The sequence below is a fragment of the Mycolicibacterium sp. 624 genome (genome assembly GCF_040548615.1).
GTDB lineage: Bacteria > Actinomycetota > Actinomycetes > Mycobacteriales > Mycobacteriaceae > Mycobacterium.
Genome location: NZ_JBEPRZ010000012.1, coordinates 57426 through 112768, shown reverse-complemented (window position 1 = coordinate 112768; position 55343 = coordinate 57426). Strand labels below are relative to the sequence as shown.

General features: G+C 66.2%; 48 protein-coding genes (1 of these 48 only partly in view). 34 read left to right on the top strand and 14 right to left on the bottom strand.

What is annotated here, in order from left to right; genetic code table 11:
• The 10 genes from ABIA65_RS32600 to ABIA65_RS32555 all read left to right on the top strand — a co-directional run.
• On the top strand, nt 1-288 hold a 288-nt coding region (locus ABIA65_RS32600), incomplete at its 5' end, for a hypothetical protein (protein ID WP_354526163.1).
• Between the two features lie 65 nt (nt 289-353).
• Nucleotides 354-1133 carry an ATP-binding cassette domain-containing protein gene (locus tag ABIA65_RS32595; protein WP_241401493.1) on the top strand — a complete coding sequence of 260 codons (780 nt, stop codon included), beginning with the start codon at nt 354-356 and terminating at the stop codon, nt 1131-1133.
• Nucleotides 1130-2173, top strand: coding sequence for an ABC transporter permease (locus tag ABIA65_RS32590; RefSeq protein ID WP_354526162.1), 1044 nt, complete (start codon nt 1130-1132; stop codon nt 2171-2173). The genes ABIA65_RS32595 and ABIA65_RS32590 overlap by 4 nt, the downstream gene beginning before the upstream one ends.
• Before the next feature lie 35 nt (nt 2174-2208).
• A complete protein-coding gene (locus tag ABIA65_RS32585; protein ID WP_354526161.1) occupies nt 2209-3177 on the top strand; it encodes an ABC transporter substrate-binding protein in 969 nt (322 codons plus the stop codon).
• Between the two features lie 177 nt (nt 3178-3354).
• On the top strand, nt 3355-4704 hold the full coding sequence (locus ABIA65_RS32580) for an aspartate aminotransferase family protein (RefSeq protein ID WP_241401490.1): 1350 nt from the start codon (nt 3355-3357) through the stop codon (nt 4702-4704).
• Nucleotides 4705-4742: 38 nt separating this feature from the next.
• Nucleotides 4743-6653 (top strand): M24 family metallopeptidase, encoded by a 1911-nt coding sequence (locus ABIA65_RS32575; protein ID WP_354526160.1) that lies wholly within the window; start codon nt 4743-4745, stop codon nt 6651-6653.
• On the top strand, nt 6650-7858 hold the full coding sequence (gene manD, locus ABIA65_RS32570; protein WP_241401488.1) for a D-mannonate dehydratase ManD: 1209 nt from the start codon (nt 6650-6652) through the stop codon (nt 7856-7858). The genes ABIA65_RS32575 and manD overlap by 4 nt, the downstream gene beginning before the upstream one ends.
• A complete protein-coding gene (locus ABIA65_RS32565; RefSeq protein ID WP_354526159.1) occupies nt 7852-9309 on the top strand; it encodes a mannitol dehydrogenase family protein in 1458 nt (485 codons plus the stop codon). The genes manD and ABIA65_RS32565 overlap by 7 nt, the downstream gene beginning before the upstream one ends.
• Nucleotides 9306-10262, top strand: coding sequence for a sugar kinase (locus ABIA65_RS32560; RefSeq protein ID WP_241401486.1), 957 nt, complete (start codon nt 9306-9308; stop codon nt 10260-10262). The genes ABIA65_RS32565 and ABIA65_RS32560 overlap by 4 nt, the downstream gene beginning before the upstream one ends.
• Nucleotides 10259-10882 carry a bifunctional 4-hydroxy-2-oxoglutarate aldolase/2-dehydro-3-deoxy-phosphogluconate aldolase gene (locus ABIA65_RS32555; RefSeq protein WP_354526158.1) on the top strand — a complete coding sequence of 208 codons (624 nt, stop codon included), beginning with the start codon at nt 10259-10261 and terminating at the stop codon, nt 10880-10882. Before ABIA65_RS32560 ends, ABIA65_RS32555 begins: the two co-directional genes overlap by 4 nt.
• On the opposite strand, the gene ABIA65_RS32550 is transcribed toward ABIA65_RS32555, so the two are convergent.
• The 3 genes from ABIA65_RS32550 to ABIA65_RS32540 form a co-directional block, all read right to left on the bottom strand.
• A complete protein-coding gene (locus ABIA65_RS32550) occupies nt 10875-11651 on the bottom strand; it encodes an IclR family transcriptional regulator (RefSeq protein ID WP_354526157.1) in 777 nt (258 codons plus the stop codon). The genes ABIA65_RS32555 and ABIA65_RS32550 overlap by 8 nt on opposite strands.
• Nucleotides 11648-12460, bottom strand: a complete 813-nt coding sequence (locus ABIA65_RS32545; RefSeq protein ID WP_354526156.1) for an IclR family transcriptional regulator — start codon at nt 12458-12460, stop codon at nt 11648-11650. The genes ABIA65_RS32550 and ABIA65_RS32545 overlap by 4 nt, the downstream gene beginning before the upstream one ends.
• Nucleotides 12461-12770: 310 nt before the next feature.
• Nucleotides 12771-13244, bottom strand: coding sequence for an Lrp/AsnC family transcriptional regulator (locus ABIA65_RS32540; RefSeq protein ID WP_241401482.1), 474 nt, complete (start codon nt 13242-13244; stop codon nt 12771-12773).
• Nucleotides 13245-13386: 142 nt separating this feature from the next.
• Here ABIA65_RS32540 and ABIA65_RS32535 point away from each other — a divergent pair, with 142 nt between their 5' ends.
• From ABIA65_RS32535 to ABIA65_RS32525, 3 genes are all read left to right on the top strand, one after another.
• Nucleotides 13387-16836 carry an indolepyruvate ferredoxin oxidoreductase family protein gene (locus ABIA65_RS32535; protein WP_354526155.1) on the top strand — a complete coding sequence of 1150 codons (3450 nt, stop codon included), beginning with the start codon at nt 13387-13389 and terminating at the stop codon, nt 16834-16836.
• 109 nt (nt 16837-16945) lie between these two features.
• Nucleotides 16946-18937 carry a TRAP transporter permease gene (locus ABIA65_RS32530; RefSeq protein ID WP_354526154.1) on the top strand — a complete coding sequence of 664 codons (1992 nt, stop codon included), beginning with the start codon at nt 16946-16948 and terminating at the stop codon, nt 18935-18937.
• Nucleotides 18934-19953, top strand: a complete 1020-nt coding sequence (locus ABIA65_RS32525; RefSeq protein WP_354526153.1) for a TAXI family TRAP transporter solute-binding subunit — start codon at nt 18934-18936, stop codon at nt 19951-19953. The genes ABIA65_RS32530 and ABIA65_RS32525 overlap by 4 nt, the downstream gene beginning before the upstream one ends.
• On the opposite strand, the gene ABIA65_RS32520 is transcribed toward ABIA65_RS32525, so the two are convergent.
• Nucleotides 19928-20551 carry a DJ-1/PfpI family protein gene (locus ABIA65_RS32520; RefSeq protein ID WP_354526152.1) on the bottom strand — a complete coding sequence of 208 codons (624 nt, stop codon included), beginning with the start codon at nt 20549-20551 and terminating at the stop codon, nt 19928-19930. The two genes, ABIA65_RS32525 and ABIA65_RS32520, sit on opposite strands and share 26 nt — an antisense overlap.
• An 83-nt stretch (nt 20552-20634) precedes the next feature.
• Between ABIA65_RS32520 and ABIA65_RS32515 the strand changes: the two genes are divergently transcribed.
• The gene (locus tag ABIA65_RS32515) at nt 20635-21972 is read left to right on the top strand and encodes an aminotransferase-like domain-containing protein (protein WP_354526151.1); all 1338 of its coding nucleotides are present in this window, start codon (nt 20635-20637) and stop codon (nt 21970-21972) included.
• Nucleotides 21973-21983: 11 nt separating this feature from the next.
• Here the strand turns inward: ABIA65_RS32515 and ABIA65_RS32510 are convergent, their stop codons facing one another.
• From ABIA65_RS32510 to ABIA65_RS32490, 5 genes are all read right to left on the bottom strand, one after another.
• Nucleotides 21984-23135 carry a sulfotransferase family protein gene (locus ABIA65_RS32510; RefSeq protein WP_354526150.1) on the bottom strand — a complete coding sequence of 384 codons (1152 nt, stop codon included), beginning with the start codon at nt 23133-23135 and terminating at the stop codon, nt 21984-21986.
• Nucleotides 23132-24082: a zinc-binding dehydrogenase gene (locus tag ABIA65_RS32505; protein ID WP_241401475.1), complete on the bottom strand. Its 951-nt coding sequence runs from the start codon at nt 24080-24082 to the stop codon at nt 23132-23134. Before ABIA65_RS32505 ends, ABIA65_RS32510 begins: the two co-directional genes overlap by 4 nt.
• A gap of 102 nt (nt 24083-24184) precedes the next feature.
• A complete protein-coding gene (locus tag ABIA65_RS32500) occupies nt 24185-24823 on the bottom strand; it encodes a TetR/AcrR family transcriptional regulator (RefSeq protein ID WP_354526149.1) in 639 nt (212 codons plus the stop codon).
• 10 nt (nt 24824-24833) lie between these two features.
• Complete coding sequence (locus ABIA65_RS32495) at nt 24834-25634, bottom strand: SDR family NAD(P)-dependent oxidoreductase (RefSeq protein WP_354526148.1); 801 nt, start codon at nt 25632-25634, stop codon at nt 24834-24836.
• 6 nt (nt 25635-25640) lie between these two features.
• Nucleotides 25641-26264: a cutinase family protein gene (locus ABIA65_RS32490; protein ID WP_354526167.1), complete on the bottom strand. Its 624-nt coding sequence runs from the start codon at nt 26262-26264 to the stop codon at nt 25641-25643.
• Between the two features lie 202 nt (nt 26265-26466).
• Between ABIA65_RS32490 and ABIA65_RS32485 the strand changes: the two genes are divergently transcribed.
• The gene (locus ABIA65_RS32485; protein ID WP_354526166.1) at nt 26467-26964 is read left to right on the top strand and encodes a flavin reductase family protein; all 498 of its coding nucleotides are present in this window, start codon (nt 26467-26469) and stop codon (nt 26962-26964) included.
• A 24-nt stretch (nt 26965-26988) separates the two neighbouring features.
• Here ABIA65_RS32485 and ABIA65_RS32480 read toward each other — a convergent pair whose 3' ends face one another.
• On the bottom strand, nt 26989-27456 hold the full coding sequence (locus ABIA65_RS32480; RefSeq protein WP_354526147.1) for a hypothetical protein: 468 nt from the start codon (nt 27454-27456) through the stop codon (nt 26989-26991).
• A 142-nt stretch (nt 27457-27598) separates the two neighbouring features.
• Here ABIA65_RS32480 and ABIA65_RS32475 point away from each other — a divergent pair, with 142 nt between their 5' ends.
• Together ABIA65_RS32475 and ABIA65_RS32470 are read left to right on the top strand one after the other, a co-directional pair.
• Nucleotides 27599-28030: a VOC family protein gene (locus ABIA65_RS32475; protein ID WP_241401470.1), complete on the top strand. Its 432-nt coding sequence runs from the start codon at nt 27599-27601 to the stop codon at nt 28028-28030.
• Nucleotides 28027-28695 (top strand): NAD(P)H-binding protein, encoded by a 669-nt coding sequence (locus tag ABIA65_RS32470; RefSeq protein ID WP_354526146.1) that lies wholly within the window; start codon nt 28027-28029, stop codon nt 28693-28695. Before ABIA65_RS32475 ends, ABIA65_RS32470 begins: the two co-directional genes overlap by 4 nt.
• Before the next feature lie 79 nt (nt 28696-28774).
• Here the strand turns inward: ABIA65_RS32470 and ABIA65_RS32465 are convergent, their stop codons facing one another.
• Nucleotides 28775-29230, bottom strand: a complete 456-nt coding sequence (locus ABIA65_RS32465) for an STAS domain-containing protein (protein WP_354526145.1) — start codon at nt 29228-29230, stop codon at nt 28775-28777.
• 148 nt (nt 29231-29378) lie between these two features.
• Nucleotides 29379-30611, bottom strand: coding sequence for a non-homologous end-joining DNA ligase (ligD, locus tag ABIA65_RS32460; protein WP_241401467.1), 1233 nt, complete (start codon nt 30609-30611; stop codon nt 29379-29381).
• 70 nt (nt 30612-30681) lie between these two features.
• On the opposite strand from ligD, the gene fadD2 reads away from it, so the two are divergent.
• The 16 genes from fadD2 to ABIA65_RS32380 all read left to right on the top strand — a co-directional run bounded on the left by fadD2 (nt 30682) and on the right by ABIA65_RS32380 (nt 49465).
• On the top strand, nt 30682-32358 hold the full coding sequence (gene fadD2, locus ABIA65_RS32455; protein WP_241401466.1) for a long-chain-fatty-acid--CoA ligase FadD2: 1677 nt from the start codon (nt 30682-30684) through the stop codon (nt 32356-32358).
• A gap of 177 nt (nt 32359-32535) precedes the next feature.
• Nucleotides 32536-34134 carry an ABC transporter substrate-binding protein gene (locus ABIA65_RS32450; protein WP_241401465.1) on the top strand — a complete coding sequence of 533 codons (1599 nt, stop codon included), beginning with the start codon at nt 32536-32538 and terminating at the stop codon, nt 34132-34134.
• Nucleotides 34135-34145: 11 nt separating this feature from the next.
• Nucleotides 34146-35219 carry an ABC transporter permease gene (locus ABIA65_RS32445; protein ID WP_354526144.1) on the top strand — a complete coding sequence of 358 codons (1074 nt, stop codon included), beginning with the start codon at nt 34146-34148 and terminating at the stop codon, nt 35217-35219.
• Entirely contained in the window at nt 35216-36127 is a 912-nt protein-coding gene (locus ABIA65_RS32440) for an ABC transporter permease (RefSeq protein ID WP_354526143.1), read from the top strand. Before ABIA65_RS32445 ends, ABIA65_RS32440 begins: the two co-directional genes overlap by 4 nt.
• Nucleotides 36124-37116 carry an ABC transporter ATP-binding protein gene (locus ABIA65_RS32435; RefSeq protein WP_354526142.1) on the top strand — a complete coding sequence of 331 codons (993 nt, stop codon included), beginning with the start codon at nt 36124-36126 and terminating at the stop codon, nt 37114-37116. The genes ABIA65_RS32440 and ABIA65_RS32435 overlap by 4 nt, the downstream gene beginning before the upstream one ends.
• Nucleotides 37113-38069: an ABC transporter ATP-binding protein gene (locus ABIA65_RS32430; protein WP_241401461.1), complete on the top strand. Its 957-nt coding sequence runs from the start codon at nt 37113-37115 to the stop codon at nt 38067-38069. Before ABIA65_RS32435 ends, ABIA65_RS32430 begins: the two co-directional genes overlap by 4 nt.
• An 82-nt stretch (nt 38070-38151) precedes the next feature.
• Nucleotides 38152-39537 (top strand): aromatic ring-hydroxylating oxygenase subunit alpha, encoded by a 1386-nt coding sequence (locus ABIA65_RS32425; RefSeq protein WP_354526141.1) that lies wholly within the window; start codon nt 38152-38154, stop codon nt 39535-39537.
• Nucleotides 39534-40076: a 3-phenylpropionate/cinnamic acid dioxygenase subunit beta gene (locus ABIA65_RS32420; protein ID WP_354526140.1), complete on the top strand. Its 543-nt coding sequence runs from the start codon at nt 39534-39536 to the stop codon at nt 40074-40076. Before ABIA65_RS32425 ends, ABIA65_RS32420 begins: the two co-directional genes overlap by 4 nt.
• Nucleotides 40073-40405, top strand: coding sequence for a 2Fe-2S iron-sulfur cluster-binding protein (locus ABIA65_RS32415; RefSeq protein ID WP_241401458.1), 333 nt, complete (start codon nt 40073-40075; stop codon nt 40403-40405). Before ABIA65_RS32420 ends, ABIA65_RS32415 begins: the two co-directional genes overlap by 4 nt.
• A 32-nt stretch (nt 40406-40437) precedes the next feature.
• The gene (locus ABIA65_RS32410) at nt 40438-41388 is read left to right on the top strand and encodes a 2-hydroxyacid dehydrogenase (protein WP_354526139.1); all 951 of its coding nucleotides are present in this window, start codon (nt 40438-40440) and stop codon (nt 41386-41388) included.
• 33 nt (nt 41389-41421) lie between these two features.
• Nucleotides 41422-42996, top strand: a complete 1575-nt coding sequence (locus ABIA65_RS32405; RefSeq protein WP_354526138.1) for a helix-turn-helix domain-containing protein — start codon at nt 41422-41424, stop codon at nt 42994-42996.
• 119 nt (nt 42997-43115) lie between these two features.
• The gene (locus ABIA65_RS32400) at nt 43116-44582 is read left to right on the top strand and encodes an NAD-dependent succinate-semialdehyde dehydrogenase (protein WP_354526137.1); all 1467 of its coding nucleotides are present in this window, start codon (nt 43116-43118) and stop codon (nt 44580-44582) included.
• Entirely contained in the window at nt 44579-45796 is a 1218-nt protein-coding gene (locus ABIA65_RS32395) for an NAD(P)/FAD-dependent oxidoreductase (protein WP_241401454.1), read from the top strand. The genes ABIA65_RS32400 and ABIA65_RS32395 overlap by 4 nt, the downstream gene beginning before the upstream one ends.
• Nucleotides 45797-45806: 10 nt before the next feature.
• Nucleotides 45807-47507 carry a dihydroxy-acid dehydratase gene (locus tag ABIA65_RS32390; protein ID WP_354526136.1) on the top strand — a complete coding sequence of 567 codons (1701 nt, stop codon included), beginning with the start codon at nt 45807-45809 and terminating at the stop codon, nt 47505-47507.
• A 1-nt stretch (nt 47508) separates the two neighbouring features.
• Nucleotides 47509-48099: a UbiX family flavin prenyltransferase gene (locus ABIA65_RS32385; protein ID WP_241401452.1), complete on the top strand. Its 591-nt coding sequence runs from the start codon at nt 47509-47511 to the stop codon at nt 48097-48099.
• A complete protein-coding gene (locus tag ABIA65_RS32380) occupies nt 48092-49465 on the top strand; it encodes a UbiD family decarboxylase (RefSeq protein ID WP_354526135.1) in 1374 nt (457 codons plus the stop codon). Before ABIA65_RS32385 ends, ABIA65_RS32380 begins: the two co-directional genes overlap by 8 nt.
• A gap of 20 nt (nt 49466-49485) precedes the next feature.
• On the opposite strand, the gene ABIA65_RS32375 is transcribed toward ABIA65_RS32380, so the two are convergent.
• Nucleotides 49486-50895, bottom strand: a complete 1410-nt coding sequence (locus ABIA65_RS32375) for an aldehyde dehydrogenase family protein (protein ID WP_354526134.1) — start codon at nt 50893-50895, stop codon at nt 49486-49488.
• 396 nt (nt 50896-51291) lie between these two features.
• On the opposite strand from ABIA65_RS32375, the gene ABIA65_RS32370 reads away from it, so the two are divergent.
• Nucleotides 51292-54828, top strand: coding sequence for an ATP-binding cassette domain-containing protein (locus tag ABIA65_RS32370; RefSeq protein ID WP_354526133.1), 3537 nt, complete (start codon nt 51292-51294; stop codon nt 54826-54828).
• A 14-nt stretch (nt 54829-54842) separates the two neighbouring features.
• On the opposite strand, the gene ABIA65_RS32365 is transcribed toward ABIA65_RS32370, so the two are convergent.
• Nucleotides 54843-55343 carry the end of an ATP-binding cassette domain-containing protein gene (locus tag ABIA65_RS32365; RefSeq protein WP_354526132.1) on the bottom strand. It continues 1182 nt past the right edge of the window, so 501 of the gene's 1683 nt are visible here — the last part of the coding sequence; its start codon lies off the right edge, out of view; its stop codon occupies nt 54843-54845.

The window sequence follows — 55343 nt, the reverse complement described above, 5'->3', positions numbered from 1 at the left end:
GGACGCGGTCAACTCCTGCCACCACAGTCCCCAGGGATTGACCAGCATGTCGGTCTGCCCGTCGAGTTCCACAGCGGACTTGCTGACGCCGTCGACGAATTGTGCTGGTTCGGTTGGTCCGAGAACGTGGCTGCCGCTGCGAGAGATGCGTGCATCTGCGCTGGCGCAGCTCGAGTCGAAGCGCTCGCTACTAGCGGATTCAGCATCGTCTTCACACTCGAGTCGACCAATGGTCCATTATTTGAAACGTTGGCCTTGCTTTTTCTTCCCTGCCTTGACCCCGCGTGAGTGGTGCATCACGATGCTTATCGAGACCGGAATTCCATATATCGGACCTATGAGGAAGAGGCCTGATGGCGACATCGCCGACCCTAGAGGCGCGTGGCCTCGTAAAACACTTTGGCGGGGTGCAGGCCTTGCGCGGCGCCGATTTTGATGTGTACGCCGGCGAGATCGTGGCTCTGATCGGGGATAACGGCGCCGGTAAGAGCACGTTGGTGAAGACGCTGTCTGGAGTGCACCGACCAGACGAGGGTGAAATCCGCATTGACGGGAAAGTGATGGACTTTCATTCGCCTCAAGATGCTCAGGGCGCCGGGGTGTACACCGTCTACCAGGATCTGGCATTGCCGCTGGACCTGGACGCCGCCAGTTGCCTGTACCTCGGCCGGGAAATCGTCCGCAAAGGTCCGCTGGGATGGTTTGGCGTCCTTGACAACAAAGCGATGAAGGCCAGCGCGGACGCCGAACTGATGCGGCTGGGCGTGAACTTGAAAGACAGTGCGGCGCCGTTGGCGTCGTTGTCGGGAGGGCAGCGTCAAAGTGTGGCCGCTGCCAGGGCATCGCTGTGGGGTCGCAAGGTGGTGTTCTTCGACGAACCAACTGCAGCGCTGGGCGTGGTGCAGACCGCCCGGGTGCTCGAACTCCTGCGTCGCATCAAAGACCAAGGTCTGGGCGTGGTGTTGATCAGTCACAGCATGCCCGATGTGTTGGCCGTGGCCGACCGCATCCACGTGCTGCGTCTGGGCCGAAATGTGCGCACCTACAACGGTGCGGAGACCACCACCGAGGAACTGGTCGGTGCTATGACCGGTGCGCTGGAAGATGCACCGGCGGAGAAGGAAGTCCGATGACGATCGACAGCAAGTCAGATGCACCGCCGAACGGTCACTCGGCGGAAGCGGCCCCGGCAAGCGCGAGAGGGTGGCTACGCGCAGTCACCGGCGCGAACACTTTCTGGATCCTGACAGCCTTATTGCTCATCATTGTGGCGTTCTCGATCGTTCGCCCGTATGGGTTCGCCACCCCCGACAACGCCCGCAACATCACACTGGACGCCGCGAGCTTGCTGATCCTCGCGTGTGGTCAGACCTACGTGATGATCACCGGTGGTATCGATTTGTCGGTGGGTTCGGTTCTGATTTTCTCCAGCGTCGTCAGCTCGCAGGTCATGCTCGCAATGGGCGGTGCTGAGGCGGGGCTCACGGCAATTCTGGTCGGCTTTGTCGTCGCACTGCTCGGCGGACTGGTGTGGGGACTACTGAACGGCGTGATGATCGCGTACGGCAACATCCCACCGCTTATCGCCACATTGGGCACATTGGGTATGGCCCTCGGAGCTGCGCAGTTGCTGACCAACGGTGTGGATGTGCGGGAGGTGCCGACTCTGCTCAACGACACGATCGGCAATGCGACGCTGTTCGGAATTCCCTGGATCGTCCTGATCGCGGCTGTGGTGGTGATCATCGCCGGCTTGATTCTGCGCTTCACCCGGATGGGCCGCTATACCTACGCCATCGGCTCCAACGAGGAGGGCGCTCGGCGTGCCGGCATCAGTGTTGGTGGTCACCTGCTCAAGGTGTACGGCGGGGCAGGGTTGCTTGCCGGACTGGCTGGTTTCATCAACGTTGCCCGGTTCGCCACCACCACGATCGCGGGCCACACCACCGATAACCTCAATGCGATCGCCGCCACCGTCATCGGCGGTACCAGCCCGTTCGGCGGAGTCGGCTCGATCCTGGGCACCGTCATAGGCGTGTTCATCCCGGCGGTGCTGCAGAACGGGTTCGTCATTGCCGGAGTGCAACCGTTCTGGCAGACCGTGGCGGTCGGCGCGGTGCTTGTCATCGCCGTGTATTTCGATCTCAGACGCCGCGCCAAAAACTCGCGATAACAGTCCGTTTCAGACTTCCAATACAGGAGACAGCAATGATCATCCAGAACTCCAGCAACGTGGTGAAGCTTGGGTTGAGTGTCGCGTTGGCGCTGGCTGCCACGGCATGTTCGGGACAGCAGCCCAGTGGCGACACCATCACCTTGGTGCAGGGGGTGAAGGGAAATCCGTTCTATGTCGCCATGGAATGTGGCGCGAAGGAACAGGCCGCCAAGCTAGGGGTAGATCTGGAGGTCACGGCACCGGATCAATTCGACGCCAGCCAGCAGACTCCGCTCGTCAACGCGGTGGCCGCCAAGAACCCAGCTGCAGTACTCATCGCACCCACCGACGCGGTAGCGATGCGCGCACCCATCAACAACCTGATCTCTCGTGGGGCCAAGGTGATCGAAGTCGATACGGCATTGGACGACACCACGATCAGCACCTCACACATCACCACAGACAACTTCGCGGCAGGCGAAGCTGCCGCCGACAAGTTCAACGAGATCCTCGGAGGTAAGGGCAAGATCCTCGCCCTCAGCTCGGCCCCCGGTATCAGCACCAATGATTCCCGCGTCGAAGGCCTGCAGGAAGGATTGAAAGCCTATCCGGGACTGGAGTTCGCCGGTGTGCAATACACCAAAGAGGACGCCACCACCGCAGCGTCGATAGTGTCGTCGTCGCTGTCGGCTGATCCCGGCATCAACGGGATCTTCTCGGTCAACAGCCCGTCGTCACAGGGTGCCGCTACCGCGCTGCGCAACAACAACGCCGCCGAACGGGTGAAACTCATCGGATTCGATGCTGGTCCCCAACAGATCGAACAACTCAAGAACGGTGCGGTGGTAGCGCTGGTTGCGCAGAGTCCGTATCAGATCGGTGCTGACGGCGTGCAGGTCGCTGTCGATGCGATCGCCGGCAAGGACGTACCCAGCGACACCACCACGCCGGTGATGGTTCTCGACACGGCCAATGTCGACACCCCTGAGGCCCAGAGGTTCATCTACAAGACCGAGTGCTAGAGCGGGACCAAGAAGCAAACAGTCTCTACCGCAACAGTTTTAGTCGTAGCCATCAGGACGTCAGTGCACCTGGTCCGACTACGGCGGGGTTGTTGCGCCTTCCGCTAGAAGAATTTCGATACCAGCATTTCGTTATACGGACCTTCATGTAAAGCGAAGTGCGAGAAGGAGAGTTCCATGACTCAAACCCACGACGCACCCCTGGTCACCGCTCCGCGCTCCGACGCGCTCTTCGAGCGCGGGAAGCAGGTCCTCATCGGTGGGGTCACTGCCGCCGGACGCTACAACCCGGTATTGGGGCGGCCCTACTACTTCGCCAAGGCCGACGGCTGCCGCCTCACCGATATCGACGGCAACGAGTACATCGATTTCAGCTCCTCCAACGGGGCAAGTATGTTGGGGTTCAACAACCCCGCGATCAATGCCGCGGTGCAGCAGGGGCTGAAGATGGGCACACTGTGCACCCAGGAGACCGAGCATCACGTGGCCCTGGCAGAGCGGCTGATCGAAATCCTGCCCGGAGCCGAGCGGCTGAGGTTCACCAACACCGGCACCGAAGCAACGATGGCGGCCTTGCGAGTAGCACGCGCGGCCACCGGCCGCGAGAAGATCATCAAGTTCGACGGCCACTTCCACGGCATGCACGACTACGTACTGTTCAATGCGCACACTCCGGACCGGCCCTATGAACAGGTCGTCCCGGCGTTCCCCGACAGCGCGGGCATCCCCTCCTCGGTCAATGATCTGATGATCACGGTGCCCTTCAACGATATCGACGCGTTGCGCGCGGCGTTGGATCGATACGACGGCGAAGTAGCGGCGATCATCCTCGAACCGGTCTCCTACAACCTCGGCTGTGTTCCTGCCGACAAAGACTGGCTGATTCAGGTACGAGAGGAAACCCGCAAACGTGGCGTGGTCCTGATCTTCGATGAGGTGCTCAGCGGATTCCGGATGACACTGGGCGGAGGGGCTGAATATTTCGGTGTCACACCTGATTTGGCTTGCTGGGCCAAGGCGCTTGCCGGAGGATGGCCACTGGCGGCTATCACCGGTACCGAGGAGGTGATGTCAGCGCTCAATCCTGTCGGCAAGACCGTTGTGAGCGGGACGTACACCGGGCAACTCTGCGCGGTTTTGGCGGCATCGGCGGCAGTGGAGCAGATGTCGCAACCAGATTTCTACCCCAGAATTCGGGCTGTGGCCGACAAGCTCTACCAAGGGTTCGACAACCTGTTCGCCAGCTACGGCATAACCGGACACATACAAGGGCTGGGTGCACGCTTCGGCATGTATTTCGGGATGACGGAGACGGCAACCGATTACCGCACCGCCGCGAAGTTCGACGCCGAACAGAACAACCGCTTCCTGCGCGGATGTGTCCGACAGGGTCTGCACTTCCACGATTTCGGAACGAAAGCGGCACCGATGCACTATGGCATCACGTCTGCTCACACCGAAGCCGATATCGCGGAGGCCCTCGAGAAGCTCAATACGGTGTTCGCCGAACTTCCGCAGACCCGCTGACCCATTCTTCAACACCCAGCCAACCGAAGGACCCACCAGTGAACACGCTGACTCGATACGCCGCCGCAGCCACCAATGGTGACGACGCGGACACCCTGATTGACCGCGCGAAGCAACACGGCCTCGACGCAGTCGAATTACGCTGGAAATCCATCGATCCCCGCAATCTGTCGGTACTGACGGGTGCGCGTTCGAGTGGCGTGAACGTCGCGGCGATCGATCTGGGCGTCGTCGATGCCGATCATGATCCCCGCGCCGACTTGCCGAACCTGCTGAGTGCGGCGAATGCAACGTCGTGCCGTCGCCTGCTGCTTACCCAGCGCCGCGCAGCAGGCGGTGCTGACGCGGAGGCCCGAGCTTGGTTTGTGACGATGCTGCGTCAGCTCGCCGAGCAGTGTGAGGCTCCCGGCCTCTCTTTGGTTGTCCGGGTTGCGCGATCAGGAGAGACTGAGTCCGGGCTGACCAGCACGGCAGATCTGCGGGAGGTGCTCGCCGCCGTCAACCGTGGAAATGTCGCCGCAGAAACGGATTTGAGTGCGATGCTCACCGGTGGTGAGGACGCGCAACGTTCCACTGACAGCCTGGTCGGCCGCGTCGGCTATGCCAGGCTCGGGGACCGGGCCGCCGAACTCGACACCGATGTGATCGGCGCGTTCCTGGCCGACCTGCAGGTCTACGGCTATGGCGATGTCGTAGCGGTGCCGGCGGATGCAAAATTGGGGGAACTGCTCGACTCGATCGGTACCAGTGTCACCTTCGACGCCGACCGATTGGCGAAGTTCCAACAGACCTTGGTCGAAAACAACCTCGACGGCGCGGTGATGTTGAGCGCGGAGAACGTCGTCTCGGTCAGTGGGTACTGGCCGATGAACGGCACCTGTGTAGCCGTGGTGCCACGCAGCGGGGAACCGCATCTGCTGGTGCCTGCCGGCGAGGAGTTCTGGGCGGCGCGTAGCGGATGGGCCAACCTGCACATGTATCAAGCCGGCCGTATCGGGGACCCTTCGCTGGCGGACACTGTGGCCTCGCAGCTTCGCCGGCTGCGCGACACCGGGGTGATCAGCGGTCGCCGAATTGGTGTGGAGGGGCCGTTCCGTGCCCAGGTACCCCCACACATGGCCCATGAGGTGTCCGGGCGCCACGAAATCATCCGGCCCGTGGTGGCCAGTGCGCTGGACGCCGAGACGGTGTTCTTCGACGCGGCGTTGTGCCGGTCGCGCGCTGCCAAGACCACGGCCGAGCTGGCCGCGTTGCGGCGTACCGCGGCGATCGCCGACATCGGGCTGCAGACGTTCCGCGACGGGCTGCGCGACGGTGTCCGCGATATCGATCTGGCGACCGAGGTCGAGCGCGCCATCGAAACCCAGGGCGTCGGACACCTGGGGGCTTCCCGAGTCCGCGGCTATGCGTTTGTGATGAGTGGGCCACAGACCTCGCAATGCCACCTGGACTACGAGTTCTCCTCGACTCGGCGGATGCGCGACGGCGAGTGGATCCTGATGGAGCTGGCGGTTGTCGCCGACGGGTACTGGCAGGACCTCTCCCGGGTGTTCGTGCTCGGTGATCCCACCGACCAGCAGCGCGAGATCGCCGAAACCGCCGAGACGGCGTTTGTGGCGGCGGCCAGAGCAGCTGTTCCGGGCGCGACCGGCGCCGAGGTCGATGACGCCGCCCGCCGGGCCATCGATGCCGCCGGGATGGGGGAGGCCTATCCACACCAAACCGGGCATGGAGTGGGAATCGCCTTCCACGAGCAGTATCCGCTGCTGAAGCCAGGTTCCACGCATGTGCTGGAAGAGGGCAACGTCATCGCCATCGAACCTGGCGTCTACGTCCCCGGGGTGGGCGGCGTGCGCAACGAAGATGACCTCGTCGTCGGGTCCGCAGACGGTGCGACGACGCTGCAGAGCGTCCCGCACGCCGTCAGTGTGAGTGGGTCCCGGCGATGAAGATCACTGATGCCCGGGTGATCGTGAGCAGTCCGGGACGCAACTTCGTCACCCTCAAAGTCGTCACCGACGACGGAACCTCGGGTGTTGGGGACGCCACGCTGAACGGTCGGGAATTGGCCGTCGCCAGTTATCTCAGCGACCACATCGCTCCGCTGTTGATCGGACGCGACCCCCGTCAGATCGAGGACATCTATCAGTACCTCTACCAAGGCGCCTACTGGCGTCGCGGACCGGTCACCATGTCCGCGATCGCGGCAGTGGACATGGCGCTGTGGGACATTCGCGGTAAGTCGCTGGGCGTTCCGGTCCACGAGTTGCTCGGTGGTGCCAGCCGCACCGGCGTCATGGTCTACGGCCACGCCAACGGCAGTGACATCGACGACACCGTTGCTGCTGTGAAGCGTTACGTCGACATGGGTTACCGCGCAGTGCGAGCTCAGACCGGAGTGCCCGGCCTTTCCGGCGTCTACGGCGTGGGCCGCGGCGAGCTGTTCTACGAGCCCGCGGCCAAAGGGTGGCCCAAGGAAGAATCCTGGTCGACCGAGAGATATCTGGAAGTGGTACCCGAACTGTTCAAGCGGGTGCGCGCCGAGGTGGGACCCGAGATCCACCTCCTGCACGACGGACACCACCGGATGACTCCGATTCAAGCGGCGTGGTTGGGCAGGCGACTTGAAGACGCTCGGATGTTCTGGCTCGAAGACGCCACGCCGGCCGAAAATCAACAAGCGTTCCGGCACCTACGCGCGCACACCACCACACCCCTGGCGGTCGGCGAGATCTTCAACAGCGTCCACGACGCGACCACATTGATCAGCGAACAGTTGATCGACTACATCCGTACACCGCCGGTGCGCTGCGGCGGGATCACCGGAGCGCGCAAGCTGGCCGCTTTCGCCGAGGTGTACGGCGTCAAGACGGGTTTCCACGGAGCAACCGACCTGTCCCCGGTGGCGATGGCGGCGGCGTTGGCCGTCGATATCACCATCCCGAACTTCGGAATCCAGGAGTACATGCGCCACACCCCGGAAACCGACGAGGTGTTCCCGCACGCGTACACCTTCGCCGACGGTTACCTGCATCCTGGATCGGCACCGGGACTGGGCGTGGACATCGACGAGACTCTGGCCGCGGAGTACCCCTACGAACGGGCGTACCTGCCAGTCAACCGGTTGCTCGACGGAAGCATCCATCCATGGTGATGGCGTACCCCCCGAGGCGACTGTCAGCGGGCGCACTGGCTGATCTGCCTGCGACCGTGACCTCGCCCGGCTATGACCTCGGTGGGGTCACGGTCGGACAGGTTCACCTGGGCCTGGGCGGATTTCACCGCGCCCACCAGGCCTGGTGTGCCGACGCAGTCCTGAACCTGGACCCCCGGTGGGCGATCAGCGCGTACACATGGCGCAACACGACGCTGCCGAGGATTCTGGCCGATCAGGACGGGCTCTACACCGTGACTGCCGCGGACGCCAACAGCGAGTCGGTCTCCGTGCTCGGCGCCATCCGGTTTGCGCGCTGCGCCGGAATCGATGCGGCCGCATTCCGCACTGACATGGCCCGGCCCGAGGTCGGGGTGCTGACCCTGACCGTCACCGAGAAGGCCTACCCTCGCGACCGCGATGGCAACCTCGACCTCACCGACCCAGCCATTGCAGCCGATCTCGACGATCCGCAACCCGGACGGTCGGTGGTGGGCCTGGTCGCGGGAGCGCTGGCCGAACGGGCCCGTGCCGGGAGCGGGCCCATCGCGGTGATCTCCTGTGACAACCTGCGCGGAAACGGGGAGGTACTGGCTCGGCTGGTGGGTGATTTTGTTGACACCCATCCGACGTTGGCTGCGGGTGGATCGCGTAGCTGGATCGATGATCACGTCAGCTTCCCATCGACGGTTGTCGACCGCATTGTTCCTGATCCGGACGAGGAGGCCCGCCGACACGTTGCGCAGCTTGCCGGGATCGATGATCAGGCTGCTGTGCTTACCGAGCCGTTTCTGCAGTGGGTGATCCAGGATGACTTCCGGGGGCCTCGTCCACCGTGGGAGGAGGTCGGGGCCATCGTCGTCGAGGACGTTGCGCCGTTCGAGGATCTCAAACTGAGGGTGCTCAACGGCGCCCACAGCGCCTGCGCATATCGGGGATTGTTGGCCGGTCACGGCGATGTCCGTGCTGCGCTCACCGACCCAGCCATCAGTAGTTTCGTCTCGGATCTGTTGACCGGTGAGGTGTTGCCGGCCCTGCCACCGGTGCCTACCGATGTGGCGAGTTACGCGCGCACGGTGCTACAGCGGTTCGTCAACCCCAAACTGCACTACTCGTTGGACAAACTGGCTGCCGACGGCACCCAGAAATTGCAGCAGCGACTCGCGCCCACGGCGCTCGCCCTGATCGCCGGTGGCCGGCCGGCGACTCGCGTCGCAGCTGTGTGGGCCGACTGGGTGAGGTGGGTGCTGTGGTGCGCAGGTAATGACCCCCAACGGCTGTCGGATCCGCGCGCCGAGCAGTTGTTGCATGTTGCGCACCGGGCCGTGCACTCCGACGTGATCGCAGACATCGCCGGAGATCTGTTGAATGTGGCCGCGCCGTCGGCGTTGACCGCTGACCGGCAGTTCCGCGCCGAAGTGGTCGCCCAAGCGATGGTCGGCAGCCGGTGACCACGCCAGTGCGGGTTCTCAGCGTCGGTGAGTGCATGATCGAGGTGCGTTTCCGCGACGCGGCCGCGGCGACCGTGAGCTTCGGTGGGGACACCGCCAACGTCGCGATCTACCTGAGCCATTACGGCGCGCCCCGCGGTATCGACGTCAGCTACCTCACCTCAGTCGGTGACGACCTGCACAGTCAGCGGATGGTGTTGTGGCTCAAGCAGAAGCGTGTCTCGACGCGAACAGTTCAGGTACGTCTGGGCGGCAAGGTCGGTCTCTACCTGATCGACAACACCGCCGATGGGGAGCGCATATTCACCTACTACCGGGGTGATTCCGCGGCACGGCAACTGTTCACCGGGGCAGCAGCCACGGCGGCAGCTGTCGAGGCGATTCACGACGCCGACTGGGTCTACTTGTCAGGAATCAGCGTGGCTATCCTCACTCCCGACGCCCGAGTGGTACTTCTGCAGGCCCTCGATGCGGTGCGCGAGCGCGGAGTTCGGGTGGTGTTCGACAGCAACTACAGACCCGCGTTGTGGCGGGACACCGAGACCGCTCGGACCGTGACCACGGAGTTCCTCCGGCGCACCGATGTGGCGTTGCCGACCGCCGTCGATGATCGTGATCTGTTCGGAGACCTCGACGAACAGGCCACCGCGAACCGCCTACATCAACTCGGCGTGCCCGAAGTGGTGGTCAAGCTCGGCCCGCAGGGTTGTCTCGTCAGCTCCGGGGGGCAGCGTCGCCACCTTCCGATCTCCGGGTCGGGTCACGCGGTGGACACCACCGCGGCGGGGGATTCTTTCAACGCCGGGTACCTGTTCGGCCGTATCCGTGGCGCGGGCCCAGCGGAGGCTGCCGGCATCGCAGCGCGTCTCGCCGCAGCGGTGGTGTCACATCCCGGTGCCGTGATCGATCCTGGCCACCTACCCGAAATCGATGCCGAAGAGGCCATTTCATGACTATGACCGCTCTTCTTGCTGGTGGACTGCCCCTCATCCCGGTACTCACCTGCAATGAACCCGATGCGTTGCGCACCCGCCTCGACGAGATCGGTGAGGCGGGCATCCTGGCCGTCGAAGTCACTCTGCGGACGCCGCGCGCGCTTGATGTCATCGCCGCGTGCAGCGGTCACGACACGGTCACCGTGGGAGCCGGCACGGTACTGACGCCCCGCCAACTGGACGACGTTCGCCAAGCGGGGGCGGCGTTTGCGGTGAGCCCCGGCTATGACAGTGAGCTGGTCGAACGAGCGCGTCATCATGAACTGCCGTATCTGCCTGGGGTCGCCACCAGCACCGAGGTGTTGCGCGCCTGCCGCGACGGTGTCGCCGAGGTCAAGTTCTTTCCTGCTGAAGTATCGGGAGGTCCCGGATTTTGCGCCGCGATGGCCGAGGTCTATCCGGGCGTGCGGTTCGTTCCCACCGGCGGTATCACCCTCGCGGGCGTCGCCGCTTACCTTGGCCTGCCCAACGTGTTGGCATGCGGCGGTAGCTGGTTGACGCGCCCGCTCATCGGCCCGCAAGCCGCGCTGAGCGATACGTTGGACGACATCCGCCGGGCAATGACCGTCTTCACGTGAGGTTCGATGCGAGACCTTGAGGTGGGGTAGCGCCGACGAACATCTCGCCGATCTGCTGCGCAGCATGTACCAACGCTGGCGCGTATCCCCGTGCTTGAGCGAGGCTCATCCGGAACGACGGCGCAACGATACTGACGCCGCCGGCTGGGGTGCCGCTGCCGTCGCAGAAGGCCGCTCCGATGGCACGCAATCCCTCCTCGTCCTCCTCGTCGTCGATGGCGTAGCCAGCAGCATGAATGGCAGGTAGCTCACTCAGCAGGCGAACCGGATCCACGATCGTCAATTCGGTGACGGGACGCAACGCTTCCTGCCCGAGTAGTACCTCGGCTCGTTCAGCCGGTATTTCTGCGAGGATCGCCTTTCCGATCGCCGAGGAATGCAGGCACTGAGCCATTCCCACCCGCGAAGACATCTGGTACGGATGTGGCGCATCCAGCTTCTCCACATACATCAACTGCCCGTGCCGGAACGACGAGACGTGAACGGTTTCCGGTGCCGTCCGCTGCAACTCCACCATCACCGCCCGGGCTCCTGGTGGCGGAGCCCATCTGGCGTAGACGGCACCGGCCATCCGGTACACCTGCGGGCCGATGCTGTAGCGCCCAGCGGTGTCGTAGCGAACGAGCCCACGATCAACCATGGTGCGCAGCAAGCGGTACAGCGTCGCCTTCGGAAGAAGGGTCGCCTTCTGCAAGGTTCCCAACGGCACCCGCGGACCCAACTCGGCCAACGTCTCGAGCACCAGGAAAGACTTGTCGAGAGTGGTCATCGCGCAATCACCCCCGTCGTCGCGCTGTCGGGTCGTGCACCCTCGGGCCGAGGCCCGGGGTTGTGGCCGGGACCGCCCAGCGCGGCACTGATCTCGTCGGCGGTACGGATCAGTTCGGGGCTTTCCCTACGGAGCACCGCCACAGACACCTGTGAGGCAGCCACTGACATCGACACCGCAGCCACCGGATGGCCCAGGTAGTTCCTCACCACCGCCGCGATGCAACGTACTCCGCGCTGTGACTCCTCGTCATTTATTGCGTAGCCACGGCTGGCCACCTCGCGCAGTTCCAGGCGCAGCTTCTCGACATCGGTTGTCGTGGTTGAGGTGTACGCCGGCAGTACGTCGGCAGTCAGCAAGACTTCGACATCCGGACGTGGCAGGTGCGCCAAGATCGCTTTCCCGGACGCCGTTGCGTGCAGCCCGACGGCCGAGACACTGCGGCCCGCCACCCGGTACCCACTGTGAGAGGTCAGCGTGGCCACCGTTGCCAAGCGGTGGTCTCCATAGACGTTGAGCGCCAAGGTGGCCGGAACACGGACTCTCATGCCGGCCAGCACATCAGTGAATTCGTCTGCGAAATCGATACGCGTCATGGCCCTGGCTGCCAGATCCAGGCTCTTTGCTCCCGGTAGATATTGTTTCGCGTCGTTCTGGCGGACGTATCCCAAGTCTGACAACAACACCAACAGTCGCCGGACGGTCGGTTTGGTCAGGCCCGACGACCTCACCAGATCTGACAATCCGCGCGGCTCCGAGCTGCCCACGATCATGTCGAGCAACGTAAAGGCGCGATCAGTAGCGCTCACGTGATCAGGGTAAACAACACCGGCCGCGAAGTCCACTATTCGGAACACTCGAACCAGTTATCGCTACTTTCGGCCGCGTCTACGCTCTTGGTGGTGATGGGACGGGGAGCTGGCGTCGTCGGTGCCGATATTCCTAGGTCGGTGTCGGGATTGCCGGCATCGGGCAAGGCGTGCACCGCGGCGTCGGCTACGCACTCATCAGCGCCCTTCCCCCAGCGACTGGCTTCGACCGTAGATCGGGTTGCGGTTGACCACGGTCTTGGGTGGGGTGTTTCCCTGGTCGGGATCTCCGCCGAACTGCACTAGAGCCTCACTGCCCCCGCGCGAGCTGCTCCAAAAGCGGGCGGGTGCGGTACGCAACGACCTCGTGCATCGCCACCGACATCGTCGTGCGCTGCACCCCGGGGACCGCGAGGACCAGACCGGCCAGGCGGTACAGGTCGTCGGCGTCGGTGGCCGCCACCGCGATCAACAGGTCGGCCGCCCCGGAGAGCCCGGTGACCTGGGTGACCTGAGCGATGGTCTGCAGCGCGGCGAGCACGTCCTCAAGCTGGTGCTGGTCGACAACCGCGGTGATGAACGCCTTGAGCGGATACCCCAGATCGCGCGGTGACACGCAGCGGTCGATGGGCGCAAGGACCTTGTCCTGATCCCACCGCGCCAGCCGCGACTGCACGGTGTTGCGCGCCAGATTCAGCATCGAGGCCAGCTGCACCCCGGTTGCGCGGGGCGCGTCACACAGCGCCAGGAGTATTCGGGCATCGGTGCGGTCCAGCCTCGTCATGTCGCACAGTATCGCACGTCACACTTGGTCAAATATGGGCAACATGCTCAAGCGCATCGGGGTCAGTGGCGCACTCTGTATATCGCTGCCACCATTGAAGTAGCAATACGCCCATTGCGCATAGAGATGGTGAGCCCGAAGTATGACCGATCTCGACATCCGCCGGCCCGATCGGCAGCCCTACGAGCTGGGCGATCGCTACCGTCCCGGATCCGGCCCGGTGGTGCTCACCGGTGTGCAGGCGATCGCGCGTGCACTGATCGAACAGCACGTCCGTGACGAGCGTGCGGGCCTTCGCGTGGCGACGTTCGTGTCGGGATACCAGGGCAGTCCGCTCGGTGGGGTGGACCGGATGCTGGCCGGAATGCCCGAGGTACTGCAGGCGCACGACATCACCTTCATCCCCGGCCTCAACGAGGAACTGGCGGCCACCTCGGTATGGGGCAGTCAGGCCGACCTCCCCATGGGATCGCCGACCCACGACGGGGTCGTGGGTGTCTGGTACGGCAAGGGGCCAGGGCTTGATCGGGCGACGGACGCGCTCCGGCACGCCAACATGTTCGGCGCCAATCCGCGCGGCGGCATGCTGCTGCTCGTCGGTGATGACCCGGCGTCGAAGTCCTCCACGGTGCCCGCGGTCAGCGAGCGGTCGTTGGCCGCGCTCGGTATTCCCGTGCTGTTCCCGCGCAACGCACGTGAGGTCGTCACGATGGCCATGCACGGCGTGGCGCTCTCACGCGCATCGGGATGCGTTGTGGCGCTGAAGATCGTCGCCGACGTCGCCGACGGCGCCTGGTCTGTGGACGCCGATGACGTGGCCGTCGACATCGTCGTCCCGCAGGTGCAGTTCGACGGCCGACCCTTCGTCTACCGTCAGCGGCCGATGGCCGCCCCCGCCGACAGTCTGCTCGCCGAGGCCGACCTCTACGGCCCCCGCGCTGAGATCGTGCGCGCGTATGGCGCCGTCAACGGCCTCGACGTGCTCGAGGTCGACCCGCCGAACGCAACTATCGGCATCGCGGCCACGGGAACGACATTCGACTCGGTGCGCCAGGCGCTGCACGATCTCGGGGCCGACGACGTCGCGCTGCATCGTGCCGGCATCAGGCTGCTGCGCATCGGGATGCCCACCCCTCTCGGTCCCGACATCGTGAACACCTTCGCAGACGGTCTCGAGGAGATCCTCGTCGTCGAGGACAAGACCGCCTTCGTTGAGACCCAGGTGCGCGAGATCCTCTACGGTGCAACCGGAGCCCCGCGGATCATCGGAAAGAGGGACTCGACGGGGCTGCCGCTGGTCCCCAACGGCGGCGAACTCACCGCCGGGCGCCTGCTGACACCACTGCGACGCGTCCTGAGCCATCGACTAGACCTCAAGAAGGCGCCGCCACCGGCACTGTCGCTCGAGGTGCTGCCCGCCAAGCGCGCCGCCTACTTCTGCAGCGGGTGCCCACACAATCGGTCGACCGCGGTTCCCGAGGGATCCCTGGCTGGCGGCGGCATCGGATGCCACATCATGGTGACGATGTCCGGCCGCGAGGACAGCGCCGTCGCCGGAATCACCCAAATGGGCGGCGAGGGCACCCAGTGGATCGGCCAGGCACCCTTCACCGACGTGCCGCACCTGTTCCAGAACATCGGCGACGGAACCTTCTTCCACTCCGGTCAACTCGCGGTGCAGGCCTGCGTCGCGGCGGGGGTGAACATCACCTACAAGCTGCTCTACAACGAAGTGGTCGCCATGACCGGCGCGCAGGACGCCGAGGGCGCGCTCCCCGTAGAGAAGCTCACACACAAGCTGATGGCTGAGGGCGTCAAGCAGATCATCGTCTGCGCCGACGAGCCGCACCGCCACAACAAGCGAGCGTTGGCCAAGGGCACCATCCTCTGGCACCGCGACCGCCTCGATGAGGCACAGAAACGGCTGCGCGACGTCAAGGGCGTCACGGTCCTGATCTATGACCAGCACTGCGCGGCCGACGCGCGTCGGAAACGCAAGCGCGGCACCCTGCCCACCCGCACCACCCGTGTGCTGATCAACGAGGCGGTCTGTGAGGGTTGCGGCGACTGCGGAGTGAAGTCCAACTGTCTGTCGGTACAACCGGTGGACACCGAGTTCGGCCGTAAGACGCGGATCGATCAGACGTCCTGCAACACCGATTACAGCTGTCTTGACGGCGACTGTCCGTCGTTCGTCACCGTCGAGGTGGGTTCTGCCAAGAAGTCGCGCGCCCGGAAGGCCCCGAAACCGCCGCGTCTGCCCGACGTCGCGGCAGAACCGATCACGAATACCCACAACGTCTTCCTCGCGGGCATCGGCGGCACCGGCATCGTCACGGTCAACCAGGTCCTGGCCACCGCGGCGCTGCGCGCTGGCTACGACGTCGAGAGCCTCGACCAAACGGGTCTCAGCCAGAAGGCCGGTCCCGTCGTATCGCACCTGCGGTTCGCCGCGGGCACGCTCGATCCCGCCAACCGGCTCACCCCGGGCAGCGCGGACTGCATCGTGGCCTTCGACCTGTTGACCGCGACCGACACCAAGAACCTGGAGTACGGCGACGCCGGTAGGACGGTCTCCGTCGCATCGACCAGCAAGACACCGACCGGCGACATGGTCTACGACAAGTCGGTCGCCTACCCGGAGACGTCGTACTTGCTGCATCGGTTGGGACACGTGTCGCACCAGGTGCACTCGTTCGACGCGCTGGCCGCCGCGCAGAGCTTGTTCGGCAACACCGCCGCGGCCAACTTCCTGCTCATCGGTGCCGCCTATCAGGCTGGTGCGCTGCGACTTCCGGCCGGATCAATCGAGGAGGCCATCGAGATCAACGGCGTGGCGGTGCAGGCCAACGTCGCCGCGTTCCGATGGGGACGCCTCGCGGTCGCCGACCCGGCCCGCTTCGACGACGTCGTCTCACCCGCGCGCGTCGGGCAGCCGTCCCCGCCTGCGCACCTGCTGGACGACACCACGTTCACCGGGCAGGTCGGTGATCTCATCGCGAGCCGCGCGGCCCACCTGGTCGGCTTCCAGAACGCGAAGGTCGCGCGTCGATACGTGACTGTGCTGCAGTCGATCTGGACGGCGGAGCGGGCGGTGTCCGATCGAACCGACTTCACCGAGGCGGTTGCCCGGAACCTCTACAAGCTCACCGCATACAAGGACGAGTACGAGGTGGCGCGCTTGCTGACCGACCCGCAGTTCGTCGCCCACGTGCAGGCCGAGCTTCCCGGTGGCGAGAACCTCACCTACAAGCTGCACCCGCCCACGCTGCGCGCCATGGGGCGCAAGAAGAAGATCGGGCTGGGCCCGCGCAGCCACGGTGTGCTGCGTCTGCTCGCGAAGGGGAAACGGCTGCGCGGCACCAAGTTCGACCCGTTCGGCTACGCACACGTCCGCAGGGTCGAGCGTGCGCTGCTTGCCGAGTACACCGATATCGTCACCCGCCTGGCCGCCGATCTCGACGAGACCAACTTCGACCACGCGGTGGAGGTGGCTGGGCTGCCGGACATGGTGCGTGGCTACGAGGGCATCAAGCTCGCCAACGTCGCGGCCTACCACGACCGGTTGCGCGAACTGGGGATCACGCCCTAGCCGCAGTTGCCCCCGTTTGTGAATCTGGCGACGCCGCACCCGCATTTTGCGTCGCCATTTTCACATTCGGCGCCGAACAGGTCTTGCCGCGGCTTAACGTCTTGGCCATATGAACCAGAGCCCGACGATCGAACCGCTGGCGCCACCGCAGGTCGACGACCAGGAGAAGCCGGGGCGCGAACTGGGCGGCTGGACCGGTCACCTGGTTGCCATCGCCGCGTTCGCCGTTGCGGTCCTGACCATCTGGCAGGTGTTCCGGCCGCTGTCCCAGGGCAGCCAGTACTACCTGATCGTGTTCCTCGCCGGGTCGCTGCCGCTGGTCTACCTGGTCTACCGATCCGGGCTGGGTCAGCTCGACCCCGACGAGCGGCCGGGCGTTCTCGACTGGACGCTGGCCGTGCTCACCCTCGTCGTCTGCCTCTATCCGATCCTGCCGTGGCACATCGGATCAGGGGGCGGCGGTTACAACGCGTTCCTGGATCGCCAGGGTCTGCTCGAACCTATCGACGTGGTCATGGGCGCGCTGCTGCTCGTCCTCATCCTCGAGGCGTGCCGGCGGACCACGGGGTGGGCGCTGCCCATCGTGTGCGGGGCGTTCCTCGCCTACGGCTACTACGGCGGTCTGCTTCCGCAGGGCTGGGCGATCGCGCACGCCGGGCTGGACTTCGATCAGATCGTCGACGCCCTGTACAACTCGGGCAGTGGCTTCTTCGGCACGCCACTCGACGTCGCGGCCACCTATATCGTGCTGTTCACCATCTACGGTGCCGTGCTCGAACTCTCCGGCGGCGCCAAGTTCTTCGTTGACCTCTCGGTCGCCACGTTCCGGCGCTCGCGCAGCGCGGCGGGCCGTACGGCGGTGGCGTCGGGATTCCTGCTCGGCACCGTCTCGGGGTCCGGCACGGCGACGGCGGTCAGCGTCGGCGCCGTCACCTGGCCGATCATGCGTCAAGGCGGCTACACCCCCGAACGGGCCGGCGGCGTGCTGGCGGCGGCCGGAGTCGGCGCCCTGCTGTCCCCGCCGACGCTCGGGGCCGCGGCGTTCATCGTCGCCGAGTACCTCGAGGTCTCGTACCTCACTGTGCTCGGCTGGGCGATGATTCCGACGGTTCTCTACTACCTGGGCATCCTGCTGGCCGTGGAGATCGACGCCCGACGGTTCGGCATGCGCGCCGCACACCTCGACACGGAATCGCCGTGGAAACTGCTGGGCCGCTTCGGGTATCACTTCTCATCATTGATCGCGATCGTCGTTCTGCTCGCGGTCGGGATGTCGGCCACTCGGGCCGTGGTCTATGCCACGGCGCTGGCCTTCCTGCTCTCCTTCCTGGACCGCCGCTTCCGGCTCACACCGCGGCGGCTGTTCGACGCGCTGAGCGCCGGTGTCCGCGGGGTCCTGCCCGTCGTCGCCGTCTGCGCCGCCGCCGGGGTGATCACCGCGATGACCACCAAGACCGGGCTCGGCGCCCAGTTCTCGTCGGTACTGGTCGGCGGTGTCGACGCGATCACCGATAACCACACGGCCATGCTGGCCCTGACGGCGGTCTTCGCCGCGGTCGCACTGGCGCTTCTCGGTCTGGCGATACCCGTGACGGCATCGTTCGTCATCGGCTGGGTGATCATCGGTCCGGCACTGCTGGCGCTCGACGTTCCCGCACCGGCCGCTGCCATGTTCGTCTTCTACTACTCGGTGCTCTCGGAGGTCACCCCGCCCACCGCACTGGCCGCCGTCGGCGCCTCAGCGGTCACCGGCGGCCGGGCGATCCCGACTATGTGGCAGGCGCTGCGCTACGCCGCGCCGGCCTTCCTGGTCCCGATCGCCTTCGTCCTGACCGAACCCGGTGAGTACCTGCTGGCGCGGGGGCCGGTGATCGGCGTGCTGTGGGCCGCCGCCGCCGCGTGCGCCGGCATCGTCGCGCTGTCGTTCGCCATCGGCGGATGGGTGCTTGGTGTCGGTGCCGCGAGTCTGGTTCCGCGGCTGCTCGCCGGGGCTGCCGCCCTGCTGTTGCTGTTCCTTGACCCCGCCACCATCGTGGCGGGATCGGCGTGTCTGCTCATCGCGGTCGCGTACACCATCATCGAGAAGAGGAGTCGGACATGACCAGAGGACGGGGCGCGGTCAGCGTTCTTGCGGCGCTTGCGCTGACGGGAGCGGCGGTCACGGGCTGCGGCGGCAGGCAGGACGCCCCCAACGCCGACTCGGGCGGCGAGGTGACGTGCGAGGTCGGCGCTGACACCCGGGTGAGCATTGCGACGGGGAACTCGACGGGGGTGTACTTCTCGCTGGGAAACGCCTACGCCGAACAGATCTCGGCCGCCACCGAGGGAAAGGTGAAGGCGACTGCCGCCGAGACGGGTGCCTCGGTGCAGAACGTCCAGCAGCTCGTCGGCGGCACGTACCAGGTGGCGTTCTCGCTCGCCGACACCGCTGCCGACGCGGTGGAGGGCAAGGGCAGCTTCGACGGGAAGAAGCAACCCGTACAGGCCCTTTCGCGTATCTACCCCAACTACACCCAGGTGATCGCCCGCAAGGGCAGCGGTATCGCCACGATTGCCGACATGCGCGGCAAGCGGGTGTCGACCGGTTCACCGGGATCGGGCACCGAGGTCATCGCCCATCGGCTGCTGGAGTCGGCGGGGCTGAACCCGGCAACCGATGTCTCCGCGCAGCGGTTGGATCTCACCAAGACCGTCGACGGGATGAAGGACGGGTCGATCGACGCGCTGTTCTGGTCGGGCGGGCTGCCGACACCAGGCATCACTGACTTGATGACCACGGCGCGCAATGACGTTGCGTTCGTGGACATCATGCCGCAGCTGGACAAGATGGCAGAGCTGAGCTCGGTCTATGAGGAGGGCGTGATCCCAGCGGCCACCTACGGGCTGCCCGCCGACACCAAGACCATCGTGGTGCCGAACCTGCTGCTGGTCCGCGACGACCTGGACGCGAACCTGGCCTGCGTGCTGACCAAGACCCTGTTCGACCGTCAGCCAGAGCTCGCGCAGGTGGTCGGTGCGGCCAAGGGCATCAAGCTCGACCAGGCACGCGATACCGACCCGGTGCCACTCAACCGTGGTGCCGACTACGCACTCAAGACGCTGACGCCGTCGCAGTAGCCGGCAGGGACGGGGTGACGTGGCGCATGGCGCGCGCCACGTACTCGTCCTTCTCGCCGACCGGCGCGACGTAGTGCAGCGCGCTCACGGCCGCCTCCGTGCTCACCAGGCGGGCGATCAGCCAGGCAGCCAGGTAGTGCGATGCCAGGCAGCCGCCCGCGGTGGCGACGTTGTCCTTGGCGAAGAACGGCTGATTGAGGACCTCGACGCCCGCCTCCAGCACCCAGGGCTTCGTCGTGAGATCCGTGCAGGCGGGGATGCCGTCCAGTAGTCCGAGTTTGGCGAGTATCAGAGCCCCCGAGCACTGCCCGGCGAGCAGCTGTCGCGAGGGGTCGAGCTGTAGCCGAGCCATGAGCCTTCGGTCGGCGACGACGTCGCGGGTCTGCATGCCGCTGCCGACGATGACGGCATCGGCGGCGCTGGCCTCCTCAAGGGTGGCCATCGACTCGATCACCACACCGTTCATGGAGCGCACTCGTGGTGTCGGGCTGGCGATCGATACGCGCCAGTCGGCCGACTTGACCCGGTTGAGCACGCCGAGCGCGATCAGGGAGTCGAGTTCGTTGTAGCCCTCGAAGGTGAGGATCGCTATGTGCATGAGATTCCAATCCGTGTCGTCGTCCCGACCGTAGGCACGGTGTTCAATACATTCAAGAAATTGTCATGCATACAATGCGAGACGTGGCGGTCGCGCGGTACAAGTCGGTGGTGGACGCCTTCGCGGCAGACATCCGGGCGGGCCGCCTGACATCGGGAACTCGGCTTCCAACGCATCGCCAACTCGCGGCCCGGGAGGGGATCGCGTTGGTGACCGCGTCCCGTGTCTACGCGGAGTTGGAGGCCATGGGCCTGGTCAGCGGGGAACCGGGACGTGGCACGTTCGTTCGAGAACTCGCGTTGCCGCCCGGCCACGGCATCGATCAGCAGCCGGCCTCGGGCGATACCGTCGACCTCAGTTTCAACTACCCAACACTGCCCGGCCAGGCCGACACGTTGCGCGTCGCCCTGCGACAGCTCGCCTCGTCGGGCGATCTCGAAGCGCTCCTGCGCTATCAGCCCCATCGCGGTCGCCCACGCGAGCGGGCCACGATTGCCAGGCACCTCGCACAGCGCGGCCTGCATACCGGCGCCGACCGGGTCCTGATTGTCAACGGTGCGCAGCACGGCCTCGCGACGACGATGCTCGCGACGTTGCAGGCAGGCGACGTCGTGGCGGTCGACGCGCTCACCTACCCGGGGTTCACGGTGCTGGCCCAGATGCTCCGGCTTGAGCTGGCGCCGCTGCCGGTGACGCCACAGGGTTCCGATCTGGACGCCTTCGAGCGGTTGTGCGCCACGCGACCGGTGCGCGCCGTCTATGTCATGCCGACGATGCACAACCCGCTGGGCTGGGTCATGGACGCCGCTGCCCGGACACGCCTGGTGGAGATCGCCCGGCGCCACGGGGTACTCGTCATCGAGGACGCGTCCTACGCGTACCTCGTGGAGCGGCCACCGTCGCCGCTCGCGGCACTCGCTCCGGATATCACGGTCTACGTGTCAGGGCTCTCGAAGAGCGTGGCCACCGGGCTGCGGGTCGGTTTCGTCTCGGCGCCAAAGCCTTTGGTGTCGTCGATCGAGCGTGCGATCCGGGCGACCACGTGGAACACCCCAGCGGTGGTGTCGGCTATTGCGTGCCGATGGATCGAGGACGGCACCGTTAGCCGCCTGGAGGCCGACAAACGTGCAGACGCGATCGCACGGCAGGCCATCGCCCGCGAGGTCCTGGCCGGTATGCCGCTGCGTGGTCACCCCTCGTCCTACTTCATCTGGCTGCCGCTGGCCGAAGACGCCCGGGCAGACCGGATCGCCGCAGCGCTCGAGCGTGAGCAAATCTCGGTGTCTACGGCGGCGCCCTACGCGACATCATCGCAAGTACCACAGGCAATTCGGCTCGCGTTGGGGTCGTCTGACGTCGCCACCCTGCGCGAGGCGCTGAGCACGGTGCGGGACGTGGTCGAGGCCGACGCCTACCGCTGACCGCCGGGCGTTTAAGCCCTTCTGGTCTCGGCTGCGATGTCGTAGCGCTCAATGTACTCGGCGAATCGCTCCCGGATGCCTCCCGTCTGGAGGCCGTATTCCTCGAGCCGGTAGCCGTGGGCGCCGAAGCGGCCTTTGGGATTCGCCTCGACGTACGCCGACATTTCGGCGCGCGCCCGGTTGCCGAACTCCCGATCGGATGCGGCGTAGATGGTCTCAACCGTGCCCAGCGGGTCTCGGACGAGATCGGCGTACTGCACGTCGATGATCTCGTGATCCGGGTGCGTCGCCCGGAAGGTCTCGGTCCGGTTCACGGACTCCGCCAGCATCTGCGTCCAGTGCTCGGCGATGTAGGCGGTGTGGTCGCCGTCGCTGAAGGTACCGGTGAGGGTGGAAATCAGACTGCACGCCGACGCGCACAGCACCGTCGGGTCACGATGCAGCAGAACGAGTCTGGCGTCCGGGTACACCGAGTGCAGCGATTCCATGGCGATCGCGTGATTGGGACTCTTCAACGTCCACGTGCCGCGCCTTCCCCCGCTCTGCAGAATCTGGAGCACCGTGCGGTGGTACTCGTAGGCGGATCGGTGGTCGGCCTTCATCAGCCAATCGCTGTAGGCGGGCACGTTGGCCATCGCCTCCCAGGTCAGGCTCTTGAAGTCCTGGCCCAGCAGGGTTATGCACTCGGTCGGTCCCTCGGCGTCCTCGTGGTGGACGATCCGCATCCGCGGATTGAGCGACTCGAGCATGTCGATGGCAGCGTTGGCGGCGTCGACGCGAGGCCCGGATCGGTAGGTGGCCGGCGACGGTGGCGGCACGCTGTCGGCGGCCTCCCATCGCAGCAGAGCGCGATTGTCGGCGTCCCGGTCGAGGAGCTGGCTCAGGAACGTTGTGCCCGCCCGAAACATGCCGATGACGATCAGGGGTGCGTCGATCCGCTCCTGTGAGATCTCGGGGTTCTGCCGGACCCAGTCGTGGACCCGCAGCCGATTCACCAGACTGCCGGTCACGTTCTGCTCCAACGCGAAATGTCCCAGATCGGTCAACCGAGCGTCCTCGAGTGAGCCACACAGGACGGTGAGGCCCTCCATGAAGTCATCGGGCCCGAAGTCGTCGGATCCCGCCTGCTGGACTGCGGCCGACATCACCTGATCGACGTTCATCGGACCGAGACGACCGTACGACCCGTGGTCCTGCGCTGCTCGTGGTCACGTAGCGCGCCGGCCACCTCGTCCATCGCGATCCGACGTCCGATGACGGGATGCACAGTCCCCGCTGCCAGCAGATCGAGGAGCGCGCCATGGACCTGACGGCCAACCTCCGCGGGAAACATGTTGAGCCCGAACCTGCGGAAGTCGACCGGCAGTTCGCCGTATCCCAGAATCACCCCGAGCACCGATATGTTGCCCATCGAGACCTTGCGCAGCGGCCGGCCCGTCAGGCCCGATTGCGGATCGTCGTTGAAGCCGACGGGCAGGTAGCGCCCCTCCCGTGCCAGACACGTCCAGATGACCTCGGTCTGCTCACCGCCCACGAGGTCGACGGCCACGTCCGCGCCGCGCCCGTCGGTGCGGGCGTTCACCTCGTCGAAGAGATCGGCGCAGGTGTGGTCGATGGCCGAGGCGCCGAGTTGCTCACACAGGCGCGCCTTCTCGGGGCCACCGGCGATCGCGATGACGTTGGCGCCCGCGGCGACACCGAGTTGAATGACGGCAGTGCCAACAGCACTCGCGCCGCCCACTACCAACAGAGTCTCGCCTGCGGCCAGCTTGGCTCGTGTGTGCAGGGCCAGGTAGCCCACGTGGAATGGCAGCGTGAATGCGGCGGCCGCGGCATCGTCCAGCTCAGGCGGTGCGTCGAACGTTCCGGTCACCGGCGCGATCGCGAACTCACCCAGGCCGCCCAGGGATTGTTTGGTCATCGCGACCACTCGGCGACCCACCCATTCGGAGGCGCCCTCGCCTGCCTCGTCGACGACACCGCAGACGTCCATGCCGAGAGTGAAGGGCACCTGACCCATGACACTGGCCACCGTTCCGCGGCAGCGGGCGATGTCACCGAAGTTGAGGGACGCCGCGGAGACGGCTATCCGCACCTCGCCCGGTCCCACGTCGGGAATTGGAACATCTTGAACCTCAAGGGCTTCCGTTGGATCCCCATGACGAACGACGCGAACAGCCCTCATTCGCATCACAGTAATAAGCAGGGGTGCTTATGTCAACGGGTCGGGCGCGCCCATCGCGGCTGCGGCCATGGCGACCAGGTTGGCGACGAACGGTTCGTGCTCGAGCTGCGGGCGGCCGTGTCCCGTCTGACGCTCCAGTACGTCGGCACGATCGGCTATGGCCCGCAATATGAACATCACCACCAGCGAGAAGCGCTCGGTACGAAGGGAATCCGTGAGGTTGGGGGTTCGCTCGGTGAGTAGCGCGAACACCTCGTTACCGCCGGTGCGTGCGAGAACCTCTTGTAGCTCCCGGCTGTACTGGCTTCGGTCCTCACCGGTCAGTTCGGCAATGATCAGCAGGCAGCAACGGCCCCGCCAGTCGCTGTCCGCAAGCTCCGCGGCGGGACGCACGAGGGCCTCGATGACCGGTTCAAGTCCCGCCGCGCCCTTGGCGACGAGGAGCAGTTCACCCTCCCGGCTTGCGAGAAACGGGGCGTGGCGGTCGATGACGGCACACAGGATGCCATCGCGCGAACCGAAGTGATAACTGAGTGCGGCCCGGTTGCGCTGGCCGGCCTGACGCGTGATCTCGATCAGGGAGGCATTGAAGACCCCGTCGCGCGCGAAGGCTCGGGCCGCGCAGTCGAGCAGCTTGGCCCTGGTGTTCGACGCGTCCGGCGGCACGCGTGGGAGCCTACTGCTCGCCCAGGCCCATCATCTCGGTGATGTGGTGATCGCGTCCTGCGGTGTAGCCGCCGTCCACCGCGATCGCCTGGCCGCTCACGAAACTCGCGTCGGGCGAGAGCAGGAACACCGCGACGGCGGCCACCTCGTCGGGCAGGCCGAAACGCCGAAGCTTGTGCTCGTGGCGGAGACCCTCGCGGGCGTGCTCCATCCCCGGCAGCCCCACGACCGAGTCGAGCAGCGGCGTCTCGATGAATCCGGGGCAGATGGCGTTGGCTCGGATCCCGCTCGGCCCGTAGTCGATGGCGGCGTTCTTGGTGAGCAGCACGACGCCACCCTTGGAGGCGTTGTACGAACTACCGCCCGCGGTGCCCTCCAGGCCCTCGATGCTGGATAGGTTGACGATGGCGCCCCGCTCACCGGCGACCCGGTCCTGCTGCATCATCTGGCTCAACGCCGCACGGTTGACGATGAACGTGCCCTTGAGGTTGATGCCGATCACTCTGTCCCACTCGGTGTCTGGCAACAGGTGCATGGGGCCACCGCCAGCCACGCCCGCGGAGTGCACGACACCGTCGAGCCGACCGGCGAGCGTAACCACGGCGGCCACTGCGGCGCCGACACCGTCGGTGTCGAGTACATCAACACGCCGGTAGGTGAACCGTTCGTCCGCGCCTGTGTCGGGTGCGTCGGATGCGAGATCGATGCCCACCACTGTCGCGCCCTCGGCCAGTAACCGTCGCGCCGTGGACAGGCCGATACCCGATGCGGCCCCGGTGACGAGTACGCCCTTGCCGTCGAAACCGTTCATCGGCTGCTAGTCCCGTTCCTGGACGTGTTTGGTGATCCACTGGGCGGCGAGCTTCACCAGACCGGACTCCTCATAGGAGGTGTGCGCGTCGAAATCGCGTCCCAGCGAGCAGATCGGGTCGTTGGTGTTGCACAGGTCCGCGGTACGCGCACCGAAGTCGGGGCTCAGCGTCGTCAACGGCCTGCCGAGCCGTGCCGAGGGGTTGCCGAAGACAGCGACGGCGGCGACGTGCGGGATGACCTTCGCGGGCAGCGGTGAGGTGTATCCGAGTCCCGCGATCGGGGATGTGGTGACGACGTCCATGACGGCGGCGCCCTGCGAGTAGCCGCCGAGGACGATCTTGGTGTCGGGGCATTTGGCGACCGTGGACTGAATGCGCTTGCTCGCGTCGTTGGCGCCAACGGCGGCCTGAAGGAAGTCCCACGTCGCCGGGTACTTCACCGCGTACGTGCCGACCGACATGCCCTTCACCATCGGGCGCAGCGTGTCGACCAGGGCTTGGCCGACCACACCTATACCCGCGGGCTCATCGGTGCCGCGGGCGAATATCACCTCGATGTCGGTGCACTTCGGGGCGGCGGACGCCGGGGGCGTTCCGAGTGTGGTCGCGGTGCTGAGGACGGCGATCACCGACGCGACGACGGCCGCGACCTGGCGCGCGCGCCGGCGTGTGGGTGGCACGGTCTCTCCCTCGACCTGGAGACATCTGCTGAGTGGACTGGGCCACTGCGTACCCAATTGTCTCAGAATTCACTCCAGTAACAAAGGGCTGGTCGAGGTCGCCCGATACAGTGCGTCTAGGTTTCAGTCCCATCGAGTGGGAGGGGCGGTCGTGGCGCTGTCGGGTTCTGATGCCTTCGAGCGGCTGGTCGGACACCTCGATTACCCGATGTTCGTCGTGACGACGCAGACGCAGGGGAACCGTGCCGGCTGTCTGGTCGGCTTCGCGAGCCAGACCAGCATCCGGCCGCCCCGATTCCTGATCGGACTGTCCAAGCGCAACCACACCTACCGCGTTGCGCGCGACGCGGATCATCTCGCGGTGCACGTGCTCTCCCGTCAGCACGTCGAACTAGCACGGTTGTTCGGCAGTCAGACCGGTGACGAGGTCGACAAGTTCGGTCGCTGCGCATGGCATGTCGGACCGCACGACATGCCGATCCTCGATGATGCGGTCGCCTGGTTCGTCGGCAGGGTTCTCACCCGCTTCGACGCAGGCGATCACGTCGGCCACCTGCTGGAGCCGATCGCCGGTGATGCCCCGGAGTCCTTCGGGGACCTGGTGACCTTCGTCGATGTCTCTGATGTCGATCCCGGGCACGAGGCGTGACCCGGGCACTCCCTATCCCGCGGCTTATCCCGCGACTGTGAGATCCGACGCGATGACGTGCGGCGGGCACGGCGTCGAGAACGTCTCCGTCGGCTCGACCGCCTCGGCGAGACCAGCCGCGATGAGCGCCTGGGCCTTGAAGACCTGGGCGGCGCGGCTGAGGCGATAGCTCACCACCGAGCTGTCATTGTCGACGGTTAGCGCCGCCCCCCACACCGTGACCTCGGCGGACTCCGAAGTCAGCGCCGCCGGTCCGTCGCGTGAATCGGCCGGGCGTGAGCTGGCCGGGAGTGGATCGTCCGTCGGTTGGTCGACCTCGGCACCGAGAACTCGCAGGGCTCGGGCGTCCTGGTCCTCGGGCACCGAGACAGTCACCCGCCACCCCAGCCTGGCCCGGTCGAACATCAACCCGCCCGCTGATCGGACCGCGTCGGCGACGTTCGGCGCTGTCACCCGCAGGAAGGGTGCTCGTACCGCGTCCTCGTTGTTCATCGGCCCGAAACCCTCCGTCGAATCCGCTAACGGTCAGCCCAACGGTAAGCCATACGGCACGTCCGTACAACGGCGCGTCCGGAACAGGGCAATCGGGTGGGGCGTTGGTGGAGTAGCCCCGTCAACAGTCTGTGAGCCCGCCATGACCGTCCTCTCCTCGCCGATTCCCCGGTTTCACCTGGCCATGCCCGTCGACGACCTGTCGGACGCGATGCGGTTCTACGGCGATGTCCTCGGCCTCGAGCAGGGCCGCAGCGCCGAGACGTGGGTGGACTGGAATCTGCACGGCCACCAGCTCGTCACGCACCTCGCGCCTGGGCGTGCTGTTCCGATTCACAACCCGGTTGACGGACACGACGTGCCGGTACCGCACTTCGGGCTCATCCTGACCGTGCCGAGGTTTCACGAGCTCGCCGACCGGCTACGCACCGCTGGTATCGAGTTCGTCATCGAGCCCTACGTGCGTTTCGAGGGCCAGCCGGGAGAGCAGTGGACCATGTTCCTTCACGACCCTGCGGGAAATGCATTGGAATTCAAGGCATTCGCCGATGACGACCAGGTGTTCGCGTCATGAGTAGGCGCATCGTCATCGCAGGCGGGCACGGAAAGATCGCGTTGCTCCTCGAACGCCTCCTCGCCGACCGCGGCGACTCCGTGGTCGGCCTTGTCCGAAACCCGGCGCACGTTGCCGACCTCGAGGCGGCGGGTGCCGAGGCCGCCGTGGTCGACCTGGAGAACTCGTCGGTCGCCGATGTGACGGAGCATCTGCGGGGTGCCGACACCGTGGTGTTCGCGGCTGGGGCCGGACCAGGCAGTGGCGCGGCGCGCAAGGAGACCGTCGACCGCGATGCCGCGATCCTGCTCGCTGACGCGGCGGTCGCCGCAGGAGTGCCCCGCTACGTCATGATCTCCGCGATGGGCGCGGACTCACGCGCCGATGAGAGCGGGGCGGATCCCGTCTTCGCGGCGTACCTGCGGGCCAAGGCCGATGCGGATAACGCCGTGCGGGCGCGCGGCGAACTCGCCACGACGATCGTCCGACCAGGCCTGCTCACCGATGAGGCGGGAACGGGCCTGGTCACCATCGCCGAGGCCACAGGGCGGGGAAGCATTCCCCGTCAGGACGTGGCGGCAGTGCTGGTAGAGGTCCTGGACACGCCGGACACGGCGGGGCGGACCTTTGAATTGATCGGCGGACAGACCGCCATACCGGCCGCGGTGGCGGCCGTCGTCACTTAGGGCGTCACGTGCCTGCGGCGGTTACGCAGCAGGTGTGCAAGCCAACGGATGTCGAGCAACATGTGTTCAATCCTCTCGGCTAGGCGGACTTGGTGAGCAGGGGTAGGAGGCGCCGGCGTTCAAAGGCGACTTCCGAGAAATGCTGTAGCGCTTCGGGAATCGACTCGGCAATCGGCAGGCGGGGATCCTCGGCATGCACGCGCAGCGCATCGGCGATGGGCTCGTGGGCGACCAGTGACCACTCGACACCTGCGTCAGAGCAGGCCTGATCGATGGCATCGAGCAGAGCGATTCCTTGACTGGCGAACGATGTCACCCCACTGAGATCGAGGACGAACGCCTTCTCCGGAATGACGCAGTGCCGTGCACGCTCACTCAGGCAATCGACGTTGAACCCATCGACGTCACCCGTGATCGACATGATCGAGGCGAGCTGCCTGCACAGCGTGTGCACTTCGGCGCCCGCACAGTCGATCGATGGATTGCCGTACCGGAACGGTGATTTCGAAGCCGACACGTGGGTTGTGGTTCCCATGTTCAGTCTCCCTTCGATGCCTTGTCAAAGGTGGCTGCTGTCTTCGACGTACTGCCCAAGTTATTGAGCGAAGTTAAGGTACTGGGGAGTTAGCCCTAAACAGTTGCTAAGAAGTCGCGCCGAGCGGCAGCAAATCCTCAGGGGATACTCAGGGTCGTCCCTGCGTGCCCGAGTAGTTCTCCCACGGCGAGTAGTCGGCGATGAGGTCCTCCTGCGGCGGGCGCAGTCCCTCGGGCACGTGCTGCAGGTTGATCCGGATGCGGTACCAGATGGAACTCGGCCCGCGCATACCGTCGACGAGAACGTCGATCGCCTCGAGGTGTTCGGCGGCATCGGGGAACTTGGACTTCCACACCCCCAGCGCGGACATCGCCTCGTCCTTGGTCTTCGTCCGGGCGATCTCGATGAGCGGCATCGTCGATTCTCGGCGGCCGTCCTTCGACCGCCGGGCTCCCTTGGGCGCCTTGTCGGCCGGGCCCAGTTCCGCGGCGCGCTCCAGAAGGGCGTCGAGTCCACCGGGCGCGTCGTCCATGCCCTCCCACGGATCGCCCATCTCCGCGAAGCGGGCAGGCACCGTCGCGACCGTGAACGCCTCGGGACGGCAATCGGGCACCTCGTCCCACAGCAGGGGAGTGGACACCCTGGCGTCGGGCCGTGAACGCACCGAGTACGCCGAGGCGACCGTGCGGTCCTTGGCGTTCTGGTTGAAGTCGACGAACACGCCCTCGCGCTCCTCCTTCCACCAGCGGCTGGTGGCCAGGTGGGGTGCGCGCAGTTCGACCTCGCGGGCGATGGTCTCGGCTGCCAGCCTCACCTGTTTGTACGGCCACTGCGGGTGGATGCGCGCGTAGATGTGGAAACCCCGCGACCCTGACGTCTTGGGCCAGGCGGTCAGCCCGTAGTCGGCGAGCACGTCACGCACCACCAGGGCGACCTCGACTATCTGCGGCCACTCGACGCCCGGCATCGGATCGAGGTCGACGCGCAGCTCATCGGGATGGTCGAGGTCCTCGGCCTGCACCGGGTGCGGATTGAGGTCGACGCAGCCCAGGTTGACCGCCCACACCAGCCCGGCGGTCTCGCGGATCACGGCCTCCTTGGCCGAGGTGCCCGAGGCGTACTTCAGCTCGGCGACCTCGATCCAGTCGGGCCGCTTCTCCGGAGCGCGCTTCTGGAAGATGGCCTCCTCGGAGATGCCCTTGACGAACCGCTTGAGAATCATCGGCCGACCCGTCACGCCGCGCAGCGCACCGTCGGCCACCGACAGGTAGTACTCGACGAGATCGCGCTTGGTGACCCCCGCGTCTGGAAAGACCACCTTGTCCGGGTTGGTGACCGAAAGCGTGCGTCCGCCCACCTCCAGGGAGAGTGGCGCGGGCATGTCGCCATCGTAGGCGCGAGCGCCGTGCAGTTCTGGACCTAGTGCGATGTGCGTCACATAGGGTGGTTGCATGGTGAACCTCTCTGACCTGCCGGCGAAGGTGCAGCAGTACGCGGAGCGCGGTGCTGCTGAACTGCACTACGCCCGCAAGATGTTCGAGGCCGGCGCACTGAAGCTGGAAGCTCCGCAGAACATCGCCGCGATGCTGGCCGATATCCGCAGGTGGGGCGAGATCGGCATGATTCCCGCACTCAACGCTCGTCGCACGCCGAACCGGGCCGCCGTCATCGACGACGACGGTGAGATGACATTCAAGGAACTCGACGACGCCGCCAACGCCGTTGCCAACGGACTTCTGGCGATGGGCGTGCGGGGTGGTGACGGGGTCGCGATGCTGATCCGCAACCACCGGTGGTTCCTGGTCGCGCTCTACGGCGCCGCCAAGGTCGGTGCCCGGCTGATCCTGCTCAACAGCGAGTTCTCCGGCCCGCAAATCAAGGAGGTCTCCGAGCGCGAGGGAGCCAAGCTGATCATCTTCGACGACGAGTACACCAGCGCCGTCGCATCGGCCGACCCGCCACTTGGCAGGCTGCGGGCGTTGCCAACCAACCCCGACAAGGACGCACCGTCGGAGAGCACCGACGAGACGCTGGCCGACCTGATCGCGCGGAGCAAGAGTGCTACCCCGCCCAAGGCCAGCCGCCACTCCAAGATCATCATCCTCACCAGCGGCACCACCGGTACTCCCAAGGGTGCCAACCGCAGTGCCCCGCCGTCGCTGGCACCGATCGGTGGCGTGCTGTCGCACGTGCCGTTCAAGGCCGGTGAGGTCACCTCGCTGCCGGCGCCGATGTTCCACGCACTAGGTTTCCTGCACGCCACCATCGCGATGATGCTGGGCAGCACGCTGGTTCTGCGCCGGCGGTTCAGGCCGGCCGACGTCCTCGCCGACATCGAGAAGAACCGCGTGACGGCGATGGTCGTGGTGCCGGTGATGTTGTCACGCATCCTCGATGAGCTGGACAAGACCAGTCCCAAGCCCAACCTGTCGAGCCTGCGCATCGTCTTCGTCTCCGGATCGCAGCTGGGCGGTGAGCTGGCCACTCGCGCGCTGCGGGATCTCGGGCCGGTCATCTACAACCTGTACGGGTCGACCGAGATCGCGTTCGTCACCATCGCGCGGCCGAAGGATCTGTCGATCAACCCGTCAACCGTCGGCCCGGTGATCAAGGGTGTGAAGGTCAAGCTCTTCGACGACAACGGCAACGAGGTCCCCCGGGGCGAGGTGGGCCGCATCTTCGTCGGCAACACATTCCCGTTCGAGGGTTACACCGGAGGCGGCCACAAGGCGATCATCGATGGGCTCATGTCATCCGGTGACGTCGGCTACTTCGACGAGCACGACCTGCTCTACGTCAGCGGCCGCGACGACGAGATGATCGTCTCCGGTGGGGAGAACGTCTTCCCGGCCGAGGTCGAGGATCTGATCAGCGGGCACCCCGACGTCATCGAGGCGACCGCGCTCGGTGTCGAGGACAAGGAGTGGGGCCACCGGCTGCGGGCCTTCGTGGTCAAGGTCGAGGGCGCGACCGTCGACGAGGACGCCATCAAGGCCTACGTCAAGGACAACCTGGCCCGGTACAAGGTGCCGCGCGAGGTGATCTTCCTCGCCGAGCTGCCGCGCAACCCGACGGGCAAGATCCTCAAGCGTGAACTCGCCAAGCACGGCGAGGACAGCTCGGAGTAGTTCGGCACTCGTTCGACCCAACCCTGATCCACGGCCGCGCCGCTGTGCGCGTCGACGACTCACGAGCCAATCGCCGTGCAGGCGCACATGGTGACCCACGTCACGAACGCGTTGGCTGTTCTGTAGGTGAGAGCCCAGCCGGTTTCGCTCTCGCAGAACGATCAGGAAGCGGTGGTCATGGGAATCCCTTGGGTCAAGCGCCGAGCCAGCACTCTGCTCTCGCTATGTCTGGCAAGCACTTTGGTCGTCGCCGTGGGGTGTGGCGGCGGATCCAGTCAGAATGCGGCGGCCGCGGACACCCTGGTCATTGACCAGGTGTCGAACATCAGCACGCTCGACCCGGCGCAGGCCTTCGACGTCACCGCCGCCAACGCGCTGCTGCATACCTACGACACACTGGTCTCCTTCAAGGGCGAAACGCTCACCGAGGTAGTGCCCCGGCTGGCCGAGAGCTTTGAGGGTTCACCGGACGCCAAGACCTACACCTTCCGCCTCAAGCCCGACGTCACGTTCTCCGACGGCACGCCGATGACATCGCAGGACGTGGTGTTCTCGTTCAACCGGTTGAAGAACCTCAAGGCGAGCCCGTCGTATCTGATGGACGGCCTGGCGGTTTCGGCTCCCGACGACGCAACGGTGGTGGTGACGTCCGAGACACCGCGCCCCGAACTTCCGGTGATGCTGACGTCCGGCAACTTCAGCGTCATCAATGCGGCCGAGGCCAAGAAACTCGGCGCGAGCGACGGAGCGGATGCGTCCAGCGCGGACAAGGCCGGCCCAGAGTTCGACAAGCTGTCGATGGGCACTGGCCAGTACGTTCTGGAGAGCTACGAACCGAACTCCCGCTTGGTGTTGAAGGCCAACGACAAGTACTGGGGCGAGCAGCCGACCTTCACCCGCCTGATCTTTCGCAGTACCTCCAGCCCTCAGCAGCAGTCGCTCAACGTGCAGAACGGCGATGCCGACGTAGCGCTCAACCTGCCGTCGCCGATGGCGGCCGACGTCGACAAGAGCAAGGTGCAGGTGCACTCCGGCCTGCCCCCGGAGGTGGTCTACATCGCCCTCACCAACCTCGCGGACTCACCGACGGCAAACGCGGACTTTCGCAGGGCGGTCGCACTCGGCATCGACTACGACGGGCTGCTGCAACTCGCGGGCCCGGGCTCGGTGCAGGGCACCGGTCTAATCCCGCGCAGCGTAACCGCGTCTCTACCTGAAGAATTCGCCACCAAACGCGACGTCGAGAAGGCGAAGGCCGCGCTGGCGGCCAGCGGCCAACACGACGCCGAGATCGTGCTGGAGTACGGCAGCGACTACAAGGTGGGCGGGCTGGACATGGGCACGTTCGCCCAGCGCATCGCCTCCAGCCTCGCCGAGGTCGGCGTCAAGGTCACGCTCAAGCCCGGTCCGACGGCGGTAACGCGCACGCGCTACCAGGAGGGCAAGACCCAGGCCGCGATGTACCCCTACCCGCCGGACTATCCCGATCCGAGCCAGTTCCTCATCTACAACCCCGGCGGAGTGCTCGGCAAGCGCATTCACTGGTTGCCCGAACAGGACCCTCAGATGCTGGAAATGGCGAAGCGGGCCACGAACTCGACGGATGACGCGCACCGGGTGCCTGCGTTCCAGGAATGGGACCAAGCGCTCAAGGCCACCAACCACTTCATCCCCGTTCTCAGTGTCGCGGCGAACGTCGTCGCCGATAAGAATCTGACCGGTGTGAACTACAACCCGGCGCTCGGTACGAACTTCGGTGAGATCGGTCGAGGCTGACGGGGCACACCATGGTCATCGACAGCCCCGTTGCGCCAAAGGCGCCCCCGGCACCCAGACGGCGAAGGCCGCTGGTCCGGTTTGTCCTGCGGCGTCTCGGTCTGACTGCCGTTCTCGCCGTGGGCATCACGGTGATCAGCTTCCTGCTGACCAACGTGGTACCGATCAACGCTGCCGCCGCCAACCTCGGTGACCGCGCCGCGAGCGATCCCGAGATCGTGGCCGCCTACGAGGCGCGCTACGGCCTGGATCGGCCGGCGGTCGTGCAGTACTTCTACTACGTGAAGAACCTGCTGCACGGAGATCTCGGCATCTCCCAACAGACCAAGCGGCCGGTCGTGGAGGACCTCAGCGCCTTTGCGCCCGCGACGCTGGAACTGGTGTTCGCTGCCGTGGTGTTCGTGGTGGTGGTGGGGGTCGCATTGGGAACCTGGGCGGCATTGCGGCGTAACAGATTTCCGGACCACCTCGCGCGGATGGTGGCCATGCTCGGCGTCAGTACGCCAATCTTCTGGCTCGGCCTGGTCGCGTCGTTCGTCTTCTTCGCGAAGCTCGGCTGGTTGCCCAGCGGAGGACGTCTGGACTCGGTATACGTTGCGCCACCCGATATCACGGGATTCCTGATCATTGACAGCCTCCTGGCGGGTGACTGGCACGCGCTGTCGTCGGCGGCCGCGCACCTGGTGCTGCCCTCCGTGGTGCTGGGCGTGTATACCTTGGGGTTGATCATTCGGTTCACCCGCACATCGGTGCTCGAAGTCATCGGGCAGGACTACGTGCGCGCGGCAGAGGCCAAGGGTCTCAGTGGAACCGAGACGACATTTCGGTACATTCTGCGCGCGGCTGCGGGACCGATCGTGACTGTGACTGGTGTGGCCTTCGGCACCTTGCTGGCCGGCACAGTCCTCATCGAAACCGTGTTCAACTGGCCGGGTCTCGGAACGTACGCCTACCGCGCGGCGACCAGCGGTGACCTCGCTGCGATCATGGGAGTGAGCCTCTTTGTCTCGCTCGCCTACATCCTGATCAACCTGGTGGTTGACCTGCTCTACATGGCTCTGGACCCGCGAGTGAGGCTCACATGACCATGACCATTCCCGCGACACCCGACGCTGCGCCCGACGCCGTGGCCGGTCCGCGGACCACCCGCCGGTTCACGCTGGGGAAGTACCGCAGCACCGGCCTGCTCATCGGTGTGGGCGCATTGACGGTGTGGGCGGTGGCGATCCTCCTGGCGCCGTACATCGCCCCCTTTGATCCGTTGGTCCAGACGTTCGACCCGCTGACCGGCCCCTCTGCTCAAAACTGGTTCGGCACTGATGAACTCGGCCGTGACGTGTTCAGCCGAGTGCTCTACGGAAGTCGAATCTCGGTGGTGTACGGCATCATGCTGGTGGCGTGCTCGGCCGCGATCGGCACCGTGGTGGGTCTCGCTGCCGGTTTCTTCGGCGGCTGGGTCGACGAGGTCTTGATGCGGCTGGTGGACCTGGTGTTCGCCTTCCCTGTCATCATCCTGGCGATGGCAATCGCGGCCTCGCTCGGCGCCAACCTGCGCAACTCCGTGATCGCCGGGGTCATCGTGTCGTGGCCGATCTATGCACGCACGGTCCGTGGCCTGGTGGTCGGCCTAAGGGAATCGGACTTCGTATTGGCCAGCCGGCTGGCCGGCACGTCGTCGCTGCGGTCGATCCGCATCGACGTGATGCCCAGCGTGGCCGGCCCGGTCCTGGTGCTCGCCACCCAGGAGGTGGGCGGTGCGATCCTGCTGCTGGCGGGACTGTCGTTCCTCGGTTTGGGTGCGCAGCCGCCACTTGCGGAATGGGGATCGATGATCGCCGCAGGCGCGAATCACCTGTCCTCCTGGTGGATCGCCGTGTTCCCGGGTCTGGCAATCCTCACGGTTGCGTTGGCGTTCAACCTGATCGGCGACAGCCTGCGCGACATCCTCGACCCCCGCACCAAGCGACTCGCCGAAGCCAGGAGGGCATCGTGACACTCCTTCGCATCGACCATCTGAACGTCAGCCTGCCGGTCGCGGGCAGGTACCTGCCCGTCCTCGTCGACGTGAACCTGGCGCTGGAAGCGGGACAGATTCTCGGGGTGGCCGGCGAGAGCGGCAGCGGTAAGACGATGACAGGGCTCTCGGTGCTGCAACTGCTGCCGCCGGGGGCGCGGCGCGAGGGGGCCATCACGTTGGAGGGCCGCAACCTGCTGGAACTGAGCCCGCGGCAGATGCGGGAGGTGCGGGGCCGCGACGTCGCGATGGTGTTCCAAGATCCGATGAGCAGCCTGCACCCCATGCTGCAGATCGGCCGCCAACTCACCGACCATCTGATCAAGCACCGCAAGGTGTCTCGCGCGGTCGCCAGGGCAAGGGCGGTCGAACTGCTCGAACAGGTTCGGCTGCCCAGCCCCGAGCGAACACTCAAGGCGTACCCGCACCAGCTCAGTGGTGGCATGCGGCAGCGAGTCGCCATCGCCATTGCTTTGGCGTGTGAGCCCAAGGTCCTGATCGCCGATGAGCCGACGACGGCGTTGGACGTCACCGTGCAGGCCGGCATCCTCGCGCTGTTGGACACGCTGCGCCGGGAGACCGGGGTCGGCATCCTGGTCATCACGCATGACCTCGGCGTGCTGTCCAGCATCGCCGACGATCTCGCGGTGTTCTACGCCGGGCGCGTCATCGAGCATGCGTCGGCCTCCGACGTGTTCAGGCGTCCCACGCACCCATACACGTCCGCACTGCTCGCGGCGCTGCCGCACGTGGCGGGTGCCGACGGCGGGCTCGCGCTGCGGCCGATGCGCGGTTCCCCACCCGGTATCGGGGAGTGGCCAACAGGCTGTGCCTTCGCCCCGCGTTGCGAGCACGCGGTCGACGAGTGCCAGACGGGGGTTCCCGGTCTGGACGAGGTGGCCGCCGGTCACGACGTCGCGTGCTTCGTCGCGGCCTCCGGCTACTCGGCCGAGCGGGTGGTCTCGTGACCGAGTCGGTGCTTTCGGTACAAGACGCGGTGGTGCACTACCGGCGCGCAGACAACACTGTGGTGCGCGCTGTCAACGGTGTCTCGCTGGAGTTGGCTCCCGGTGAGATCCTCGGCGTCGTCGGTGAGAGTGGCTGTGGCAAATCGACATTGGCGCGCGCGCTGGTGGGCTTGGCTCCGTTGACGTCGGGCACGATCACCTATCGTGGGCATGACGTCGTGCCGCTGGGCCGACGCGCCAGGCCCGTGGAGCTGTGTCAGGTGCAGATGATCTTCCAGGACTCCGCGGCGTCGCTGAACCCGCGTCGGACCGTGGGAGACCAACTGGCCGAGTCGATCCGTTCCCGCACGCGGCGCGGTGGCACTGGGCCGCGAGTGGGTGATCTGTTGGATCGGGTGGGGCTGCCGGCCACCGCCGCCCGCAAGTTCTCACACGAGTTCTCGGGAGGGCAGCGGCAACGAATCGCGCTGGCGAGGGCCCTGGCGTCAGAGCCCGAGGTGATCGTCGCCGACGAGCCCATCTCGGCACTCGATGCCTCCGCGCAGGCCTACGCGGCCCAGCTGATCGTCGATATCTGTTCGCACGACGGTATTTCGCTGGTGTTCATCTCCCATGATCTCGCGGTAGTGCGTGCGATCGCGGACCGGGTGGCGGTGATGTACCTGGGGCAGGTTGCCGAGACGGGGCCCACCGCCGACGTCTGGCGTGCGCCGCGACACCCGTACGCGCGCGCGCTGATCGATGCCGTACCAGTGCCCGACGGGCAGAGCAGAAGGCCCCGGGTTCTCCCTGGCGACGTGCCCGACCCGGCGCACGCACCGTCGGGGTGCACATTTCACCCGAGATGTGCGATGGCGATCGACGTGTGTACCTCTGCCGCGCCACAGCTTCTGGAGCTCGGCGAGGGGCGCAGCGCGGCTTGTCATCTCGCCGAGACGTCGGCCCTGTGCTGATGCACGATCTCACCCGACTAGGCCATGCGTGCGCACATATCGCGGAGCCGGGCGCGGACCTAATCTCGAAACAATCATCCCGATGTCGACTGGAGGCCAACCGATGAAGGAACGCATCGACGAGTTGATCGTCCGCGATCGAGGTCTCGTCAGCCGCGAGGTCTTCGTTGACGATGACGTCTTCAAACGCGAACTGACGCACATCTTCACGCGGGCGTGGCTGTTCGTCGCACACGAGGATCAGATTCGCGACAAGGGCGATTACGTGGTGTCGCGCATGGGAACCGATTCCGTGATCGTCACCAGGGACATGAACGAGGACGTTCACGTGTTGCTCAACACCTGCACGCATCGCGGAATGCGACTGTGCCGGTACGACATGGGCAACACCCGCAACTTCACCTGCCCCTACCACGGTTGGAGCTACTCCATCGATGGCCGCCTGGTGGAACGTCCGGGCGAGCTGGTGGGCGTGCCCGGCTTCGCCACGTACTACCACGGCGAACTGGACAAGAAGGCCTGGGGTTTGGTGCCGGTACCGCGAGTGGCCGTGTACAAGGGCACGGTATGGGCATCATGGGACCCCGAGGCGCCCGACCTCATGGACTACCTCGGTGACATGCGGCTCTACCTCGACTACGCGCTGGATGGGCGGGACGGCTCCGAGGGCAACAACGAGATGATCGGCGGCGTGCTGAAGTGGCGCGTGCCGTGCAACTGGAAGTTTGCACCGGAGAACTTCATTGGCGACAACTACCACGATGTCAGCCACCGGTCGGTGGACCTGGTCGGCATCGGACCCAGCGGTGGGCGGGGCCGGCGAGACGACGAACCGGAGAATGTCACCACACTTGGCTTCCCGGGGCTCGGGCACGGTGTGATCGGCGAGCCGCCGTACTACCAGGAACCCGAGTATCCCGGCGGCTGGGAGAACGACCCCGAGAGCGCCGAGTACTACCGCCGATGCCATGACCGGCGGGTCGCGAAGTTCGGTGACGGGCAGCGGGTCAGCATGACCGTCGGCACCATCTTCCCGAACATGTCCTTCCACGGCAGGCAGCCACGGACGATCGCGGTGTTTCATCCGGTGTCGGCCACGGAGATGGAGATGTGGCGCATCTTCCTCGTCGATCGGGACGCCCCACAACGGGTCAAGGATGCGGCGCGGCACTACTATCTGCGCTATTCCGGTCCGGGCGGGCTGACCGAGTCCGACGATATGGAGAACTGGACCCACGCCTCGGACTCCAGCCGCGGCACCGTGTCTCGCACGCTGTACTTCAACTATGAGATGGGTTTGGGTCACGCCAAACCGATCGAGACCCTCAACGGGGCGGTCGACAACGGAGAGTTCACCGAGGAGAACGCACGCATCTTCTACAACCGTTGGGCCGACTTCATGAAGGCCGACAGCTGGGACGATCTGGCGCCCGTCGCCGCCCTTGATGAGGAGGTGCTTCGCCGATGACGACGGTAGACACCATGGCACTGGCCGACCCGAAGTCGACCTTCGAGGTACAGCAGTTTCTGTTCGGCGAGGCCGATCTGCTCGACGACAGGGACTATGACCAGTGGCTGCGCCTGCTGCACCCCGACGTGCGCTACGTCGTACCCCTGGTGCGCAACGTACCGCGTACCGCCAAGACGGAGTACACCGTCGAACAACGTGATCTGTGCTGGATGGACGAGGGCCTGGAGACCATCACGCAGCGAGTCAAGCAGATCCAGACCAACATCCACTGGGCCGAGGAACCACCGTCGCGGGTGTCGCATCTGGTGACCAACACCAGGCTCATTGACATCACCGCAGGCGACGATGGCCGCCACCTGACCGCCCGGTCACGAATCCTGGTGTACCAGAACCGCGGTGAGTCCGAGACGGCCATGTTCGTCGGCAAGCGCACCGATACGATGGTTGAGGGGGCAGACGGATTCCGGCTCCTCAAGCGGCTGGTTCACCTCGACCAGAACGTGCTGCAGGCGAAAGCCCTGACGGTATTCCTGTGAGCGATATCAAGGCAACGTTCATCCTGCCGTCCGGTGAGCGGGTGACCCTCGACGTGTACGACGGGTGGTCGCTCATGGAGGCGGCCCGCCAACAGGGCATTGAGGGCATCATCGCCGAATGCGGTGGCGGGGCGATCTGCGGTACCTGTCACGTGCGGGTGCGCAGTCCATGGGCCGACGGCCTCGAACCGCCCGGTCCGACTGAGCAGGCGCTACTGGGCGTGGTTCCCGAGTCGACCGACAGCAGCCGACTCAGCTGCCAGGTGATCGCCGTCGCCGAACTGGACGGCATCGAAGTCGAAGTGCCTGAACACCAACTGAATCTGTGACCGAGCTCGAGAACAAGAGAAGGACTGACACGATGACGACGATCTTCAACTCCACCGACATGCCAGACGACCTGAGGACGCAACTGGCTGCCGAGTTCGACGTGGTCGACGTGCCGCCGGGTACGACGACGGGCCTGGCCGACTACGGCACTCCGGCGGCGTGGCTGCTGGATGGGGACACCGTGGTCGACGCCAAGACGCTGGCCCAGCTGCCGTCGTTGCGATTGGTGTCCAACTACGGCGTCGGCTACGAGAACATCGACGTCGACGATGCCACCGCCGCCGGTGTTGTGGTGACCAATACTCCTGGGGTACTGGACAATGCGGTCGCCGAGCTGACTCTGGCGCTGATCCTGGGTATCGCGCGCGACGTCGTCTGGGCTGACCGGTGGATCCGGGCCGGCCATTGGGGACCCGAGTGGGCGCCGCTCACCAACGACGTGCACGGTACGACGCTGGGCATCGTGGGCATGGGCCGGATCGGACGCCGAGTCGCCGAACTGGTGGCACCGCTGGGCATTCGGGTGCTCTACCACAATCGAAACCGCAACGCGGAGATCGATGCCAGCGGTCTGGCTCAGTACGTCGAATGGGAACAGCTGCTGGGAGAGTCCGACTTCGTCACCCTGCACACGCCGTTGACAGAACGCACAAGGGGCTTCTTCAGCGCCGAGGACTTCGCGCTGATGAAGCGTACGGCGTATCTGATCAACACCGCACGGGGCGCGGTCGTGGACCAGTCGGCGTTGCTGGACGCGCTGACCTCCAAGCGGATCGCAGGCGCGGCGCTCGATGTGTTCGTCGACGAGCCATTGAGTAAGGACAGCCCTCTTCTCGAACTGGACAACGTGGTGCTGACCCCGCATGTCGGCAGCGCCACCGTGCAGACGCGACGGGCGATGATCGAGCTCGCGGTCGCCAACGTCGTGGCCGGCGCGCGCGGTGAGCGTCCGCAGACACCTGTCAACGATCTCGCTGGCTGACGATGCGCTGAGTGGGCTATCTTGCAGGGCATTATGCAGATTGGTTCGGGCCCACTGAGCGGTGGTGTCGCAGGTATAGGTCCGGTCAGCCTGCGCACGCTGTTGGAGGCCGAGCAGTTCGGCATCCGGCCGCTCTACCTTCCCGAAGGCGCGGAGGACCGTGAGATCCGCTGGGTCACCGTCACCGAAATGGTGGATCCCGCACCGTATCTGCTCGGCGACGAGCTGATATTGACGCTGGGCATCTCTTGGCCCGAGCCGGACAGCCCAGAGATGACCATGTTCATGGAGCGGATCGCCTCGGCCGGCGTCAGCGCGGTGGGCACGAGCGTGGCGCCGGTACTGGCGCATCAAGAGATTCCAGCGGCGATGCTCGCCGCCGCGCGGCGACTGAACCTGCCGCTCATCGAGGTACCACTGCGCACGACATTTCGGTCGGTGGCCGAGTTCGTCGTCGACCGACAGGTCGCTGACCGGTACGCGGTGGCTCGCCGCACCCTCGAGGTGCACGAGGCGTTGACCGACGCTCTGCTGTCGCGGCAGGGTCTGGACGGGTTGATCGCTCGATTACGCACCATGCTGGACACACCGGTGGCGTTGATCGACTTCCACGGCAACGTACTGGCGGCCGCGCCACCCAGCGATGGGAGTTGGCCGGTAGCAGAGATTCGGGCGGCGCGCAGCCGCCTTCGATTCGGGTCGGTCATCGCCGGGGTGACCTGCTATCCGGTGAACGTGACAGGTCACAACGTTGCGTTCGTCTGCACCCGGGGCGGTGCCGAGGCCAGCGACGTGGTGCGGTTCGCGCTCGGCTTGGTCGCCTTGGAGTTCAACCGCTTGCAAGCCGAGCGCAATGGTCGGCGCGAACTCGTCGGCGAGGTCATCGAAGACCTGGTGCACGGCGATGTCACCGATACCGAGGGACGCCACCGGCTGGCCCGCTGGGGGGTGAACACCGACGTCGGCAACCGGATGGTGCTCGCCCGCGTGGCATGCCCGCCGGAGCGGTTGCACGACGTGCCCTGGAACAGCGACAGGTTCTTGCCGGGCAGCGTCGGGCAGTACATCGTCGCCCTGGTGGGGGACGTGATCGCCGTCGTGGTCCCGGCAACGGTCGACGTGGACCGCCTGGCCTGCGGGATGCGAGAGCACCTCGGCGGGCTTGGTCAGCTCACCATCGGTGTCGGCGGCGTACATCCGGGCGTCACCGGACTGCGTATGTCGTGGTACGAGGCGCAAGAGGCGATGAGCCACGGTCCGGGCGTCAACCAACCCACGCCGGTCAGCATGTCGCGGCTGCTGCTTGCCAACCTCAAGGTGCCGTTGGGGTCACTCGGCGAGGAGATGCTGCGCCCGCTACTTGAGTACGACCGGGAGCACGACTCCTGTCTGGTCGAGACACTGCGGGCGTTCGTCGAGCACGACTGCCAGGTGTCACCGGCCTCCGAGGCCATGTACGTCCACCGCAATACCTTTCGCTATCGCATGCAGCTGATCGAGAAACTGACCGACCGGGACCTCGCCTCATTCCCCGACCTGGTCAACCTCTACCTGGCAATTCTGGCGCTGGACATCGAGCACGATCGCGGGGGCGCTGCCGCCCGTTAGTGCACGGGGACAGGAGTCTGCTCGATCCTCGTACGTCTGCCCATCGGGACGGACCGCGTCCGCTCCTAGCATCGTAGGGGCACTAGGCGGTGTTCCGCCCCAGACCGAAAGGGGTTTCGGTGCAGACAGATTCACTGCGTCTTCTGGAGCAGGACCGGTGGCAGGCTTACGTCGGCGGCCAGTGGGTCGACGCCGCCGATGGCGCCACCACACCCGTGACGAACCCGGCCACCGGCGCGACGATCGCGCATGTGCCTGCGATGTCCGAGGTCGACGTGACGGCTGCGATCGCGGCTGCGCGCACCGCCCAGCAGGAATGGCGGGCCCGCCCGGCTCGCGAGCGGTGCCGCCTGCTGCGTGCGTGGTTCGACGAGGTCATCGCGCACACCGAGGAGCTGGCCGCCGTGCTGACCCGCGAGCAGGGCAAGCCGCTGCGGGAGGCACGCGCCGAGATCGGGCAGGCCGCATCGTATCTGGAGTGGTTCGCCGAGGAGGGGCGCCGCGCATACGGTGACACCATTCCCGCCAACACCGGTGACCGCCGGCTGCTGGTGCTACGTGAACCCGTCGGCGTCGTCGCGATCATCACGCCGTGGAATTTCCCGGCAGCGATGATCACCCGCAAGGCGGCGGCCGCGCTGGCCGCCGGTTGCACTGTGGTGGTCAAGCCCGCCGAGGAGACACCGCTCACCGCGCTCGCGCTCGCCGAACTCGGCGCCAAGGTCGGCATTCCGCCCGGTGTGTTCAATGTCGTCACCGGACCGGGCCCGCGCCTGGGCAAGGTGCTCACCGCAAGCGCGGATGTCAGAAAGATCTCGTTCACCGGATCCACCGAGGTCGGCAAACTGCTCGCCCGAGACTCGGCGCAAACGCTCAAGCGCCTGTCGCTGGAACTCGGCGGCAATGCGCCTCTGATCGTCTTCGACGACGCCGATCTGGAACTCGCGGTGCGCGGCGCAATCGCGGGCAAATTCCGCAACTGTGGTCAGACGTGCGTGGCCGCCAACCGGATCTACGTCGCCCGCGCCGTGGCCGACGACTTCCTGCGCGCGTTCGCCGCGGCGGCCGCCGACTTGCGGGTGGGGCACGGCGACGACGAGTCGACCGATATCGGTCCACTGATCAACGACCAGGCGCTCAGCGCCATGGAACTGCTGGTCGAACAGGCCGAGGCCGACGGCGCGAAGCTGGTCCTCGGAGGGCACCGAAAGGGTGGACTGTTCTTCGAGCCCACGATCCTGACCGATGTCACGGACACCGCCACGATCACGCGCGGGGAGATCTTCGGCCCGATCGCTCCGGTGTCGATATTCGACACCGTCGATGAAGTCGTTGAGCGGGCCAACGCCACCCCGTATGGACTGGCGGCGTACTTCTACACCCGCGACCTCGCCCGGGCCATTGCCGTCAGCGAAGCACTTGAGTTCGGGATGGTCGGGATCAACGAGAGCCTGGTTGCCACCGAGGTGGCCCCGTTCGGCGGGATCAAGGACTCCGGGTACGGCCGCGAGGGATCCCATCTGGGCCTCGATGAGTATTTGTCGGTCAAGTACGTGTGTGTGGGCGGACTGGGGACGAGCTCGTGACCTTGCCGACGTCGCCCACGCCATCGGTCGACGTGTCGCGCGGCGCCGAGACCGTCACCGACGTCCTGGTGATCGGCGCAGGCCAGGCGGGTGCCGAGGTGGTGTCCGGCCTGCGCCGGGGTGGCCACGACGGAGCCATCAGGCTGGTGGGCGACGAGACGTTACCGCCCTACGAGCGCCCGCCGCTGTCCAAGGCTGCGCTGGCGACGGGACTGCAAATCGAGCGGTTGTCGCTGCGGGCGCCGCAGGTGTACGCCGATCTACGGGTCGACATCGACCATGGCCGCCGGGCCGTGCACCTGGACTCGTGTGGCCACCGCGTCACCTTCGACGACGGCAGCGTGGTGCGCTACACCAACTGCGTGCTGGCAACCGGCGCCCGAGCGGTGCCACCGCCGTGGCCGAGCAGGCACAGGATCCATGCCGTGCGCACCTTCGGGGATGCGCTGCGACTGCGCACCGCCGTGCACGCGGGGGCAAGATCCTGCCTGATCGTCGGCGGCGGATACCTCGGACTCGAGATCGCCAGCTCACTGCTCACACTTGGCCTTGACGTGACGGTGGTCGAGGCGGGTACCAGCCTGCTGCCCGGCAAGACGTCACCGTTCACCGCCAAGTGGCTTTTGGAAAGGCACCGCGGACGGGGACTGCGGGTGCACGTCAACTGCCTGGTGACCGAACTGACCGAGAATCCGGACGCTGTGGTGGTCGGCCTGCGGGATGGGTCGCGGCTGACCGTCGACATGGTGGTTTTCGCGACCGGCGCGGTGCCCAATGTCGAGCTCGCCGCCGCCGACGGTGCGGAGTGCGGCCGCGGCGTGTTCGTCGACCAGGCCGGACGCACATCGCTGACGGACGTCTACGCCGCAGGCGACGTCGCGTCGTTTCGTACCCCCGGCGGGCTCGAGGCGCGCATCGAATCGGTGCACAATGCCGTTAACCAGGCCAAGGCGGTAGTGACCAGCCTGCTCGGCCAACCCGAGGTGTCCACGTCCGTTCCGACGTTCTGGACCGAGCAGGCCGGCATCCGGCTGCAACAGGCCGGTTGGCTGCCCCCCGATCTGGAGACGCACGACGTCGTCGCGGCCACCGGCGAGGAGTTGACCGTCGAGCGCTACCTGGCCGGGGCGCTGGTGGCCGTCGAGACGGTCGGCCGGCCGGCGGACTTCCTGCGGCTGGCCAAGTCGCTCACCGACCTGCGCTTCATCGTCTAGGAGCGGGGACATGGGACTCAGTGACGGACTGACCGATTACGGCGACAAGGGATTTGCCCGATTCCTGCGCACGGCCTTCGCCTCGTCGATGGGCTACTCCGAGGCGATGCTCGACCGACCTATCGTCGGGATCACTTGGACGGCGAGCGACTTCAACAACTGCCACCGTCTGGCGCCGAGCCTGGTCGAGGCTGTGAAACGCGGTGTGCTCGCCAACGGTGCCTTGCCGATGGTGTTTCCGACGGCATCGCTCGGTGAATCCTTCCTCACCCCGACGTCGATGTACTTCCGCAACCTCGCCGCGATGGAGACCGAGGAGCTGGTGCGCGGGCAGCCGATGGATGCCGTCGTGCTGATCGGCGGGTGCGACAAGACGCTGCCTGCGCAGTTGATGGCCGCGCTGTCGGTGGACAAGCCGGCCATCGCGCTCCCAGTCGGGCCCATGAGCACGGGATCGTTCGAGGGAGAGGCACTCGGCGCGTGCACCGACTGCAGGCGCTACTGGGCTCAGTACCGAGCCGGTGACGTCGACGAGGACCGCTTGACGTCGGTACGGCGAAACCTTGCTGCCACCGCAGGCACGTGCCCGGTAATGGGCACGGCGTCGACCATGGCGGCGCTCATCGAGACCATGGGGTTGAGCTTGCCCGGCGCCGCAACGGTGCCCGCCGTACACGCCGACCGACTCAGGATCGCCGAACTCACCGGCACAGTAGCGGCACGGCTGGCGGTCGACGGCACACCCCGGCCGACCGAATTGGTCACCGAACGCGCGCTCGACAACGCCGTTCGGATGCTGCTCGCGCTGGGCGGGTCGACGAATGCGGTGGTGCACCTCGCTGCCATCGCCGGTCGGGCCGGACTGCGGCTGGACATGCAGCGATTCAACGAACTCAGTGATGACACACCGGTGTTGGTGAACCTGAAGCCGTCTGGATCGCACTACATGCAGGATCTGCACGAGGCGGGCGGGATCGTGCAGGTGCTGCGTCAGCTCGACGGCCGCTGCGACCTGTCGGCGCCCACGGTGTGGGGCGGCACGCTGCGTGATGGAATCGACGCAGCAGGCGATTGGTGCAACGATGCCGTCATCGCCTCACCCGAGCGGCCTGTCGATCCGAACGGCGGTCTAGTGGCATTGTTCGGCAGTCTGGCGCCCGACGGCGCATTGCTCAAACGCTCGGCGGCTAGCCCCGAATTGTTCGAAAAGACCAGCCGCGCCGTGGTGTTCGACTCGCTTGCCGATATGGCGGCGCGCATCGATGACCCAGATCTCGACGTGACCGAGGATGACGCCCTGGTACTGCAGAACGCGGGACCCAAGGCCGCGGGCATGCCGGAAGCCGGGTACCTGCCGATCCCCGGCAAGCTGGCGCGGCGCGGGGTGACCGACATGTTGAGGATCTCCGATGCCCGGATGAGCGGTACCGCGTACGGCACCATCGTCTTGCACGTGGCCCCCGAAGCCGCTGTCGGTGGCCCGCTGGGATTGGTGCGAACCGGAGACCGGATCCGGATCTCGGTGCGTGACCGGACGCTCGACCTACTGGTGAGCCCGGCGGAGCTGGCTGAGCGCGAGAACGCGGCACGTGGCAGGACGCCCAACGAGTTCCAGTCCCGACGCAGCGGATACGCCCAGCTGTACCAGTCGCATGTGACCCAGGCGCCGGAAGGCTGCGACTTCGACGTGTGTGCCGTCGAGCGGAGCTGACGTGCCTCGGCTGATCGTCGGAATCACGGGAGCATCGGGTAGCGCGCTTGGTATTCGTGCTCTGCAAATGGCCGCCGAGTGCGGTGGTCTGCACACCGACCTGATCGTCACACGGGCCGGCAGGGACTCCATTCATCAGGAGACCGACTGGTCGGTCCGCGACGTGCTCGCGTTGGCCGACACCGTGCACGACGATCATGACCTGGCCTCGACACTGGCGAGTGGCTCGTCGACTGCCGATGCGATGCTGATCGCCCCGTGCAGCATCAAGACGCTGTCTGCCGTGGCCAACTGCTACGACGCCACACTGTTGGTCCGGGCCGCCGACGTGATGCTCAAGGAGCGCCGGCCGCTGGTTCTCATGCTTCGCGAAACACCCTTGCACGTAGGACATCTGCGGCTCATGACGCAGGTGACCGAGGCGGGCGGGATCGTCATGCCGCCGGTGCCTGCGTTCTATCTGCGGCCCTCGACAGTCGACGAGATGATCGATCACATGGTGATGCGCGCCCTCGACGTGCTCGGCCTGACTCCGGCCGGGATGGCGCGCTGGCAGGGCCGCGTCGTGCGGCACGGAGGTGGCGGTGACTGATTCAGTGAAATGGCCTGCGGCAGCACATGACCTGCGAGCCGAGCTGCGGCTGCTGGAGAACGCTGGCCTACTGACGCGGGTTCGCCGTCGGGCCGATCCCAGGTTCCAGATCGCCGCACTGGCGCGCGCCTGTGACACCGGTCCGGCACTGCTGTTCGAGTCGGTGACCGATTCGCGGCACCCCGTGGTCATCAACACCCAGGCGTCGCGACCGATGATCGCCGCGTCGTTCGGTGTTCACGTCGACCAGGTGGCACGGCGATACGCCCACGCACTGCGCAATCCGGTGGCACCGGTGCTGGTCGCCGACGGGCCCGTGCAGGAGGAGGTGCTGGCCGGAGACTCGCTCGATCTGGCGGCCGAGCTGCCGGTGCTGACCCATCACGAGGGTGACGCCGGCCCCTACCTCACCACGGGAGTGGTGATAGCCGAGGACCGCGAGTTGGGTGTGCGCAATCTGTCGTATCACCGGATGCAGCTGCGCGGCGGGAACGAGACGGGGATGGTGGTGGTGCAGCGCCACCTGCACAGGCTGCTGGACCGGGCCGAATCCGCCGGACGGGCACTACCAGTGGCCGTGGTGCTCGGTCTCAGCGCCGCGGTGCGGCTGGCTGCCGCCACGTCAGGCAGTGCAACGCCATTCGGCTTCGACGAGCTGGGAATCACTGGGGCACTGCAGAATCGATCGCTACCACTGGTGCAGTGTCGGACAATACCGGTCTGCGTACCGGCCGACGCGGAGATCGTCCTGGAGGGCGAGATCGTGCCCGGTCGCTGGGAGGACGAGGGTCCCTTCGCCGAGTTCGACGGCGAGTATGAGAGCGAACCGGCACGGGTGTTCCGCGTCACCGCCCTGACCCGTCGCCGCGACGCGATGTACCAGGGCCTGACGTCGGGCGCTCGCGAGCAGCTCAACATCATGGGACTTCCCAACGAGGGAGTGCTTTTCGGTGCGATCCGGGCCGTGCTGCCGGGCCTGCGCGACGTCCGGGTGACACTCGGTGGGCTGCGCAAGTTCCACGCCATCGTCAGCATCGACAAACAGCATGACGGCGACGGTATGGACGCGATCGTGGCGGCGTTCGCCGGCCATCGGGACCTGAAACACGTCATCGTCGTGGACGGGGACGTGTCGCCGCACGACAGCGCAGCCGTCGAACGGGCCATCGCGACGCACATGCAGGCTTCCCGGGACATGGTGGTGATACCGGGTGGCCGTGGCAATCCCGTTGACCGCAGCCTGCGTTCCGGTGGCGTGACCGATCGGGTCGGCGTCGATGCGACTCGCCCGCTGGGCAGTTCGGGCGATACGCCACGGGCCGTGATTCCGGGCGCCGAGCACATGGTGCTGTCCGACTGGCTCTGATTCACAACGGTGACGCTGCCTCACAACGCGATGTCGGCGGTTACCTCGTCGTCGTGCAGGGACGTCCAGACACTCTTGACCCGGGTGTAGAGCTCGACGGATGACATGCCGCCTTCACGGCCGTATCCCGACCGGCCGATCCCGCCGAAGGGCACCAGATCAGAGATCACCTTGAAGGTGTTGATCCACACCGTTCCGGCGCGGAGGCGTGCGGCCATCCGGTGTGCGCGGGCCAGGTCGCGGGTCCAGACCCCAGCGGCAAGTCCGTAGTCGGTGGCGTTGGCCAGCCGCGCGGCGTCGGCGTCGTCAGCGAAGCGAGTCACCGACAGCACCGGCCCGAACACCTCTTCGCCGAAGATCTCCATGTCCGGGGTGACGCCGTCGAGCACGGTTGGCGCCACGTAGAAGCCGTTGGAGAGTCGTTCAGCCGCAGGAAGGTCCGCCTCGGCGAGAACGTGTGCGCCGTCGCGGACCGCGCGTTGCAGCATGGCGGTCGACTTGTCCCGCTGGGCGGCGGTGGCCTGCGGCCCGACCTGAACAGCGGGGTCAAATGGATCGCCGACGACCAACCCTCGGGTGCGTTCGGCCAACTCGCCGACCACGGAGTCGGCGATCGAATCCTGAACGAGTAAACGGGTTCCGGCCACGCAGGCCTGCCCGCAGTCACCGAACACGCCACTGAGGATGCCCTCAATGACCCGCCCACGCGGCGCGTCGTCGAACACGATCTGCGCGGACTTGCCGCCGAGTTCCAGGGCCACCGGCACCGGTCCCTCGGCGGCGGCGTGCGCGATCGCCCGACCAGTGGCGTCGTGACCGGTGAACACGATGAGGTTGACGCGCGAGTCGGCGGTCAGCGCCGCGCCGGTCTCGCCGCCTCCCGTCACGACCTGCGCGACGCCGTCGGGGATCCCGGCGTCGGACATCAGATCGGCGAGCAACAGCGCACTCAACGGTGTCTCGCGTGCCGGCTTGAGCACACACACGTTGCCCAGTGCGAGCGCTGGCGCCAGCTTCTTGGTGGCGAATATCAACGGAGCGTTCCACGGCACGATCGCCACAACGACACCGTGCGGTTCCCGCCGGGTGTAGGTCAGGAAGTCGCCGTCAACCGGTATGACGTCATCGCGCAGGGCGGTCGCCATCGAGGCGAAGTGTCGAAACGACCCCGCAGCGCGTCGCACCATGGCGCGGCAGTCGCGCTGTGGAGTGCCAAGATTGCGGGTCTCGACGTGGGTCAGCTCGTCCTCGTGACGCAACATCGCGTCGGCCACGCGCTGCAGGACGGCGGCTCGCCGCACCGCAGGCCACGCACCCCATTCCTCCTTGGCGGCGTCGGCGCGATGCATCGCCGCGGCGACGGCTGCGGCGTCGAAGTCGGGAACCTCAGCGATGACGGTGCCGTCGATGGGCGAGACGATCTGGGTCATGACGCCCATCCTGGCGGGCACGACCGCTCGCGCCTACGTGCACGAACACACGATTTCGGTACGAATCCCGTCAGCTTGTCCCACTTCGGAATAGTTCACGGCCTCTGGCGGTAGTACGAAATCGTGACCATCGACCTGACTGGTAAGACCGCACTCGTCACCGGCTCGACCCAGGGAATCGGCTGAACGCGAAATCGCCAAGCACGGGGAAGACAGCTTTGAGTAGTTCGGCACTCGTTGGAGGTAGGGCTTCTCAGCAGCGACGACGGCTGAAAGTATTGGTGCTCCTGGCATCTCGTCCGAGGCGGCCGACCACGGCTGCGGTGCTCGCGAAAATGGGATGCGCGTCGGCAATGCCGATGCGTAGCGTCTAGGAGCCATGACCAGCACCGAACTATGACGACTACGACTACGACAGCGCAGCCGGGCGCGACCACGTCAACAAAGTCTGTCGGCGATGCCGTCGAACTCGATCGCACGGTCAACTGGCGCCGGCTGTGGAGGCCGGGCACCAGCCTCGCGCTGGTCGCCCTGGCGATCGCCGCGATCCTGCAATCGTTGGGCACCGTCGTCATCGGTCGGCTCGCCGCCAATCCGGTCTGGACCACTATCGCGGTTCTCGCTGGATGCCTGTTGGGTTATGCCTTGCTCGACACCGCGGGACGCACCATCTGGGCAGCTATCGCCGACCGCGCCGAGGGCAAACTGCGGCGTGATCTGCTCACGGCCGCGTTGAACCAGCCGCTCGAGCAGTTGTCGGAGCAGGCCGTTGGCGAGGTGCTCGACCGCGTCGACGACGACACCCACGAAGTCGGTTCGCTCGTCCGGCTGCAGCTGTGGGACGCGATGCGCACCGTCTTCTCCGCCTTGCCGATGTGGATCGTCGCCGGCCTCACATGGTGGCCAGCCTGGATCATCTTCCCCGTCGTCGGCCCGCTGACCCTGATAGTGATCCGGCCACTGCTGCGCGAACTGCGTGAACGCAAGGTCATCGAGGAGATCGCCTGGACCGACCACGCCGCGGCCATGGAAGAGGGCATCGCCGCCCGAGATGACATGCGCACCAGCCTTGGTCAGGCGCATGTCCTGCGACGATGCGCCGAGCTGTCGGGCAACATCCAACGACGCTTTCGTGCCGTGGTGGCCGTGGAATCGCGGATGACCCTCCGTGCCGGCGGGCTGCTGCATGCCCTTCTGGGCGGTGTGGTGATTGTGGGTGTCGCGTTGGTTGCCGGCGGCGACCTCGGCGTCGCTCAACTGATCACACTCTTCCTCGTCAGCGCCACCCTCGTCGGCGAGATAGCCCAGCTCGCACAACAGCTACCCGAGCTGCAGGCGGGCATGGGTGCCATCATCCGACTTCGACAGCTCCTCGCCAGCGAGTCCGAACCCCATGGCGGAGCCGCTATTTCAGACAGCTCCGTCGACATCGAGCTCAACGATCTGCACTTCTCCTACACCGAGGGCACCTTCGCCCTTCGCGGCATCGACCTGCACGTGAAGGCCGGCACGACCTGCGCACTCGTCGGTCGGAGCGGCTCCGGCAAGTCGACGCTCGCGTCGCTCGTGTCGCGTGCCGTCGACCCCGAACGCGGCTCGCTGTTCGTCGGCGGCGTCGACGTCCTCGAACTCGACCTGCAGCAGTTGCGGGCTTCGATCGGGGTGGTCACCCAACGCACCGAGATCCTCGCCGGAACACTGGCCGAGAACATCGCGTTGTTCGGCGACCTGCCCCGGGAGCGTGTGCAGGACGCGGTCACCGAGCTCGACCTGACCGATTGGGTCGACAGCCTGCCTGACGGTCTCGACACGATCCTCGGTCCTGGCGGCACGACGCTGTCGGCGGGGGAAGAACAACTCGTCGCCTTCGCCCGACTGCTGGTCCGCGCGGTCCGTGTCGTGATCCTCGACGAGGCGACGGCGCGCATGGATCCGGTCACGGAGGCGCTGGTAGTCCGCGCGGCGGATCGACTACTGGCCGATCGCACCGGAATCCTCATTGCGCACCGTCTTTCGACCGTCACGCGCGCCGACCGGGTAGTCGTACTCGACCGTGGCCAGATCATCGACCAGGGGCCGCGCGCCGAACTCGAATCACGACCAGGTCCGTTCCGCGAGCTTCTCGACGCCTCCGGTGCCGCCGAAGTCGGAACCGCTGAGGTGACGCCGGAACCGGCCTTCGAAGACGCCAGCACGGCGATCGGCGGTGTCCGACGCCAGGGGACGCCTCCGCAGCAACCCGACGTCGATGGCGGACCGAGCCTGGCCCGCGGGATCGCCCACATGGTGCGGGTGTACCCCACCTGGGGACTCCTCGGGGGGTTCCTCTTCCTGCTGACGGGACTGCTCGGCGCGACCGGCGCCATCAGCGGTTTCGTTTGGGGGCAACTCGTCCAGAACCTGACGGAAGGCCGAACGCCGGTGCTGCTCACCGCCGCCGTCGTTCTGAGCATTGTGGCGGAGCCCTTCGTCTTGGCCTGGGCGATTCGTCGGTTCATGCCGTGGTGGTCCGCATGTGCGCTGCGCATTCGGATGACGGTGCTCGATGCTCAGACCCGACAGCACCGGCTGGCCCGGACCCCACCGGGTGAGGTGGTGTCGCGAGTACTCGACTCGGACCGATTCCTTCGATATGCCGATCGCTGGGTCGACGTCGTCAGCGGGCTTGTCATCGTGGTCATTGCGGCCTTCCTCGGCGGGACGGTGATCGCGGGAGCCATTCTCTTGGCCGTAATGGTCGCTGCGGCAGTGGCTTCGGTGGCAGGTCGCCCGATCGCGGGACGGTCGGCGGCAACGGCCTCCGCGACCCGCGCGGACTTCGGCCGGTCGCTGGTCTCGGCGTTGGAGTGCATGCGCACCGTCAAGCTCGCCGCCGCCATCGGCGACGTGCGCGCACACCTCGACCGCGTCGACAGGGGCCGCGTCGGCGCCGCCGTGCGTGAGCACCGAGTCCAGTCGGTACTCTTCGGAGTCCCCGTCGTGATGGTGCAGCTGGGTGTCGTCGCGGCGTGGATCGTCTATCTGCTCAATGGCTGGGATCTGGCGGTTGCGCTGCTCGTCTCGGGTGCGGTCGTTGGTTTCGACCACTTCGGCAGCGTCGCCGGAGCGGTGGTCACCGAGGCGCCGGGAACCCGCGCGTGGCAGCGGGCGACCAGCCGCTTCGCTGGCGGCGCCGACCTGATGGATATCCCACCGGGCATCGACGTCGTGGCCGGAACCGCACCGCGTCCGACACCGCCGCCGCGAACTCCGTTGCAACGCATCGAACTTCGCAATGTGACGGCGGTACACGACGACGGTACTCGCGGGGTCTCCGGGGTCGATCTCACCGTCGAGGCTGGCGAGCTGGTCCTACTTCTCGGCCAGGTCGGATCGGGAAAGTCGAGCCTGCTGTCGGTGCTGTGCGGTCTGGTGGGCCACACCGGCGAGATCCGCTGGAATGGAGTCGAGGTCGCCGATGCGCAGACGTTCCTGCGGCCGGGCCAGGTTGCGCATGTCGCACAGGTCCCGCGGGTGCTGTCGGGGACGTTTGCCGACAACGTGCGCCTCGATCATGATCGCGAGATCGATCGGGCCGTCACCGATGCGCGCCTCGTGCCGGACATCGCGGCAGCGGGTGGCATCGACGCGATCGTCGGTCATCGCGGGGTCCGCCTGTCCGGTGGGCAGGCCCAGCGGCTGGCGCTCGCCAGGGCACTCGCGGTGGAGCCGGAACTGCTGCTCGCCGACGACATCTCCAGCGCTCTCGACGCGACCACCGAGGTCGAGCTGTGGGCCGGACTTCGCGCCCGCGGCATCACGGTGCTGGGTGCTAGCTCCAAGCGAGCGGCACTGTCGCAGGCCGACCGCGTGGTCGTCCTCGTCGATGGTGAGATCGCCGCAATGGGACCCTGGACAGACCTCGCGCGGGCATGGGGTCACCTCGCGGCCTGAGAATTTGCGACGCCTCAGCGGACGCGTTCGACCCTCGATTCGTCCCATACCGGAGATTCGCTCTCGTACACGTTCCCGTCTGAACCGAAGACCAGGAACCTGTCGAACCCACGCGCGAACCAACGATCGTGGGTGACCGAGATGACTGCACCGGCAAACTGCGCGATCCCCTGCTCCAGCGCATCCGCCGAGTGGAGGTCGAGGTTGTCGGTCGGCTCGTCGAGCAACAGCAGCGTGGCGCCGGAGAGTTCCAGGAGCAGGATCTGCAGACGTGCCTGCTGACCACCGGACAGGTCGTCGTACTTTTGCTCCGAAGCTTGGGACAGTCCATAGCGATCGAGAGTGCGGCTCGCCGCTTCGCGTCCCATCCCGTCGCGGTGCTCGTCGCCCATGTGCAGAATCTCAAGCAGTGTGTTGCCGGTGAGGTCTGGCCGGGAATGCGTCTGGGCAAACAATCCAGGGCGGACGCGAGCGCCGAGCGTCGCGGTACCACCGTGCTCGACCGGTGCTATGTC

What these genes read in the sequence shown, in the direction of transcription:
- ABIA65_RS32595 (WP_241401493.1), top strand. Translation starts at nt 354, where the DNA reads ATGGCGACATCGCCGACCCTAGAGGCGCGTGGCCTCGTAAAACACTTT.
- ABIA65_RS32590 (WP_354526162.1), top strand. Translation starts at nt 1,130, where the DNA reads ATGACGATCGACAGCAAGTCAGATGCACCGCCGAACGGTCACTCGGCG.
- ABIA65_RS32585 (WP_354526161.1), top strand. Translation starts at nt 2,209, where the DNA reads ATGATCATCCAGAACTCCAGCAACGTGGTGAAGCTTGGGTTGAGTGTC.
- ABIA65_RS32580 (WP_241401490.1), top strand. Translation starts at nt 3,355, where the DNA reads ATGACTCAAACCCACGACGCACCCCTGGTCACCGCTCCGCGCTCCGAC.
- manD (WP_241401488.1), top strand. Translation starts at nt 6,650, where the DNA reads ATGAAGATCACTGATGCCCGGGTGATCGTGAGCAGTCCGGGACGCAAC.
- ABIA65_RS32565 (WP_354526159.1), top strand. Translation starts at nt 7,852, where the DNA reads ATGGTGATGGCGTACCCCCCGAGGCGACTGTCAGCGGGCGCACTGGCT.
- ABIA65_RS32555 (WP_354526158.1), top strand. Translation starts at nt 10,259, where the DNA reads ATGACTATGACCGCTCTTCTTGCTGGTGGACTGCCCCTCATCCCGGTA.
- ABIA65_RS32550 (WP_354526157.1), bottom strand. Translation starts at nt 11,651, where the DNA reads ATGACCACTCTCGACAAGTCTTTCCTGGTGCTCGAGACGTTGGCCGAG.
- ABIA65_RS32540 (WP_241401482.1), bottom strand. Translation starts at nt 13,244, where the DNA reads ATGACGAGGCTGGACCGCACCGATGCCCGAATACTCCTGGCGCTGTGT.
- ABIA65_RS32535 (WP_354526155.1), top strand. Translation starts at nt 13,387, where the DNA reads ATGACCGATCTCGACATCCGCCGGCCCGATCGGCAGCCCTACGAGCTG.
- ABIA65_RS32530 (WP_354526154.1), top strand. Translation starts at nt 16,946, where the DNA reads ATGAACCAGAGCCCGACGATCGAACCGCTGGCGCCACCGCAGGTCGAC.
- ABIA65_RS32525 (WP_354526153.1), top strand. Translation starts at nt 18,934, where the DNA reads ATGACCAGAGGACGGGGCGCGGTCAGCGTTCTTGCGGCGCTTGCGCTG.
- ABIA65_RS32520 (WP_354526152.1), bottom strand. Translation starts at nt 20,551, where the DNA reads ATGCACATAGCGATCCTCACCTTCGAGGGCTACAACGAACTCGACTCC.
- ABIA65_RS32510 (WP_354526150.1), bottom strand. Translation starts at nt 23,135, where the DNA reads ATGAACGTCGATCAGGTGATGTCGGCCGCAGTCCAGCAGGCGGGATCC.
- ABIA65_RS32495 (WP_354526148.1), bottom strand. Translation starts at nt 25,634, where the DNA reads ATGAACGGTTTCGACGGCAAGGGCGTACTCGTCACCGGGGCCGCATCG.
- ABIA65_RS32480 (WP_354526147.1), bottom strand. Translation starts at nt 27,456, where the DNA reads ATGAACAACGAGGACGCGGTACGAGCACCCTTCCTGCGGGTGACAGCG.
- ABIA65_RS32475 (WP_241401470.1), top strand. Translation starts at nt 27,599, where the DNA reads ATGACCGTCCTCTCCTCGCCGATTCCCCGGTTTCACCTGGCCATGCCC.
- ABIA65_RS32470 (WP_354526146.1), top strand. Translation starts at nt 28,027, where the DNA reads ATGAGTAGGCGCATCGTCATCGCAGGCGGGCACGGAAAGATCGCGTTG.
- ABIA65_RS32465 (WP_354526145.1), bottom strand. Translation starts at nt 29,230, where the DNA reads ATGGGAACCACAACCCACGTGTCGGCTTCGAAATCACCGTTCCGGTAC.
- ligD (WP_241401467.1), bottom strand. Translation starts at nt 30,611, where the DNA reads ATGCCCGCGCCACTCTCCCTGGAGGTGGGCGGACGCACGCTTTCGGTC.
- fadD2 (WP_241401466.1), top strand. Translation starts at nt 30,682, where the DNA reads ATGGTGAACCTCTCTGACCTGCCGGCGAAGGTGCAGCAGTACGCGGAG.
- ABIA65_RS32450 (WP_241401465.1), top strand. Translation starts at nt 32,536, where the DNA reads ATGGGAATCCCTTGGGTCAAGCGCCGAGCCAGCACTCTGCTCTCGCTA.
- ABIA65_RS32445 (WP_354526144.1), top strand. Translation starts at nt 34,146, where the DNA reads ATGGTCATCGACAGCCCCGTTGCGCCAAAGGCGCCCCCGGCACCCAGA.
- ABIA65_RS32440 (WP_354526143.1), top strand. Translation starts at nt 35,216, where the DNA reads ATGACCATGACCATTCCCGCGACACCCGACGCTGCGCCCGACGCCGTG.
- ABIA65_RS32425 (WP_354526141.1), top strand. Translation starts at nt 38,152, where the DNA reads ATGTCGACTGGAGGCCAACCGATGAAGGAACGCATCGACGAGTTGATC.
- ABIA65_RS32420 (WP_354526140.1), top strand. Translation starts at nt 39,534, where the DNA reads ATGACGACGGTAGACACCATGGCACTGGCCGACCCGAAGTCGACCTTC.
- ABIA65_RS32410 (WP_354526139.1), top strand. Translation starts at nt 40,438, where the DNA reads ATGACGACGATCTTCAACTCCACCGACATGCCAGACGACCTGAGGACG.
- ABIA65_RS32405 (WP_354526138.1), top strand. Translation starts at nt 41,422, where the DNA reads ATGCAGATTGGTTCGGGCCCACTGAGCGGTGGTGTCGCAGGTATAGGT.
- ABIA65_RS32390 (WP_354526136.1), top strand. Translation starts at nt 45,807, where the DNA reads ATGGGACTCAGTGACGGACTGACCGATTACGGCGACAAGGGATTTGCC.
- ABIA65_RS32375 (WP_354526134.1), bottom strand. Translation starts at nt 50,895, where the DNA reads ATGACCCAGATCGTCTCGCCCATCGACGGCACCGTCATCGCTGAGGTT.
- ABIA65_RS32370 (WP_354526133.1), top strand. Translation starts at nt 51,292, where the DNA reads ATGACGACTACGACTACGACAGCGCAGCCGGGCGCGACCACGTCAACA.